The sequence below is a fragment of the Burkholderia sp. Bp9142 genome, from assembly GCF_003853415.1.
In the GTDB taxonomy this organism is placed as follows: domain Bacteria; phylum Pseudomonadota; class Gammaproteobacteria; order Burkholderiales; family Burkholderiaceae; genus Burkholderia.
On sequence record NZ_QTPP01000026.1, the window covers coordinates 56,008 to 112,353 of the forward strand.

The window sequence follows — 56,346 nt, forward strand, 5'->3', positions numbered from 1 at the left end:
CGCCTTTGCGACGGGCGCGAACGCCGCCAGTTCGCGCTCGATCACGGCGATCACGTCGAACTCGATCGACTCGACCGACATCGCGCCGGCCTCGATCTTCGAGAAATCGAGGATGTCGCTGACGATCGCGAGCAGGCCCTCGGCCGATGCGCGCAGCGTCTGCACGCGACTCTGCTGTGACGCATCGAGCGCCGTGCGCCCGAGCAGTTCGAGGTTGCCGAGGATCACGTTGAGCGGCGTACGAATCTCGTGGCTCGTCGCGGCGAGAAACGACGACTTGGCCGCATTCGCCGAATCGGCCGCGCGCACGGCTTCCTCGAGCTGATGCACGAGCCGGCGCTGCGCGGTCGTGTCGGCGAAAGCCGCGATCAGCACGTCCTCGCCCTGGTAACGCGCGCTGTGCGCGATGATCTCAAGATGCAACGGCGCGGCGCCGTCCGCATCGAGCACGAGCTCGGTCATCATCGTCCGCCCCGCCCCGCCGTTCGCGATGAACGCGTCGTATTGCTCCAGCACCTGCGCGGTCAGCGCATGGTGATCGCCGCCGTGCGGCACGAGCATCTGCGCCAGCACGTCGCTCGCGAGCATCACGCGGCGGTCGGACAGCGACACGAGGCCGATCCCGACCGGTGCCATCGCGATCACGCTGCGGCACAGCGCCTCACTCTCGAATACACGTGCCGAACGCGCATAGACCGGCACGAGCACGCGCCGGTGGAACCGCACGAGCAGCAGCCACATCACGGCGATCGCGACGAGCGTCGCCGCCGCGAGCGCGCCGGCCTGCACGCCGATGGCGGCCGCCACATCGGCCCACGACAGCGCGTACGCGATCGTCCAGCCCGTAGAGGCAAGCCGGCTGCGGAACACGATCACGCCGTCGCGAAAGAGCGGCTCGCCGGACGGCCGAGCGCCGTGCGCGACGTCGAGCCCCAGCAAGCGCTCGGTCAGCGCGTTGGTCCGCTCGACGTCGGGGTCGATCGCAATGAGCCGGTTGTCCGCCGACACGACGAAGAAGGTGCCGGCCAAACCGCGTCCGGGCAGCCACGACAGCAGGTATTCCGGCGCGTATTCGGTGACGAGCACCGCGAACGGCTGACCGCCGGCGCGCGCCTCGGCGGCGATCCGGATGCGCACCTGCCCCGTCACCGGGTTGACGTAGGGCGGCAGCCAGCGCACGTTCGGCCGGCCGTCGGCCGGGGCGCGCGCGGCGCCGTCGAAATCGACGTGCAGCGCGGCGAGCACGTCGGCACGCGCGCGCGCCGACGCAAGCGCGGGATTGTCGCGCGACAGATGCGGCACGAAGCCGAACAGGCCGGTACGCGTACTGTAGTGATAGCCCTCCAGCGTACGCCCGCGATTGATCGAACTCGCCGCGCAGATGCGCGACAGCAGGAACGACAGCGCGAGGTAGCGCGCGACTTCGTCGCGCTGCGCGGTTTGTCCCGGCACGCCGACCACGAGCGATGGATACGGCGTGATCGCCAACTGCTGACCGTTGGCGAAGAAAGCGTTCACGACATCGGCGGGCGCGGCGCCCGTTTCGCGCCAGATCAGCTGCGTGTTCGCGACGCCGTTGCGGAATGACGTCTCGGCCACCTGCATCTCGTCGACGGCTTCCTCGACGCCGTTCAGGAAATTGCGCCGCTCGGCGTCCAGATAGCCGTAAACGATCGACGTGATCCCGAGCCCGCAGGCGATCAGGATCAGGATCGTGACGACGATGCCGCCCCCGAACATCGAAATGCTCTGGTAGCGGCGAATGGACTGAAGCGTGCTGTATGACATGACTCGGCGTGACGGCGCCCGGGATGCGGAACATGCGGCAAATTCCCTGCCGGGCGGGGCGTCACGATGGATACATTGGGGATAGCGATATCCCGATCATGCCAAACGACACTGCGGAAATCAGTCGTGCATTATCCTTTTAGTACACGTCTGATTTGTTTTTATTCTTGTTTTGAACTCGAACGAATCTTCGCGACGGAATCGCACGCGACGCCCTGTCCGGTCGGACAAGTCACGAGACCGCTGACGGTCCGCGCGCGCAAATGCAATACCGTCGGCAGGCCGGCGGCAAGAGATGCATCCACGGACGATGCGGCGCACCCGAGGTACGCGGTTCGACCCGCGCGGAACGCCCGGCAAGGGCCGGCCCGCGCGATGCGCGCCGGGTCGGCAGCGTCCGCTCAGTTCTGCGTGAGCGGATTCAGCGTCGTGCACAGGAAACTCGTGCGGTTTCCGGCCTCCCGCCGCGATCGACAGCCACGTGTCCGCTTCGCGCGGATCGGAGCCCATCTCCTCGAGGCCGAACAGGTAGAAACTGCCGAGCGCCTTCTGCGCGTTCAGGTCGCCGCGCTCGGCGTCGTCGCGCATCCACTTGAGTGCCTGATAGCTGTCCTGGCGCACGCCGTCGCCGCGGAAATAACGCGGCCCGAGGTCGTAGGCGGCCTTCGGCTGGCGCTTCGCGGCCTGCTTCAGCGACACGATGCGCGGATCCTCGCGGTCTTCCGAATCGCCCCTTTTTTGATAGGACACCTGATCTTTAGGGTGATCGGAACAACCCGTGTCACCGCAGATCACCCGTTTTGCTGGTAATGGACGGATCCTGCGCACACGCGGCCAGCAACAGCAGCCCCGGCGCCAGTCAACGGCGAACCATTTGTGCTTCCACACTTCTATTTGCGCCGCACTGCTCCGCGCTATCCCGCCCCGCGAGCGCGTACCCGGTTTGCGTGCGGCGAGGCGAATACAATTCACCCACGCCGACACGCAGTCCAAGGCTCTCTCAGGCTCTCTCTTCGACTCTCTCTTCGAATCGTTCAGTCACTTCGTCGGCGTCGTTTCGCGCCGGGTCGACTGCCGCCAACCGCGCCCTCCAAACATGACGCAAAAAACAATAGTGACGTGGTGAGCAATAATAATGGAGAAATATGGCATGTCAAGGTGATTCGTGATTTCAAAGTTTGCGTATCGCGTCACTTTTGAATATGCTCTTCGTCGCGAAAACCCAGGAGACCCCATCGAGATGTCCAATAGCGAGCAGGCCAACGTCGATCTCATCACCGCCACCAAGGTGCGCGATCTGCTGACGCGCAACGGTATTCCGCCGCGCAGTCACAACACGACGATCGCGAACGTGCTGGGTCTCAGTTTCTCGGTCGTCACGCGCAAGATGAAAGGCCTGATCCCGTGGAACCTGTCGCAGTTGCAGGACATCGCGACGCACTTCGGCGTGCCGCCCGCGATCCTGCTCGACGACAAGGGCACGCAGCCGGCCGCCGCCGAAATGATCGACGCGACGCTCGTGATCGAGTCGCGCCGCTTTCGCTGCCGTGCGGCGATCTCGGCGAAGGCCAGCAGCCAGATCGAAACGGATTTCGTCGCGCTGCAGTGGCAGGGCGAATGGATCGTCACCGAACGCCAGCACGCGCGCGAAGGCCGCACCTATCCGGTCGACGTCATCGAGCTGCGCTCGAGCCAGCCGACCGTCTATGCAGCGCGGATCGCCGTGGTCGACGATTCGCGGGACGTCGCCGAAACCGTGTGCGAATACTTCATCGAAAAAGGTGTGAACGCGGTCCCCTACTATGACGGCGCATCGTTCCGCAAGGCGCTGGAAGTCGAGGACTTCGACGGCTACATCCTCGACTGGATGCTCGGCGACCAGACGGCCGCCGAGCTCGTGCGCGGCATCCGGTCGAGCGAAAACGGCGGCGCGCCGATCTTCCTGCTGACCGGCAAGATCTCCACCGGCGAAGCGAGCGAGGACGAGATCGCGCATATCGTGTCGCACTACAACGCGCGCTGCGAGGAAAAGCCGGTGCGCCTGCCGATCCTGTTCGCCGAAGTCGCGCGCGAACTGAAGATCGCGCTGCCGGCCGTCCCGGCCGCCGCCGCCGCGAGCTGAGACCACCACGAAGTCCGACCATCACACGAACACGACCAAGGGGAAACACATGCGAATCTCGACGATCTGGATCAAGAGCCTGGTCACGGCCGGCCTGCTCGGCATGGCTGCCGCGTGCTGGGCCGCGTCGTTTACGTTCACCGTCGACGGCAAGATCGGCCGCAGCAACCAGCCCGGCAAGACGACGTTCGTCTTTTCCGAGCAGGCGCTGATGGCGCTGCCGCAATACACGATCGTCACGTCGACGAGCTGGACGCCGAAGGCGACCTTCACCGGCCCGCGCCTGTCCGACGTGCTGAAGACCGTCGACGCGCACGGCACGCAGATCGAGTTCCGCTGCATCGACGAATACACGTTCACGATCCCCGTGTCGGATGCCGACAAGTACGGCGTGATCCTTGCGCGCACGATGAACGGCAAGGTGCTCGGCAACGACAACTACGGGCCGCTGTGGATCATGTATCCGCGCGACCAGTATCCCGACGAGCTGAAGACGCCGCTCGGCGAAGCCAAGTTCGCGTGGCAGATCATCGGCCTGACCGTGAAGTAAGCGCACGACATGAAGCGCGGGCGGTGGAAGAACAGAAAGATCATCCTGGTCCTGGGATCGCTGTGGATCCTGGGATTCGCCGCGTGGGCATTCCTGCTGTGGGACCTGCTCGCGACGTCGGTCAACGAGGGCGTGCTCGAAGGGCCGCGTGAAGGCGTGTTCTGGACCGCCGCGCAATACCGCAACGTCTACACGCGCTTCGATCGCCAGCTGATCCTGTACGCGACGCACGTCGACGACGACTTCGATCACGTGCAGATGCAGCTCGACAGCCTGTCGGTGTCGTTCGGGTTCCTGCAGCGGCCGTCCGAGGTGTCCGAATACTGGCTGCGCATCCCGCGCGCGCGGGCCGAGATCGCGCTGCTCGCCGAATTCATGGCGCGCCTGAAGCAGGAAGTGTCGTTGCTGCGCACCGCGCCGAACGGCGCGCAGCGCGTGATCGACCAGGTCAACGCGTACTGGCCGAAGGTCAACGGCCTCGCGAACTCCTTCCGCGCGATCGAGATGGCGCAGCGCGACTTCACGTTCCATCAGCTGAGGGAAAAGCAGCGGGCGATCCTGGCGCTCGGGATCATCCTCGGCGTGATCCTGTGCGCGCTGTTCCTGCTGCTGTTCTATACGATGCGCACGCGCGACGACCTGCTCGAGCGGCAGGATGCAGCGCTCGATGCGGAGCGCAAGGCGTCCGATCGCGCATTCGAGATGATCGAGGCGAAGAATGCGTTCCTCGGGATGGTCAGCCACGAACTGCGCACGCCGCTGCAGGCGATCTGCGGATCGATCGAGATCCTGCTCGCGCGGCCGCAGTCCGACGCGAACCTGAAGACGATCCGGCGGCTGCAGAATTCCGCGTCGTCGCTCGAAGCGCTGGTCAAGGACCTGACCGATTACATCAAGCTGCGCTCGACCAAGCGTCTCGCCGAAACCGAGACCGTCGGCATGGCCTCGCTGCTCGCCGAAGTGCTCGACCCGCTGCGCGAGAAGATCGCGGCCAAGCGGATCGTGGTCGCGCAGCAGGTCGAGCCGCCGGACCTCGCGATCCGCTCGGATCGCAAGCTGTTGCGGCAGGTGCTGTCGAACCTGATCGAGAATTCGGTGAAATACACCGTCGACGGATCGATCGACGTATCCATCATGCTCGTCGACACGCCGGCCGGCCGGCAGCTGAGACTCGCCGTGCGGGACACGGGCGCCGGTATCGCGAAGCAGCATCTGTCGAAGATCTTCGAGCCGTTCTACCGCGCGAACGACGCGGTCGGCCTGCATGTGGACGGGATCGGGATGGGGCTCGCCGTCGTGCGCGAGATCGTGACGACACTGCGCGGCCATGTGGACGTGCGCAGCGCCGTCGGCGAGGGCAGCGAGTTCGTCGTGACCCTGCCGGCCGAAGCGCCGGATGCCGGCGAAACCGTCGGCGACGCGCCCGCATGGCCGGCTGCAGCCGCGCATCGCAACCGCCGCGCGCTCGTGGTCGACGACAACGACAACGCGCGCGAAACGCTCGGCGCGATGCTGTCGGCGCTCGGCCTCGACGCCGATCTGTGCGGCACCGGGCAAGAAGGCATCGCCCGTTTCGGCGACGCGCATTACGACCTCGTCGTGCTCGATCTCGAACTGCCGGACCTGAGCGGCTTCGAAGTCGCGCACCGCATCCGGATGGTCGCGCAACCGGACGACCACGGAAGGTTTCCTTCGATTCTCGGCGTCAGCGCGTACGAATCGGCCGCGCTGCGCGAGAACCAGCGGGTGTTCGACGAATTCCTGCCCAAGCCCGTTCATCTGCGCGAACTCGGCGCGCTCGTCGAGAAGCTGCTCGGCTGAACCTGAACGCGGCGGCGTGCGTCACGGGCCGGCCTGCCCGCCCGTTTCCCGCGTTTACTCGCCGATCAGATGCAGCACGATGTCGCGCCGATGCGCCGCGCGACGATGCTCGAACAGGTAGATGCTCTGCCAGGTGCCGAGCACCATGCGTCCGTGCTCGACCGGGATCGACAGTTGCACCTGCGTGAGCGCCGTGCGCAGATGCGCGGGCATGTCGTCGGGCCCTTCGGTGTCGTGCTCGTAGCGCGTGTCGTCCTCGGGTGCGAGCGTCGCGAAGTAGCGTTCGAGATCGCGCTGCACCGACGGATCCGCGTTCTCCTGGATCAGCAGCGACGCGGACGTATGGCGGCAGAACACGGTCAGCAGCCCGGTGTGGATCGCCTGCTGGTCGACGAATGCGCGCACCTGCGGCGTGAACTCGACGAGGCCGCTCCCGCGCGCCTCGACGCCGATGTGCGTGATGGCCTGTTGCATGATGACGTCCTCAGGCGAGCGCGGCGAAGCCGTCGGCTTCGATCTGCTGCGCGTCGGCGGGACGCACGACGCGCGCGACTTCGACCCCGTCGCGCAGGAATACGAGCGTCGGCCACAGCTTCACGCCGAACGACCGGCCGAGCGGCCGGCCCGGGCCATCCTCGATCTTCAGGTGCCGCACGGCCGGATGCGCGGAGACCGACGCGACGATCGCAGGCTGCGCGCCCGCGCAGATCCCGCACCAGTTCGCGCCGAATTCGATGACGGTGGCACCGGCCAGTGCGTCGACTTCCGCGCGCGTCGGCGCATTGGCGGTGTAGCGTTGCTCAGTGTCCATCGGGGCCCTCGTGTGCAATGGCGGAACGTGGCCGCCACGTGCCGGCGTGGGCGGCAGATGCGGCCGGTGATTTCCTACTGTAGCGGAAAAGTGCCTGCGATGCCGACGGCCCGGATGACGCGATCGGCTAAGATACGGGCCGATTGGCCCATGACCGAACCGACGGAGTGTTTCAGTGATTCAACCGACCCAAGTATTCAAGGACAACCTCGCGCAACTGCCGGCCATCGACGGCATCGCGCGCATCGATCTCGTCGGCGCGAACGGCGATGTGGTCGCCAGCATCGAGAACCAGCCGGGCAAGCAGGGCTCGCTCGCGGTGTACAACTACCTGAAGCAGGCGTTCGGCACGCTTGATGCGAAGGCCGCCGAACACGGTCTCGCGGTATTCGCGGAGCATACCGCCGATGCACGCAACCGCCCGGGCGCACACCCGAACGTCGATCGTCTGCTGGCGATCGTCGACGGTGGCGACGCACTGCGGATCGACGTGATCGCGAAGGACTGAGTCCGCGTGCGTCGCATCGCCGCCGCCCAGGCGTTTGCCCGCCGCGTCGCCTCGCTCGCGGCACTCGCGTGCGTCATGCTCGGCGGCGCAGCCTCGGCCGAGACGCTGCGCACGGCTTCCGATATCGCCGGCGCGTCGCTGGTTCCGCTCGGCGCGCTGCCTCGCTCGCCGGAAAGCGGCGCGCTCGATACGTTTTGCGCGCGATATCGCGCGAAGACCGCAACCGCGGCCGGCCGCGACGTCGCGAAGCTCGGCTGGATCGTGACGTCCGAAGCACCGCTCGGCCGCTACACGGTCGTCACGTTCGCGAGCGGATTCAAGCCGGGGACTAGCGCGATCTGTTTTGCGCGCAACGCGAACGTCGGCGTCTTCGACGGCACGACACTCGTCGCGCTCGGCTATACGGCACGCGCGGCCGGCTGGCAGCTCGGCTCGGTCGAGCCGCTGGAAAGCGGCGCGCTGCTGGTCTGGGGTGGCGATGGTCCGTCGGCGCCCGTCGGCGAGTTGCGCGAAGCGCATGGCGGCGTGCGGCTGACCGCGGTTGCCGCGGAACGCACGTACTGTCACGGCCGTGCGATCGTGCCCAACGTATACGGCAAGCCGCTCGACGCGGCGCGCAAGATCCTGATCTCGCATGGCTGGCAGCCGCTGCGTCCGCACGAGAAGCCGGACGCGATGGACGGCGCGGCGACGCTCGCGAAGCACGGGATCATCGAAGCCGAAGCGTGCTCGGGCACCGGCATGGGGTACTGCGCGCTGCGGTATCGGAGCGCGGCCGGCGTGCTCGGCGTGACGACGGTCGGCGGCGAGCCGGACACGCCGTCGGCGAATACCGTGATCGATTATCAGGTGGCTTGCAGGAAGCAGTAACCGGTGCGGCAGCGCCGCGTGCGCGTGGTTGGCGCGTGGCGGCCTGCCATGAGTTCGCCGGCGTGCCGAAAACGACGCGCATCCGCTGGCGATCGCCTGCGCCGGTGCATCGAATCTTCGGCCATTCGGTCGATTGCCCCGCACGGAACGCACGCCTAGACTGATCTGCCTTTCACGCCTCTCCGGCACAAAGGGCGTTCCATGATCGACTTCTCCACGCTCGCGCCGTTCCGGCAGTGTGTGCGCCCCGAGCACGGCTCGATCGCCGTGCAGATCCTCGTGTTCGCGACTGTGCTCAATCTGATCGGGCTCGTCGTCAACGACACGGTGATTCTGTCAGCGAGCCGGTTGAACCAGCGGACCGGCGCGCGCTGCCGGCCGTCGAGGCTGCCGCGGTATCTGCTCGGTACGGTATTCGTGGCGTTGGCAGCATGGCTCCGGCTCGCGGTCGCGGAGCGGAATTGATCCTGCCGGCGCGGCCAACCTTCATCATCCGCGCCGACACCGAATCGCACACGTCGCCCGATTCAGGTAGCCCGAGCCCTGTCGAGCACCTTCTTCCTGATCGACCTCCCCGACAGACGTAACCACGCTTCGAACGTCCGCCCGGCGACCCGCATCCGCAGTCGCGTCCGGGCATCGCACTTGCGTCTCAATAACATATTTGTTACTATGCTGGCCAACTCGTACGAAATTCAGTTCTTCAATGCGCGCGTAGAGAGGGGGGTCGTCAACTTGCCGACGACGCTGCTTGCCCGTTTTTTTGCGCTCGCCGATCGCATGGCGCAGTACGGCCCGAATCTTGGCGAACCGCACACCCAGTCGATGGGAAACGGGCTGTACGAAATGCGGCTGAAGGGCGCTGAAGGTATCGCCAGAGTGTTCTACTGCGCGATTGCCGACCGGCGTATCGTCATGCTTCATTGTTTCGTGAAGAAGGCGCAAAAGACACCCCCGAAAGAACTGGAAATCGCACGCCGTCGACTCAAGGAGGTTCAAGATGGCAACGTATAAGGAACTGCGCGAGCGTGCATTGTCCGACCCTGAGGTGCACGCCGAATACGAACGATTGAACCGCGAAGAACTCGCACTGCTCGACGTGATGCTGGCTGCCCGGCGAGACGCCGGCCTGTCGCAAGCCGATGTGGCCGAGCGCATGGGCACGAAAGCACCAGCGGTGACGCGACTCGAGCGCGCGCTCGCAACGGGCCAGCATTCACCGTCCATCGATACGCTGCGCAAGTACGCGGCGGCTTGCGGCAAGAAACTCGTGATCTCGTTCGCCTGATTCGTCCTACCCGGCCGCCCGTCGTTCGAGCAGCCGGCGCGTCGCCACGGTGGTTCAAAACCCGGACGATGCGCGTCAGCGATAATCGGCGCCGCCGGTTTCCGCATCTTCCGGGCCACGCGGCTCCCGCGCCCCGGTATCACGTCCACGCGTATCCGCCATCACACGCAATCGGCACGCAGCGCGCGTGGGCAAATGTCAGCGATTCGCACCCAGCGCGACGCGCAGCCGCTCCATCAGCCGCGTGTAGTGCCGCACCACGTCGGCCTTGTCCGTCACGTTCGCGGTCGAGAACCGTTCGGACCACGCCGCCTTCCATTCGTACGTGCCGTGCACGCTCCGGTCGCCGTCCGGCCCCTGGATCAGCGATCGGATCCGCGCATCGCGACCCGGCCCCGTATGCATCTCGAACAACGCGTGGATGAACGTGTGATACGCGTCGTACACGTCGTCGTCGAACAGGTAGCGGTAGATGTGAAACGTGCGGTCCAGATCGCGCTTCGCGCGGATCACGTCCTCCGGCGAGATGTCCTTCCAGTAGCCGATCCACGTGTAGAAGCACAGCAGCGCATTGAGCTGCGGCGCGACCGTGTCGTACAGCGTGAGCCGCTTCTCGATCAGCCGCTGGTTGGTCCACTGCACGAGCTCGAGCCGCTTCAGCCGGCGCGCGACGAGCCAGCCGAGACACGCGACGGACAACGGCGTCAGCACGCCGAGCACGAGCTTGATGATCTCCAGCGAATTCCACGGATTGTTGAGTGGCTGCATGAATGGCTCGACATAGGAACGCACCGCCCGGCGGATCGCATCGCGCGCAGCGCGCGGGACCGATCGCTTCGCGGTTGACCGTTAGTTGCTTGCACATCGAAATCGCACCGTGATGCAGCCGGTGCGCGGCGAAGCAGCATGTCCCGCCAGTGTATCGGCCGATTGTCACCGGCTGGTGACGATTCGCCGAATCGTCAGCGCGCCCGCGCCGCGTTACGTCGTTACGTCGGCAGCGCCGACGTGAGCTTGACCTTCTGCATCGGGATGTCGGTCTTCACGCTCAGCACGCCTGGAATGCGCGTCAGGTATTCCATCTGGAAGCGCCGATAGTCGTCGATGTCGGCGGCCACCACGCGCAGCAGGAAATCGCAGTCGCCGGCCATCAGGTGACACTCGACCACTTCCGGCATCTGCTGGACAGCCTCGGCGAAACGGTTCACGGATTCCGCGTCCTGCCCCTTCAGCCACACGCGCGTGAAGATCGTCAGCCCCTTGCCGACCTTCGCCGGGTTCAGCACGGCCACGTATTTCTCGATCACGCCCGCTTCCTCGAGCAGCCGCACGCGCCGCAGGCACGGCGACGGCGACAGCCCGACCTCGTGCGCGAGCTCCACGTTCTGCATGCGGCCATCGCGCTGCAGCGCGCTCAGGATCCGCCTGTCGATAGCATCAAGTTTCATTGGCATCAAATTCCAAAAAAATATAAAAACACTCATTCGATGCCAAATTCTCAGGAATATCTGGCCACAACGCAACCCGATTCGAGTCAAAAAAGCAGACAATCCTACTCCCCCGAAGGAGGAGTAATGAGCAGTAGCGTTTCAACGTCGTCCGGGCTTCGCGACAAGCCCGCCCATGTCGCCGAGATGGGTCGCGGATTGCGCGCGGCGCTGCCCGTCATGCTGGGATTCGTGCCGTTCGCGCTGGTGCTCGGCGCGCAGGCCGCGCAAAAAGGGCTGAGCCTGTTCGAGGTCCCGATGATGACGGGCCTGAACTTCGGCGGCGGCTCCGAGTTCGCGGCGATCCAGCTGTGGACGTCCCCGCCGCACATCGCACTGATCGTCGCGATGTCGTTCCTCGTGAATTCGCGCCATATCCTGATGGGCGCGGCGTTCGAGCCGACCATCCGTCACCTGCCGCGCCGCCGCGCGTTCGCGGCGCTGTTCTTCATGTGCGACGAAAGCTGGGCGATGTCGCTCGCCGATGCGCGCTCGCGCTCGGCCACGCACATCAGCGTCCCCTATTACGCAGGCGTGTGTGCCGGGCTCTACCTGACGTGGATCTCGATGACGACACTCGGCGCGGCGGTCGGCCCGACGATCGGCGACGTCGAGCAGTACGGCTTCGACATGGCGTTCACGGCCGTGTTTCTGGTGCTGCTGCGCGGGATGTGGAAGGGCATGCGCGCGAGCCGTCCGTGGTTCGTGAGCCTCGTCGTCGCGGCCGCCACGCACCTGGCCGTGCCCGGCGCGTGGTACGTCGCGGCTGGCGCGTGCGCGGGGCTGATCGCCGCGCTGCTGTGGGAGCCGCGCGATGCTGCATGATTTCGCGACGGTGGCGACCATCGTGCTGATGGCGTCGACGACCTACCTGTCGCGCGTGCTCGGCTATGTGCTGCTGCGCAACCGCACGCTGAGCCCGCGGATGGCATCGGTGATGGAGAACGTGCCCGGTTGCGTACTGATCTCGGTGATCGCGCCGGCCTTCGTGTCGACGCGCCCGGCCGACCTGCTCGCGCTCGCCGTCACGCTGGTCGCGGCGACGCGCCTGTCGATCCTGCCGACCGTGATCGTCGGCGTCGCGTCGGCCGGCGTGCTGCGGCATCTGCTCGGGTAACGCAATTCCGACCGCCACGCGGGCGGCACATCGAATCCGGGAACGGGCGCGCCATGCGCCCGTTTTCGCATCCGCGTCGACCACACGGCACAGCACGACACGACACGCGTCACGACGCAATGCTAGCCTTGCGGATGTACGCGCGATGCCTTTCCCCTCTCATTGCCTACCCGCGAGGATCGTCCCGATGCAAGAAACCCGCCCGCTGTTCGACCGCGTCCTGCTCACCAACGACGACGGATTCGACGCCCCCGGCCTTGAAGTGCTCGAACAGGTCGCCACGCAACTGGCGCGCGAAGTCTGGATCGTCGCGCCGGCGGAAGACCAGAGCGGCACGTCGCATTCGCTGAGCCTGCACGAACCGCTGCGCGTGCATCGCAAGGGCGAGCGCCGCTTCGCCGTGCGCGGCACGCCGGGCGATTGCGTCGCGATCGCGGTCAGCCACCTGATGAAGGACGCGCGGCCCGACGTCGTGCTGTCCGGCGTGAATCGCGGCGCGAACCTCGGCACCGAAACGGTGTTCTCCGGCACCGTCGGCGCCGCGATGACGAGCATGCTGGTCGGCGTGCCCGCGATTGCGTTGAGCCAGGCGTTCAGCGACCGCCATGCGGTGCCGTGGAACACGGCGCTCACGCACGCGCCGGACGTGATTCGCCGGCTCGTCGCGGCCGGCTGGGACCGCGACGCATGCCTCAACGTGAATTTCCCGCCGCGGCCGGCCGACGACGTGCGCGGCTTGAAGGCGACGAACCAGGGCGCCGGCACGCTGCAGGGCGTGGAAATCGTGTCGGGGCGCGATCCGCGCGACATCGAATACCACTGGCTGAAGCTGGCCCGCGCACCGCGCGACGACGATGCGGATTCGGAGACGGTCGCGCTCGGCGAAGGCTATATCGCGGTCACGCCGCTGAAATTCGAACGCACGCACGACCAGGCGCTCGCGCGGCTGCGGTCTGACCTCGGCTGAGCTCACGACCGGCGACCGGCGACCGGCGACCGGCGACCGGTGATCCGTGGAACCGGCAGGCGGCTTTGCCTGCCGGTCGCCTGACCTCGGCACAAGGGCCGCCCGCCGCGCGGCCTCGCCGCACCGATCGCATCAACCGCGTCCCGTCACGTCAGGTTCAATCCCCCGTCGAGCATCACGATCTCGCCCGTCACGTAATCGGATGCGACGAGCATCGCGACCGTCTGCGCGACGTCGTCCGGCGTCGCCGCGCGTCGCATCGGCGCGCGCTCGCGCCAGAGCTGCTGCGCTTCGGTCCAGTCGGCGGTCAGCGGCGTATCGACGAGCCCCGGCGCCACCGCGTTGACGCGGATCGCCGGCGCGAGCGTGCGCGCCAGCAGGCGCGTGGTGTGATTGAGCGCGGCCTTCGCCGCCGCGTACGGAATCGACGCGCCCTTCGGCCGAACGCCCGCATGCGAGCTGACGTTCACGACGCAGCCGGCCCGCCCGCTCGACGCCGCCTCGAGCAGCGCGGGCTGCGCTTCGGCAACGAGCCGGAACGGCGCGATCACGTTGATCTCGTGCATCTCGCGCCACACGTCGGGTGTCGCGGCGGCAAGATCGTCATGCGGAATCACTCGGCTGACGCCCGCATTGTTGACCAGCACGTCGAGCCGCCCGTGCACGGCGAGCGCATCGCGGATCAGCCGCACGCGCTCCGCGTCGTCGGCGAGATCGGCCTGCACATAGGCCGCGCCGAGTTCGCGCGCCATCGCGCGACCGGTCGCGGCGGAACGGCGCGAATGCAGGATCACCGCATAACCATCCGCCGACAGGCGTCGCGCGATGGCCGCGCCGATTCCCGACGTCGATCCGGTGACGAGCGCGACAGGCCGATGCACGCGCGACGCGCGCGGCTCGGCGACGGTTTCGGTTTCAGGTTCCGTTTCGGCAATCGGGGCATTCATCGGCGGATGCGGCGCGTCCATGGCGTGGAATCCTGTCGGTGGCGTTCCCGCATCATAAGCATGATGAAGGCCGATGCAGATGCGTGCCGTCTACGGCCGTTTCGGCAACTCGACGAAATCCTCGAGCTCGCCGGCGACGTAAAGCCGCTTGCCGATTCTCGGGTATTCGCAGACGTCGTGTTCGAGGCGCTGGCCGAGGATGAACAGTTCCAGCGGCACGTCGCCGGTGTTCTGCAACGTGTGCGCCTCGCCGCCGCGCGGAAAGCCGAGAAAATCGCCCGGCCCGATTTCGCACGTGCGTTCACCGATCGTGACCGCGCCGGTGCCGGACAGCACATACACGCATTCTTCCTCGTACAGGTGGCGGTGATACTCGGCCGATTCGTGACCGGGCATCAGCGTGAGCAGGTGCGCGCCGATCTGCGTGAGGCCGGTCAGGTCGCTGAGCTGTCGTTTGAGGCGAACGGCGTTGGGATTGAGCGAATGCACCGCGCGCGTCGGTTCCATCTTCGCGATGTCAGCGGCTTTCAGCAGTTCCCGGGGAGGTGTCGTGGACATGGGGATCTCGTCAGCATGAATGCTTCAGTAGAACGGGCCGCCCGGGCCGGCGCGGCGTGCATGCCGAGCTATTGTCCGACATTTTCACGCAGACGAGAACGGCGTACGCGCACGCCGGCACGCCTGACTACCGCGCGCAATCGGCCAGCAGGTTCGCCAGTACCGACGCGCCTTGCGCGAGGTGCACCGGATCGGCATCCTCGGCCTCGTTGTGGCTCAGCCCGGCCTTGCACGGAACGAACACCATCGCGCTCGGCGCGACGTACGACAGGTTCACCGCGTCATGCCCCGCGCCGCTGCACATTTCCAGATACGGATAGCCGGCGGCGGCCGTCGCCTGCCGCACGCGCGCGACGCATTCGGCATCGAACACCACCGGCTCGTATTCGGCAATGCTCTGTACCTGAACCTGCGTGCCGCGCAGCGGGATGCGCTGCACGCAGATCGCTTCGATATCGGCGACGAGCCGCTGCAGCGCCGGCCGCGACGGATGACGCACGTCGACGCTGAAACGCACCAGGCCGGGTATCGTGCTCGGCGAGTTCGGCTGGCACGCGACATGGCCGACAGTCACGCGCGCATCGGCATCGAACGCATGTCCATGGTCGACGATCGCGGCGATCATGGCGGCCGCCACGCCCATCGCGTCCTTGCGCACGCTCATCGGCGTCGTGCCCGCATGCGACTCGAAGCCCGTCACCGTGACGTCGAGTTCGTAGATGCCCTGCACGCCGGTCACCACGCCGATCGGCAGACCGGCGTGCTCCAGCACCGGGCCCTGTTCGATATGCGCTTCGAAATAGGCTTTCGGCATCTGCCGCTCGCGCTCGCGGCCGGCGAAGCCGGTGCGCTCGAGTTCGTCGCCGAGCCGCACGCCCGTCTGCATGCACGGCCGGGCCAGCGCGTAGTCGAGATCCAGCGTGCCCACATAGACGGCTGAGCCCATCATGCCTGGCGTGAAGCGCGATCCCTCTTCGTTGGTCCATGCGACGACGTCGATCGGATGGCGCGTGACGATGCCGTGCTCGTTCAGCGCACGAATCGCCTCGAGGCCGGCGAGCACGCCATAGACGCCGTCGAAACGGCCGCCGAGCGGCTGCGTGTCGAGATGGCTGCCGCACATCACGGCCGGCGCGTCGGGCCGGGTGCCGGCCCGGCGTGCGAACACGTTGCCGATCGGATCGATGCGTACGTCGCAACCAGCTTCCTCGCACCAGCGGATGAAACGTTGCCGACCGAGCACCTCGTCGGCGCTCAGCGCGAGCCGGCAGCTGCCGCCACGCGCGGTCGCGCCGATCGTCGCCATCTCCATCAGCGAATCCCACAGCCGTTGCTGGTTAACGAGAATCATCTTGGCCGCTCCTCAAAAGCTCCGAGCATATACACTCGATTCGACAAGAAAAAACCAGGATGTCGTTGCGTGCGATAACTTCTCCGGCGAGCGTGCCGGGGAAGGACGACGACGAATGATCGACATCAGCGGCGCGCGCAAGACGCACGCGCCGCGGCCGCTCAGCCCACGTGCACGCCGCGCAGCTTCGTCAGCAACGCGACGAGGCGGTCGATGTGCTCGTCCTCGGTACGCCATGACGACACGCTGATCCGGAACGCCGGCCGCCCCTGCCACACGGTCTGCCCGAACCATGTTTCGCCCGAATCCTGCGCGGCCTGAAGGATCGCGATCGTCTCGTCGTCGGTGCCGGCACGCACGAGCACCTGGTTCAGCACGACACGGTTCAGCACGTCGTAGCCGGCCGCGCGCAGGCCGGCCGCGACGCGCTGTGCCTGCGCGCAATGCCGCTCGACCATCGTCGCCACGCCGGCGCGGCCGAGCGCGCGCAGCGCGGCCCACACCGGTATGCCGCGCGCACGCCGCGAGAATTCGAGGTTCAGGTTCTTCTGCGCATCCTGCGCGCCGCTCAGGTAGACGGCATCGCTGTTCATCGCGGTCGCGAGCGCGGCCGCGTCGCGGCAGATCACCATCGCGCCGTCGTACGGCGTGTTGAGCCACTTGTGGCCGTCGGTCGTCCAGCTGTCCGCGCCGTCGATGCCGTCGGTCAGCGCGCGCTTCGACGACGCGCGCGCCCACAGCCCGAACGCGCCGTCCACGTGCACCCACGCGCCGGCGGCCTTCGCCGGCGGAATCAGCGCCGCGAACGGATCGAATTCGCCGGTGTTCACTTCGCCGGCCTGCACGCAGAGGATCGTCAGGTCGTCGAGCGGCGGCACTTGCGCGGGGTCGATGCGGCCGTGCGTGTCGACCGGCGCGACGATGACGCGCTTCATCCCGAAGCCGAGCACGCGCAGCGCCTTCTTCACCGTCACGTGCACGCGCTCGGAGACCACGACCTTGACCTCGGGCGCGCCGATCAGGCCGTCCTCGTCGACGTCCCAGCCCTTGCGCGCGAGCAGCGCACGCCGCGCGGCAACCAGCGCGACCAGCGTGCAGGCCGTCGCGCTCGTGCCGAAGCCGACCGCGCTGTCCTCGGGCAGCCCGAGCACGTCGACGACCCAGCGCGCGGCCTGCCGCTCGATCGTCGCGGCCACCGGCGAATTCACGAACGACGACGCGCACTGGTCCCATGCAAGCATCAGCCGCTCGGCCGCCGCGGCGGCCGGCAGCGTCGCGCCGATCACGAAGCCGAAGTAGTTCGGGCCGTTCGATGCGACGGTCGCGGGCGTGCCGCGCTCGTCGAGCAGGCGCAGCACGTCGTCGGCCGGGCGGCCCGTATCGGGCAGCGGCTCGTCGAAGGCCGCGAGGCCGGCGAGCGCGGCCGCGTCGGGATACGCGCGCCGTGCGGTCGTCGCCGCGAGATACGCGTGCGCGCGCCGGTCGGCGTCGGCCAGCAGGGCGAGTTCATCCATGTCGATTGCCTCGGTGAAGGTCAAAGTTGCAGGAGATCGCGGCCCAACTGATGCAGCGCATCGTCGATCCGCTTGTAGTACGTGAACTTGCCGACGCGCGTCGCCTGCACGAGCCCGGCATCCGCGAGGATGCGCATGTGGCGCGTGGTCGTCGCCGGCGCGATGCCGAGCTTCTCGGTGATGTAGGTGCAGCACACGCCGAGTTCGTCGAAGTCGCCGTGCGGCTGCGGCGGGAAGTGCTTGCGCGGCTGCTTGAGCCAGCGCATCACGGCCAGGCGGCTTTCATTGGCCAGTGCGCTGATGCGGATGACGTCGTTCATGGGTTGCGGTTTCGCTTGACGTTTCGAATATTAGCTAAATGACGAAATGTGTACAACCGCTCCGGCGGGCGCTGTGTGCGTTCGCTGTCGTGCGGGAAGTTGCGCCATCCGTCACTGCGCCGCATTCGACGTTGTGACGTCGACAGGGGCATGGCTGCGCGTCAGCCGCGGCGCAAACACCTCGGCATCACCCCGCCGCCAACGCCTGCGCCAGCCGCTCGATCAGCGCCCGCACGCGCCGCGGCTGTACGGCGCCGCCCGGATAGACGATCTGCAGGTCGACTTCTCCCGGCGAAAACGCGCGAAGAATCTCGACGAGCGCGCCGGACGCCAGATCCTGCTCGACGTCGAGCAGCGACTTCAGCGCAATCCCGTGCCCCGCGATGCACCACGCGCGCACGAGCGCGCCATCGTTGGCCACGCGCCGGCCGCGCACCATCACGCGCTTCGGTTCGTCGTCGACGCGGAACGGCCATTCGGCATACAGCTCCTGCCCGAAACGCATCACGACGCAGTCGTGCGCGGCGAGTTCGTCCGGATGCCGCGGCGTGCCGTGCGCGGCGAGATACGCGGGCGCGGCGCACACCACGCGGCGCGAACGGCCGAGCGAGCGGCTGCGCAGCGCGCTATCCGCGAGCATGCCGCGCCGGATCGCGAAATCGAGTCCCTGCCCGACGAGATCGACGTAGCCGTCGCCGAGATGCAGATCGACCGTGACGCCCGGATGCTCGGCCAGGAACGCATCGACGACCGGCACGACGCGCGCCCGCCCGAGATCGGCCGGCGCGCTCAGCCGCACGGGCCCCGACAGCGTCTGCGCGCCGAGCCGCACGCGGCTTTCGAGCTCGTCGGCCTCGGCGAGCAGGCGCCGCGCGCCCGCGACCAGCGTGCGGCCCTCGTCGGTCAGGCTGATCGCGCGGGTCGTGCGCGTGAGCAGTGCCGCGCCGTAGTAGCGCTCGAGCGCCGTCAGCCGCTCGGAGACCGTGGCCGGCGACAGGCCGACCTCGCGGCCGGCCGCGGCCAGCCCGCCCTTTTCCACGATGCGCAGGAACAGCGCGAGATTATCGAGCAGCATTCTTCGCTTCCTCCGAAGGATATTTTCGAAGTCTGCCCAATTATCCGGATGAACCGCAAGCGCTAGAGTGAGCACTGACCTTGCCGGCGCCCGCACGCACCGGCCTCGACGACGAGAGGAAACACGACATGGAATACCGCACGCTCGGCCGCTCCGGCCTCAAGGTTCCCGCGCTGAGCTTCGGCGCAGGCACGTTCGGCGGCACCGGCCCGTTGTTCGGCGCATGGGGCAACACGGGCGTCGACGAAGCGCGCCGCCTGGTCGACATCTGCGTCGAAGCCGGCGTGAACCTGTTCGACACGGCCGACGTATATTCGGACGGCGCATCCGAGCGGGTGCTGGGCGCCGCGATCCGCGGACGGCGCGACCAGGTGCTGATCTCGACCAAGACGGGCCTGCCGACCGGCGACGGCCCGAACGACGCCGGCACGTCGCGCGCGCGGCTGATCCGCGCGGTCGACGACGCGTTGCGCCGCCTCGATACCGACTACATCGACCTGCTGCAGCTTCACGCGTTCGACGCGGCCACGCCGGTCGAGGAAGTGATGTCGACGCTGGACGACCTGGTACGCGCAGGCAAGCTGCGCTACATCGGCGTATCGAATTTCGCCGGCTGGCAAATCATGAAATCGCTCGCAGCGGCCGACCGGCACGGCTGGTCGCGCTACGTCGCGAACCAGGTCTACTATTCGCTCGTCGGCCGCGACTACGAGTGGGACCTGATGCCGCTCGGCGCGGACCAGGGCCTCGGCGCACTGGTGTGGAGCCCGCTCGGCTGGGGCCGGCTCACCGGCAAGATCCGCCGCGACGCACCGCTGCCCGAGCGCAGCCGCCTGCACGACACGGCCGGCTTCGGGCCGCCGGTCGACGACGAACGGCTGTATGACGTGGTCGATGCACTCGACGCGATCGCCGAGGAGACCGGCAAGAGCGTGCCGCAGATCGCACTGAACTGGCTGCTGCAGCGCCCGACCGTGTCGTCGGTGATCATCGGCGCGCGCAACGAGGAACAGTTGCGCCAGAACCTCGGCGCGGTCGGCTGGTCGCTGACCGGCGCGCAGGTCGCGAAGCTCGACGCGGCGAGTGCGGTCGAAGCGCCGTATCCGTACTTCCCGTATCGCCGCCAGGACGCGTTCGCGCGGCTCAATCCGCCGATGCGCGGGTAAGCGGAGCAGCGGGCAGGCGCGCCGCCCGTCACCGCGCGGCCAGCACGCGGTCGATCATCTCGCCGATCCTGCGCGCGAGCGCGTCCATCCGCTCGGCCGGCACGCCGCCGTAGCCGAGCACGAGCCCGTTGTAGCCGTGCGCGGTGCCCGGCACGCAGAACGACGACAGCGGCCGCAGGATCAGCCCGTGCGCCTGTGCGACGCGGCTCAACGCCGTGTCGGCCACCGGCACGTCGAGCCGCGCGGACAGATGCATGCCGCCCGCGCCGCCCGACACCGTCAGCCGCGTGCCCAGTCGCCGCGTCAGCGCATCGTGCAACGCGTCGCGCCGCTCGGCATACACACGGCGCATGCGTCGCAGATGCCGCGTGAAATGCCCGGCGCCGATGAAATCCGCGAGCGCGCGCTGCTCGACCGCGCGGCCCTGCAGCATCAACGCGCCCGCCGCGTCGCGCAGCGGTTGCGCCAGCGCGGGCGGCACGACCATGAAGCCGAGCCGCAACGCGGGAAACATCACCTTGCTGAAGGTGCCGAGATAGATCACGGGCACGTCGTCGGCAAGCCCCTGCACGGCCGCATGCGGCGTACCGTGGTGGCGGAACTCGCTGTCGTAGTCGTCCTCGACGATCCAGGCGCCGGCCGCACGCGCATGCGCGACGAGCGCAAGCCGCCGTTCGAGGCTCATCACCGCGCCGAGCGGATACTGGTGCGACGGCGTGATGTAGACGAGCTTCGGCGGACGATCGCGCCAGTCGTCCGGATGCGGCGCGAGCCCCTGCGCATCGACGCCGATCGGCTCGACGCGCAGGTCGGCCGCGAGAAACGCATTGCGCGCGCCGTGGTAGCCGGGGTTCTCGATCCACGCGACATCGCCCGCGTCGGCCAACGCACGGGCGCACAGGTCCAGCGCACCTTGCGTGCCGTCGGTGACGATCACCTGCGCGGCGTCACAGCGCACGCCGCGCGACGCGCGCAGATAGCCGGCGATCGCGTCGCGCAGCACCGCATCGCCCTCCGCCGACTGGTAGCCGAGCTGCGCCGGCCCGGCCGTGCGCCATGCACGTTCGATGCAGCGCCGCCACTGCGCGAGCGGGAATTCGTCGACGGCCGGCACGCCCGGCATGAACGGCAGCGATTCGTCGACACCGCTCGTCGCGCGCTCGGCCCGCGCAACGCGCCGCGACAGCACCGTCGTATCGCCGGCGGGCGCCGCAGCGGCGACCTGCGCGCCGCGCAAGCCCATCCGCGCAACCACCGTACCCTGCCGCGTGCCGGTCACGAACCCTTCCGACGCCAGTCGCTCGTATGCGTACAGCACCGAGTTGCGTGCGATGCCGAGTTCGCCGGCAAGCGTGCGCGATGCAGCGAGCCGCGCGCCTTCGGCGATCCGGCCGCTCAGGATTGCGTCGCGCAGGCATGCGTACAGCCGCTGCTGCTGCGACATCCGCGCGGCCGCCCGCGGCCCCGCTTCGCGCTCGAAGGTCGACAACAGGACGGCGTAATCCATCGTGGCTCCAGAAAGTGCGGACGTCATGGGTCTACACATGGTGCCACGAACTTTCTATCGTAAACGTCTGCTCCCGTTGCCGGCCGCGCCGGCAGCGCTTCATTCCATCACCATCGATGAGGTGCGCGACCATGAACACTACCGACGCCGGCCTGACCGTACGCTCCGTGCGGGAAGACGATTTCGACGCCTGGCTGCCGCTGTGGGACGGCTACAACCGCTTCTACGGCCGCTTCGGCGATACCGCGCTGCCGCGCGAGATCACCGAGCTCACGTGGTCGCGCTTCTTCGACGGCTACGAACCCGTGCATGCGCGTGTCGCGGAACGCGACGGCCGGCTCGTCGGGCTCGTGCATTTCCTGTATAACCGCAGCACGACGCTGATCGGGCCGACCTGCTATCTGCAGGATCTCTTCACGCTCGACACCGAACGCGGCAAGGGCGTGGGCCGCGCCTTGATCGAAGCCGTGTACGACGCCGCGCGGCAACAGCGCGCCGAACGCGTGTACTGGCAGACGCACGAAACGAATCACACGGCGATGCGGCTCTACGACACGGTCGCGGAGAAGACCGGATTCGCGATCTACCGAAAGGTCTTGCCGCACTGATCGTGCCGCACGCCGCGCGGCCGCGACGGCTTCGATCCAGCTGCCGTGCCTTGATCCCCTGGAACAGCGGCACGCGCGACCGCTGCTTCGGACGGCAGCGAGGCGGCGTCGGCAAGCGCGTGGCGGTGCGCGGAATCCGCGCACCGCGCGGCGTCGAGCATCGCGGGCGCATGGTAAGCAGAAGCGGCGGAGCGCGTTGTGCGTTGTGCGTTGTGCGTTGCGCGACCTGGGGCGGCTGCGCCGGTTTCCGTTTCCGGCCACGACGTTCTACAGTTACGGAGAGCAACCTGCGCCGCCTGTCGTGCGCGTTCGGTTCGCGTTTGCCGATACGCACCCGATTCCGAGGAAAGTCCATGCCGAGTATCGTCGCCGGTCCCGCCCATCTGCCGCCGAGCCCCGTCGCCGCCGAAACGCGCATGGTGCACGACGTGGCCACGCTGCAGCCGTCCGACTATCGTTCGGCCGACGGTGCATCGTGGGTCATCGCCACCCTCACGCCGGCTCCGGACAGCGGCGCGAACGTGACCGGCACCACCTACTTCGATACCGCGAAACAGCAGACCGTCGCGGTGCCCGATGCTCGCCGGCGCTATGCGAACCGCGGCACCTGGCAGGTCGTCGCGGGTTCCAGCCCGTCGGTGCCCGCCACCGGCCGCTACGACTGGCTGACGCTCGCGTGGCTGCCGATCGACCGGCGGCCGCTGCCGCAAACGCCCGAGCACCTGTATTCGCCGTTCATTCACGGCGGCACGATCGTCTACCGGTGGAATCCGGCCGCGCAAGGCGGCGAGCAGTTCGGCAACGTGCGGATGATCTTTCCGGAATGGACGCAGCAGGTGGCGGACGTGCTCAGCACCGCGCCCGGCGACGACGCGCAAGCGGCGGCCGCTGCGTCCGCGTCCGCGCTCGATCGCGTGAAGCAGGACCGCAATCCGATGGCCGCCGTGCTCGACTTCGGCGCTGCGCTGCACGAAGAACCGGCCGACAGGATCGCCGCGCGCCTGCCGGCATTGCTGCGCGCGAACGACCTGCACGAGGTGTCGGCGATCGTGTTCCAGTGCATCGCCGCATCGCGTGAAGAGGACAGGCCTCGCTTCGTCGAAGCGATCAACGGCTCGATCGTCTCGATCGACGACAGCGCGCGCCTGCTCGCGATCGCCTACGGCGCGTTCGCGGCCGGCAGGGCGAAGCCGCGTCCATTCAGCGATGCCGCGCAGACCGCGCGCATCAACGGCGTGTTCACGGTATTGAAGCAGCGGACGTCGGCGCTCGGGATACCCGTGGCGCAAGGTTCGCCGTGGTACGAGTTCTTTACCGCGTATCGGCTCGGCGGCTAGCAATCCGGCCAATGCCGGCGACAGCGCCGCGCGCCGGCCGTCGACGCCGCGCACGGCACCGGGCGGGACCGATCGTCATGCGATGCGCGAGTGAATGCCCTGTGCTCGCATCTGGCAGCGTTCCTGTTCCGGAACCAACCGATCCGAATCGGCTCGCGGCCGCGCCCACCGACCGCCACAAGACATTCACACCCGCACGCCCGACGATAAAAAATCGGCCGCCCGGGGGCGAGCGGCCGTCAAGGAGAGATCCCTGTCCGGGATGCCGGCGGACACCACTCCAACCCGGCCGGCCCATTGTTGACGAACGGCCGTTCGCTGACCATCAGCCCGGTCTGATTCGCGCCGCGGGTGCATGAAAATGACGTGCTCCTGACGATGCGCACGCGGCGGCGACCGGAACGGCCGGATGTGGCACACCCGGTCGGGACCGCGAAGGGAACCCGCATGCACGACCCCGTGTCGAAACGCCGCCTGCCCGCTGATGGCTTCACCGTCTCCGGCCGGCAATCGTCCTGCCCGCCCCGGCCACGTCACTCTCTTTCCTTCCTATGTTGAGCATCGGTCCCTTCTCGATCCGCGTCATCGCGGTAGCCGCCGCCGCGCTGCTGGCGTGGCTCGTCGCGCGTTTCATGCAGCGCCGCCCGCCGGACGGCCAGCACAAGACCGCGTCGAGCCTGATCCTCGACACGCTGCTGCTTGGCCTGATCGCCGCGCGCGCCGGCTATGTCGCTCGATGGTGGTCCGAGTATTCAGCCGCACCGCGCTCGATCGTCGCGCTCGGCGACGGCGGCTTCGACTGGCGCATCGGCCTCGCCGCGGCGCTCGTGTTCGCCGGCTGGCGGCTGCGCCGCCTGCCCGCGCTGCGTCGCCCGGTGATGGCCGGCATGCTGGCGGGGCTCGCTGCATGGGGCATCGCACAGGGCACGCTCGTGTCGTTGCAGCGCGGCGCGCCGCCGCTTGCCGCGATGCAGCTCGAAGCGCTCGACGCAACGCCGGTCGCGCCGCAGCGCTTCGCCGGCAAACCGGTCGTCGTCAATCTGTGGGCCACCTGGTGCGCGCCGTGCCAACGCGAAATGCCGATCCTCGCGCAGGCGCAGCAGGATCATCCGGACATCACGGTGCTGATGGTCAACCAGGGCGAAGACGCGCAGACGGTGCGCGCGTTCCTCGAACGGAAGGCGCTGCGGTTCGACCACGTGCTGCTCGATCGCACGCTGCACACGATGAAGGCCTACGGTTCGCGCGGGCTGCCGACGACGCTCTTCTTCGACGCGCAAGGCAATCTCGTCGAATCGCACATGGGCGAGATCACCGCCGCGCGGCTGAAGGACATCGTGAACGCACGCTTCGGCCCCTGACTGCCGCGCCTTACGCGCGAGTTCGAACGCTACCGGCACGACGCACATGACATCCTCGTGCGACGTGCGTCTGGCGAGCCGAAGCATTCGACCGACACGATTTCTGACACATCTGCAATGAAGTGACGGTTCGGCGAACCAGCGCGTCTGGCCTGGGGTCATTGGACTTCAGGCATGCAAGACATCGGCTGATGACCCGTGTCGATGAAAACGCACCTAACCAGCACCTGATAGCGACCAACCTCGGCTAGAGTGGTTTCACGTTTTCGCTTCGAAGATCCATTCATTTCGTCATGCCAAGCATGTGAATGACTGAAGGTCGAAATGCGCTGCGTAAACGAGCGCGGCCCGCCGATGCCACAACACCGGCGAGCCGCTGACCACAACCAACTCTCAGCAGGAGTTAGCCATGGCTGACGCGAATCATATCGCACCGGTTCGTTTTCAAGACTTTTTTGTCGACACTCGGACGTCTTGTCAAACTCGTCGCATCGTCCCGCACCTCAGGCTCACCGACATGGCGCCGCCCGTCCTCCATCTGTGGATGAAGCTGTCCGGTCGATGGATCGAGGCAGCGGGGTTCGAGCCCGATCAACGTTTGCGGATCGAGGTGACGCACAAGCGGCTGGTGATCACGCCGATCGACGACGAGGACAGCGCGCATTTCGGGAACGATGGATCACCCGATGTCGATTCGGCAACGGGACCGCAGCGGCGGCGGTTTTCGGTGATCGCGGGGGACGCGCAATGAATTACAGCAACTCACGCCAATACCCTGACAACGTGCCGGCCGATCTCGACTTCGACGATGCGGACGCACTGTCGGCCAAGTCCGCGCTCGTGCTCAAGATCAACGCGCTGATCGTGTCGCGCGGCCTGAGTGAGACCGAGGCCGCGGCACTGGCCGAGATGGCGCGGCCGATAGTCACCCCGGAGCAGCGCGACAGGATCCGGAACGTTTCGCTGGATCTGCTGTTTCAGACGCTGGTGTCGTTTGGCCAGCACGTGGAGATCGTGGTACGGCCTGCCGGGCAGTCGCGTTCGGCGGGTATCACCGTGTCGATCTGACACGCTCCGCGTCCGCGAGAAGCAGTGTGTGGTACCGGAATATCCTCGGCGCTCGCATGAGGCAGCGTTAGGAGTAGCGCTATCGACGAATAGCATGACTGCGACCGGGCCCAACGGCCGCCGCCGAAGCCCCTCCGGCACCACACCTCTTCAATTTAACGTGAACGATCGTGACAACCAATCGGACGAGGCTGATTCTGTGGCTCGTCATTGCGCGTCGGAAATCGCGCGGTGAACAGTGCCGATTCGCCCTCTTTCGGCGCATCCCCAAGTCTGCCAAACGAGAGAGTCTTGACTCTCATCCGAACAGATCTAAATCCAGACATTGCTCGCGAGTCTCGGTCTCCCAAGTTCGACTAAATCGGTGCATGAGGGTATATCGGCTCGCCAAGGAACGGCGCGGCTATTACCGTGCCGACGATCTGAGCGGGAATGGCGCGGCGCTGGCAGGCGGGCGCTGGAACCCGCGTGGCATGCGCGTCGTGTACACGTGCGCGCACGCATCGACCGCGCGGCTGGAAGCGTTGGTCCATATGGCTGGCTTGATGCCGGCCGGCGGATATTGCCTGGTAACGTTAGAAGTACCGGACGCCGCATATGACGGCGCGTTCACCCCTGCACTACCGGACGGCTGGGCAAACCTGACATGCGACCCCGAACCGACGATCGAGCTGGGCCGGCAATGGCTTGCAGCGGGCGAACAACTGGTGATGCGCGTGCCGTCAGTCGTGTGCCCGACCGACACCAACCTGCTGCTGAAACCGACGCATTCCGGCATGAGCGCCGTCCAGGTCATCCGCACCGAACCGTTTACACTGGACCCGCGCTTGTTCGGCCGCGCGGTGAAGTAACTTCGACGCGAACGAAAGGCGGGCGACCCGACTGTCTACCGACAACGCGTCAGACACACCAGGCAGCCCTTCGCCCACCCCCTGCTTACTGCCGGATCGTCGCCTGCGCGGCAAGCTTCTCGACCAGCGCGGCCATCGCCCGCTGGTCCGCCTGCGCTTCGAGCTGCTGGCGCAGCACGTTCTTCGCCGCGTCGAACGTCGGCACGACGGTCTTCCGCTTCTGATCCAGCTTCACGAACGCGACAGCATTGCCGATCCGGATCGGGTCCGAAACGGCACCCGGCTGCAGCGACGTGATCGCCTGCGCAAGCGCCACCGGCACACCGTCCGTGTTTCCTTCCGCCACCGGCGTATGCAGATCGACCCATTCGGCGATACCGCCGTTCGGCGCCGTGTTGTACTTTTTCCCGAGCGCGTCGAACCCGATGCCCTTCTTCAGTTCCGCGGCCACTTCGTTCGCTTCTGCCGGGGTGCCGACAGCAATCACTTCCGCGCGGTACTGGAACGGTGCGGCGCTCGCGACGATCTGGTCGTAGCGCGCCTTGACCTGCGCGTCGGTCACCGGCTGCGGGCGGGCCATTTCACGCAGGTAGAGATCCGTCGCCGCCACCGTGCGAGCCTGCATCACGGCCTTGTTCACTTCGGGGCGGGCGCCGTAATCCGCCTTGTCGGCGGCCTGCTCGAACAGTTGCCGGATGATCAGGTTCTGCTTCACCTGTGCGCGCAGCGCGGGCGTGTCGGGCTGACCGGATGCCTTGACCGCGCCGTCGACGTCGCTACGCGGAATCGGCACGTCGTTCACGACAGCCTCGACGCCCGGCGGCAGCGCCGAGTCGGGTTGCGGGCCGGCGGCGTGCGCGGCAGTCATGCCGCTGGCACACGCGAGTGCGATCACGGTGGAGACGATGGAAATGCGATGCTTCTTCATGAGGACGTCCTTCATCAGGGAGTGGAGACCCCGCACGCGATGGCGGCGAGGGGGAAAGCGGCTTCGCCGCAGTGGGCAGCCGAGCGGATCGGCACCGGGATGGCCACGCATGCGCGTACGAAAGCGCACGGCGCGCCAGGGATCAGAGCCGGACGTACCGGGCCCGTGCCGGTGACAGGACTCCACCGGCACGGGCCGCTTGCATGCGACCGGCGCGGGCACCCGCCCGCGGACAGGCGTGAATGCCCTGCGCTCGCATGAGGCATGCGTTCTACCAACCTGCGACCTGAAGGGTCGAAAGCGGCCGAGCCCACCGGCCACCGCAAGGCATTCACGTGTGTCGGCCCGGCGTGCATCGCGCGATCCGTTCGAGCACTCATCCGGAAAAAGGACGCTGCCCGAAACCGGGCAGCGTGACGAACGAAGACATGCTTCGGATACGAGGTATCGGGCGCACACCATGCGGTTTCCCCGAGCAGTGCATTATCGAAGGGCGAAGGGCTGCTGCACAATCAGACGAGTCCGATTCCGGATGACTTCAGTCCTCCACCGCGCCACGGGCGTGCTCGTGCTCACGCGCCGGCTCCGTCTCGCGGTCGTGCCTGACGCCGCATCTACCTCACGGCAATCCGCGTCGCTCATTGTCAGGACTCCATGCCGGATGAAACGCTCGTCTTGGAGGCGTAGACGACACCGATCTCCATCTGACAGGTCTGACATCGATCACGCAGCGCGCATGAATCAGACCGGGCTTATTTCCCGCTGAAACGTCGTTCGGGACAATGGCGCTGCGGGGTGACCGGCTCTGCTGCTCCGGTCTTTCGACGTGAACGTTGTATCTCCGTCTTGACGCCGCCTCTCGCAGGCGGCGTCGTTCTTAACGCAGCCACCCGCGCCACCCGCACGTTCTTCCGACCGCCCCCTCGTTTAACCATCCTTGACCTCGTCGCTCCGGAGTCCGAATCCGCCTCGGACAGGTCCGAGCCTCTTTCTCGCACCGTTCGCCTGTTGGCCGATGGCCGCGCGCCGCCGTCGTTCATAGACTCGCCGTACTGCCCGAATGCAGCGGACAAGGTGCCGCGATGTCGGCGGCCGATTGAACGAAGCCGCCCGCACCACGCGTTTCAGAAATGCACCCAACGGCAACGACGAGTGAAAAGCATGAAGAACGAACCCGGACCGCGCCACGAAATCGTCGTCTGCACGATCGACGCGGCCATGAGCGTCGCGGCAATCCTGCGCCGGAACGTGCTCGCGCCGCTTGCACGGATCGCGTCGATCACGCCCGTCCCACCGCCCTCGCGTCGACGTTTCGTTGCTTCACCGTCTCGGCAACTGCACCGAAATAGTACTTGTCCGATCCCTTTTCTTCGCAGGATGACGCGTTGTCAGATGGTTCCCGGATCGCCCCCTCCATAAACTCGTCTTCCTTGCCAACCGTCACCTTTAAATATCGATGTCGGATCCGGTTCGCCCCGATACGCATGCAGTCAGTCCATGCCGCAACACCGGAATGACCGTGCACCAAGCAGAATGAGCATAGGTATGAAACGCCAGCGGGAAAAAGGTAGCGCACGTGCCATATGCGCCGTCGATATCCTCCTTATCGTCGTCATCGCGGGAATCACGCATCGAGGTTCAATGTGGAGTCTCGCTGCATTCCGAATCGAATGGGTCCTGATCGGCGTCAGCACGCTGCTCGCGGCGTTCATGCTGCGGCTCGCCGGCATCGGCCTCGACGGCCGCACGCGGCCGGCCATTCGCTACGCACTGCGCACGCTCGCCCTTTGGTTTGTCGTTCAGTGTTTCGTTTTACTGAAGATGATCGCGCTGGCGCCCGTCACGACGACGTTGCTGACGTGGTTCTTCGGCTGGACGATCGGTGTCGGGATCGCGCTCGTCGTGTTCCGGGTCGGGCTGAGCGTCGCGCGCCACCGCAGCCTGCATGTGCCGGGCACGCCGTCCCGCGTCGCGATCGTCGGCGGCGACGAATGGCTCGAACGCCTCGCCGAATCGATCGACACGGCCGGCGCGTCGCGCTACCGGTTCGTCGGCGCCTATCGCACGACCGGGCGCGCGTTCACGTTCGGCAAAGGCACTTTCGTCGCCGCCGACCTTGCATCGTTCGCCGCGCTTGCCCGCACCGAAGGCGCGGACGAGATCTGGATCGCGCTGCCGCTTGACGACGACGCCACGATCACGCGCGTGATCGACGAATTCCGCAACGATTTCGTCGAACTGCGCCTGATGCCGGACGTCAGCAAGCATGCGCTGTTCGGCAGCCACGTCGAGGACATTCTCGGTGAACCGGCGATCTCGCTGGCCGCTCCGCCGCTGTCGCGCGGCGCGCGCGTCACGAAGGCGATCTTCGACCGTGTGTTCGCGGCCGTCGTGCTGGTCGGGCTGATGCCGCTGCTGCTCGTCGTCGCCGCGGCGATCAAGGTGACGTCGCCCGGCCCCGTGCTGTTCACGCAGAAGCGGCGCGGCGCGGATGGCCAGACGTTCGACATCTACAAGTTCCGCACGATGCGCGTGCACGTCGAACAACCCGGCACGGTTGCGCAGGCCACGCGCAACGACCCGCGCGTGACGAAGGTCGGCGCATTCCTGCGGCGCACGAGCCTCGACGAGCTGCCGCAGTTCGTCAACGTGCTGTTCGGCGACATGTCGGTGGTCGGCCCGCGACCGCATGCGGTGGAGCACGACGCGCAGTACCGCACGCTCGTCGACGGCTACATCCACCGGTACCGGATCAAGCCCGGCATCACCGGCTGGGCGCAGGTCAACGGGCTGCGCGGCGCGACCGAACAACTCGAAAGCATGCAGTCCCGCGTCGAGTACGACCTGTACTACCTGCGCAACTGGTCGTTCGCGCTGGACCTACGAATCATCGGTGCGACGGTGTTGCGCGGATTCGGTCATCAGAACGCGTACTGAGCACCGCATGCACATCGTCCAGCCGCCCCACACGCCCGAATAGGCCATACCTTGAAGTTATCTCTCTTCCGATCCTTCGGCGGTCGCCGCCATCGCACGTCCGCGATCGCTCCATCGCCTGCGCGTGGCACCTTGCGCGCTTGCGTCGGTGCGCTTTGCTGCGCGGTGTTGTCGGGCTGTGCGTTCGCGCCGGGGATGAAGATGCCCGCCACGACCAGCCTGCCGGGTTCGAACGGCAACGCGCATGAACCCGCCGCGACGCTGCCGGTGCCGATCGCCGAGATCGATGCGACGCTGATCCGCCATTTGAAGGCCGACGCGCGTGCGGCCGACGCGAACCAGGCCGACGCGCTGCTCGGCCGCCCCGCCGCCTATACGCTCGGCGCCGGCGACGTGCTGCAGGTCACCGTCTGGGACCACCCGGAGCTGGCCGTCGCGCAAGGGCCGTCGCAGCAGACCAATGCACGGCCGGCCGATCCGCCGCAAGGGTTCGTGATCGACGACGCGGGCAACGTGCAGGTGCCCTATGCAGGCAACGTGCCGGTCGCCGGCCTCACCGTCGACGGCGCACGCCGGGCGATCTCGGCCGCGCTCGCGCGCTATTTCGTCGCGCCGAAGGTCACGGTGCGCGTCGCGTCGTTCCGCGCGAAGCAGATTCATGTCGACGGCGAGGTGCGCACGCCCGGCACCGTACCGCTCAACGACGTACCGATGACGCTGTACGAAGCGGTCGGCCGCGCGGGCGGCTTCATGCCGGCGGCCGATCAGAGCCGCCTCGTGCTGGTACGCGGCGGCGTGTCGTATCCGCTCGACCTGCCCGGCATGCTGGCGCGCGGCACGAATCCCGCCGGCCTGCTGCTGCGCGACGGCGATCTGTTGCGCGTGGTGCCGCGCGAGGAGAACGGCGCTTACGTGATGGGCGAGGTGACCCGGCCGATGACGGCGCTGCCGCTGCGCACGGGCCGGCTGACGCTGAGCGACGCGCTATCGCAGGCCGGCAGCTTCAATAGCGCGAGCGCCGATGCCGCGCAACTCTATGTGATCCGCGGTGCGTCGGGCGATGCGCCGCGCGTGTTCCACCTCGACGCCCGCTCGCCCGTCGCGATGGTGCTCGCCAATCAGTTCGACCTTCAGCCGAAGGATGTCGTCTACGTCGACAGCAACAGCCTCGTCCGGTTCAGCCGCGTGCTGAATCTGTTGTTGCCGGCGATCAATGCCGGTTTGACGGGCGCGATCGTCACGAAATGACCGAAAGCCGTCGATACGAATATCCCAAGAGAGAAGCCGGAGGAAAGATGATTCGCACCATTCTCGTGGTCTGCACCGGAAACATCTGCCGCAGCCCGATCGGCGAGGGGCTGCTGCGGTCGCGACTGCCAAGTATCGAGGTGATCTCGGCCGGCACGTCGGCACTCGTCGGGGCACCGGCGCATGCGCTCGCGTCGTCCGTCTCGGCCGAAGCCGGAATCGACATTTCCGCGCATCGCGCGCAGCAGCTCACCACAGCACTGGTTCGTCGCGCAGACATCGTCCTGACGATGGAAGCCAGCCAGCAGCGCGAGATCGTCACGCGCTATCCATTTTCGCTGGGGCGCGTGTTCCGCCTCGACGAACGGAACGGCATGGATGTGCCGGATCCGTACCTGAAGCCGATCGATGCGTTCAGGCATGCCTATTCCCTGATCGACCGGGGCGTGAACGCGTGGGTGCCGAAGATCCAGGCACTGAGATGAGCGTTGAATGATGAACAGGATTTCCATGAACAAGGCATCCAACCCGTCACCCGAATCAGGCCTGGGCGACGAGCCGGAACTCGTGCGGTATGTCGATCTGCTGCTGACGAATCGTTGGCTGGTGGTCGGCATCGCGGCGGTCGTGTTTGCACTCGGCACCGCCTATGCATGGCTGGCGCGCCCGATCTACGAGTCGAATCTGCTGATTCAGGTCGAAGACGGCACGGGGGCGGCCGACTCCCTGCTCGGTAGCGTGTCGTCGCTCTTCGACGCGAAGATCCAGGCGGCGGCCGAGATCGAGATCCTCCAGTCGAGGATGGTCGTCGGTCATGCCGTCAAGAACCTGCGCCTGTATATCGACGCAACGCCGAAGCGCTTCCCGTTGATCGGCAAGGCGATCGCCGCGCGCGCACACGGCCTGTCCCGTCCCGGTCTGTTCGGGTTCGGCGGATACGGCTGGGGTACCGAGTCGATCGATATCGGCACGTTCGACGTTCCGAGAGCCTTCGAGGGCGACGTATTCGAACTGACGGCACTGCCCGGTGGCCGCTTCCGGCTGGAAAACGGCGATCTCGACCAGCCGATCGAAGGCGCACTCGGGCATCTCGTCGAATCGACGCAGGCCGGCGGCACGTTCCGGATCCGTGTCGATGCACTCCACGCGCGGCCGGGCGTGGTGTTCCGGGTGGAACGCCATTCCGAACTGAAGACGCTGCAGCAACTGCAGAAACACCTGAACGTGTCGGAGATTCGCAAGCAGAGCAACGTCATCAACGTGTCGCTGAAGGGTGAAGATCCCGATACGGTGGCGAACATCCTCAATACGATCGGCACCGCGTATGTCGCCCAGAACGTCAAGCGGAAATCGGCCGAGGCGGAGAAGTCCCTCGCGTTCCTCGAGAACGTCGCGCCGCAACTGAAGCAGAACCTGGAACAGGCCGAAGCGAAATTCAACGCGATGCGGCGCAAGCGCGGCACGTTCAATCTCGGCATCGAGGCGCAGGCCTACCTGCAGGACAGCATCGCCACCCAGGCGACGCTGCTGGCGTTGCAGCAGAAGCGCGCGGAGGCGTCGACCCGGTTCACGGCCGGCCATCCCGAGATGCAGGCGCTCGATCGCCAGATCGAGGCCGCGAAGCAGAAGATCGATGGACTGTCGGCGCGCCTGCACGCGTTTCCCGATGTCGAACAGGACGAACTCCGGCTTCGACGCGACGTCGAGGTCGGCAACGAAATGTATGTCGGCGTGCTGAACAACATCCAGCAGCTGAAGCTGGTGTCGGCCGGGAAGGTCGGCAACGTTCGCGAAGTGGACAACGCCCCCGTCCCGGAAGAACCGGTCGAACCGCGCAAGGCGTTGATTCTCGCGCTGTCCGCCATTCTCGGCGTGATGCTGGGCGTCACGGCGGCGGTCGCGCGCGAAGCGCTGTTCGGCGGTGTCACGGACGCGGACGACATCGAGCGCCGCACCGGATTGAACGTCTACGGCACGATCCCCGATTCGGCGGCGCAGCGGGCTGCCGCGGCTTCGGCCGCCCGACGCGGGAGCGTCCCGTCGCTGCTCGCCGACGAGAACCCGTACGACCCCTCCATCGAGAGCCTGAAAAGCCTGCGCACGGCCCTCGGCCTGGCCCTGCTCGACGCGGACAACAACCGTGTGCTGCTGACCGGGCCGAGCCCCGGTGTCGGCAAGTCGTTCGTGTCTTCCAACCTGGCGGCCGTGATGGCCGCCGCCGGTCAGCGCGTGCTGCTGGTCGATGCGGACATGCGGCGCGGTCACCTGAACAAATCGTTCGACGTGCCGAGCGCGCCGGGGCTGTCGGACCTGCTGACGGGACGCGTCTCGCTGCATGGCGCCACGCTGCGCGGCGTATCGAAGGGGCTGGACTTCATCCCGACGGGCGCCACTTCGCAGCACGCATCGGAGTTGCTGTTGGGCGAACCGACGATCCGGCTGCTCGACGAGATGAGCGCCGCCTACGACGTCGTGATCATCGACACGCCGCCGGTACTCGCGGTGTCGGACGCCAGCATTCTGGCGCCGCACTGCGCAACGACCCTCCTCGTGACGCGCGCCAGACAAACGACGATCGGCGAGATCGCCGAATCGTCGAAACAGCTGAACAGGATTTCGTCGGGCTTGCTCGGCGTCCTCTTCAACGGCGTCGATACGCGAGCATTCGGCTATCGCTCCCGATACGGGGCTTATCGATATGCGCCGTATGGCTCGACCGACGCGAACGGCGACACGCCCGTCACGCGCGAGCGGGAGACGTCATGAAGATCGTGCACGTCGTGGAAACCTGGGTGGGCGGCATTGCCACCTATGTCGGCGCGCTGGCTCGCGAGCAGATCGCGATGGGTAATGAAGTCCTGCTGATCTGCGATCCCGACAAGATGACCGGCACGGCCGGCGTCGAAGGACTGACGCTGATCGGATACCGGTCGAGCCGGCATCCGGCGCGCATCGCCGGGGTCGCGCGCGAGATCCGGGCGTTGCTGAAGGCCATCGGCCCGGATGTGATCCATTGCCACAGCACGTTCCCCGGCGTGTACGTGCGGCTGCTCCGGCATCGCCACGCGAAGGTCCTGTACACGCCCCACGCCTGGGCGTTCCTGAAGAAGGACGTCGGCACCGTGACGCGGCTGGGCTATGCGCTGACGGAGCGCCTGCTGGCGACCCGATGCGACCGGATCGTCTGCATGTCGCTGGATGAATTGCGAGCGGCACGCAAGTACCGGCTGCCGATGTCGAAGGTCGACCTCGTCTATACGGGTATAGCCGGCGACGAGTCCGGGACCGCCCTCGATCGTCCGTCCGGCACATCGACGATACGCGTCGGCTATTTCGGCCGCCTCGACTATCAGAAAGGTTTCGACGTCGTACTCGACGCCATGCCGGCGCTGCAGCCGGACATCGAGATCAACGTGTACGGCGTGGCGGTGCGCGGCGGCGTCGCGGCGGAGCGGGCCGGCGACGACCGGATCGTCTACCACGGCTGGGTCGATGCAGCCGCGACGAAGGCCGCCATGCAGGCGATGGACGTCGTGATCGTGCCATCCCGCTGGGAAGGGCTTGCACTCGTTCCGATCGAGGCGATGCGCGCCGGCAAGGTGCTCGTCGTCTCCGGCGAAAGCTCGCTGCCCGAGCAGGTGATCCATGGCTACAACGGGATCATCCTCACCGAGCTCACCGGGCAATGCCTCGCCGACAACCTGAACCGCCTGACGGTCGACAAATGCCGGCGCATGGGTGAGAACGCCCGGCACGTATTCGACCAGACCTTCAGGCAGGAACATTTCCTGAAATCGCTGATGCGGATCTATGAACAAGCCTGACGTTTATCTGCTGCACGCATACAGCTCGCGAAACAGCGGCGACGGCCTGCTGGTCAAGTTGAGCCTGAAGGCGATCCGCGCCGCCGGCATCGATGGCGTCGTCACGATCGTCTGCCTCGATCCGGCTTCGTTCCACGGCTATCTCGACGACGCGAACGTCCGCCTCTGGTCGCTGGCCCGTTTCTGCGTCGAATCGGTGCGCGGCTTCGGCCGCGCCAGGCCGGCGCTGTTCTTCGGCGTGGGCGGCGGCTACCTGCGCGCGTCCAGTGGCATGGAAGGCTGGAAATCGCTCGTCGCGCACGGCAGCCAGCTGGCCTGCACGGCGTTGCGGCGCTCGAAGCGATCGATCTATCTGCCGCAGAGCATCGGTCCGCTGCGGTCGCTGCCGGGCACCTTGCTGGCGGCGCTGGTGCGGCGTTGCGTCGACGTCGTGTTCCTGCGCGACGGCCAGAGCGTCGACGAGCTTGCGCATCCGCACGGCATTCGCACGGGCGATCTCGTCGTGCTCGAGATCGGCCGGACGCCACGCAGCGAGCCGGATGCGGAGCGCCCAGCCGAACACGCCCGCCCGATCCGGTTCGTGTTCCGCGACCTGAAGGGCAAACCGTATCGCGATGACTATGTCGCCCGTCTGCGTTGCGTCGCGAAGCGGCTGCCGGACGCGGGATTCGCGCTGCAAAGCAGCGGCCGCGGAAACGGCGACGACACGTTCTATCGCGACACGTTCGGCATCGGGCAGGTCGACGACCTGGCGACGCTCGTCGCGCGGGAGCGTCCGGTGGTGGTCTCCGTCCGGCTGCACGGTAGCCTCGAAAGCGTGCTGGCCGGCGTGCCGAGCATTCATATCGCGTACGAACGAAAAGGCCGGGCCGCGTATGACGACCTCGGCCTGTCGCGCTACGTGGTGCACGCCAGCGACTTCGACGCGGACCGCGTCGCCGCACTGGCACGCGAGCTTGCGCGCGACGACAGCACGTACTGGCAGGCGCTGCGCACGGCAGGCGCGACTCGCTACAACGAGATGGTGGAAAGGATCCGTCATGAAATCGAGCAGTTCAATCACCTTTGTGATGGACGGTAATTTTTCGCGCGTCGGCGACGAAATCTACAGTCCGCATATGGGCCACGAGAAGTTCGCCGGCCGGTTCGCGCCGCATTTCGACGCGGTGCGGATCGTCGCCCGCGCGTTTCCGAAAGCCCGGCCGATCGGCTCCGTCGTAACCGGGCCGCGCACGTCGTTCGTCGACCTCGGCGCAGTTCGCGGCGGCCGCCGCTGGCTCGCCGGCTTGCCGCGCACGGCGGCACGCCTGTGCCGCGTCATCCGGAGCGCGCAAACACTGATGATCCGCTTTCCGGGCAATGTGGCGACACTTGCACTCCTGCTGTGCTGGATCACGAGAAAGCCGTTCTCGGCCGAAATCGTTGCCGATCCGGAGGACTACTTCAGGAAGGGTGCGTCGAACCATCCGTTGCGCAGCGTCGCGAAATGGATCCATTGCAGCTCGACCGCGCTTGCCGCACGGCGCGCGCAGAGCGTGCGATACGTGACGGAAGCCTATTTGCAGGCGAAGTATCCGGCGCGCTCGCGTGCCGATTCGTTCGGCTTCAGCGACGCCTTCCTGCCGAACGCGCTCTTCGCGGCACGCGATCCCGACGCGCTCGCGCGGCCCGGGTCATTGAGGCTGATCAACGTCTCGATGATGCATGACCGGAGCAAGGGACACGTGGCGCTGCTCGAAGCCGTGTCGCGCCTGAAGCGCAAGAACGTGGCCGTCGTCTTGACGCTCGTCGGCGACGGTGCATTGCGCGGGGAGCTGGAGGCGCTGGCACACGCGCTGGGCATCGCGAACGTCGTGAACTTCCGCGGACAGGTATCGTCGGAGACGGCCTGCGCGACGGTCGCCGAGCACGATCTGTTCGTGCTGCCGTCGCTTCAGGAAGGAATGCCGCGCGCGATGCTGGAAGCGATGGCCGTCGGCACGCCGGTGCTCGGAACCGGCGTGGGCGGAATACCGGAAGTCCTGCCTGCGAGCGACGTGATCCGGGCCGGCTCGGTCGACGCGATCGTGGCCGCGGTCGAGGCAGTCGCGCTCGACCGCGCCCAGCTCGTCGACATGAGCATCAGGCAGCAGGCGAAAGCCGCCGAATTTTCCCATTCGGCGCTGCAGGAAAAATACGACGCGTACTGCCGTTACCTGGTCGAGCGATGCGCCGCCTGAACGTCGACCTGATCCATGTCGCCGCCAGCGCCGGATTGCCGGCACTGGTGAATTTCGTCGTGGCGGCACTGGCGCTGCATCTCCTCGACCCCATGCTCGTCGGGCGCTCGTATGCGTTGCTGGCCCTGTTCTACGTCGCCATCGACGCCTTCAACTTCGGTTCCGCGCGCATCTATACGATCGATCGCATCCGGGCGCGGTTTCCGAACCTGCTTCGGCTCGACTGCCTCAGCGCATTCGGCTCGACCGTGCTGTTCTGTCTGGCTTGCGCGCTGCTGGGCCGGACCGGCTCGATCGCGCTGCCGAACTGGACCGCCGTGCTCGTGCTCGCGCCCGTGTGTTACGGGCTGTCGCACTTTGCGCTCGGTTTCTTCAGGGTGACCAGGCGCAATGGCGTCGTGCTGGTCATCTCGACGATCTCGGCGCTTTCGCGCCTGGCTGTCATCGCCGTGCTCGCCGAATACCACGGCTTGCGCGGCCATTTTCCCGATCTGCTGCTGCTGGTCGAGGCCGCGTATGGCGCGCTGCTGCTGGGTGCCTACCTGTGGGTGACGCGTCGCGGCACGACCGGTCTCGAGCCAGGCCGATATCCGGCAACCGGGGCGAGCGGGCTGCGCTGGTATCGCGACTTTATCGTGCAGGCGCGCGGCGACATGCTGAGCAGCTGGTATGCGAACGCGGTGCTGTCCGGTGCCAAGCACCTCGACGTCCTGATCGTTTCCGCCGTCGCGGGGCCAGCCGGTGCCGCGCTGTATCGCGTCGCCAAAGGCTTCAACAATCTCGCCTTCAATTTCGGACAGTCGTTTTCGCTGGCGATCGGCGGAAACGGCGAGCGTGTGTTGCGGCTGATCGGCGGTATCCGGCTCGGGCGCAAGCTCGTGGCGAGCGTGCTGGCATGCTGGGGCGTGCTGGCCGCCGCAGCGTACGCGCTGCTGGAGATCCGTCTGTTTCCGGTTCATTCGCTCGGGGGCCGGGCCAGTCAGTTTGCATTCGTGTTCGCCGTGCTGCTGGGCGCGTGCCTGGTGTTTCTCTGCAGGATTCTGTCACTGTGGCTGTATGCGCGAAGCCGGCAAGCCTTCGTGAAGATGGCGTCGTTCGAGGCCGTCCTCACGCTTGCGCTGGTCGCGGCACTCGGCTGGAAGTTCGGCGCCTATGGCGCGATTTGCGGCGTCGGCACGGCGGCGTTCATCATCCTGGCGTCGTCATGTGTCCTGCTGACGGGTCATGCCCTGCCAGCCGCGCCGCTTCCGGCGGGCGCCGAGCGGGAGCAGCCATGAAACGGCGATCCTTCATCACGACGACGGTCGCGGCCGCGCTGACCCCTGGCGGGCTGCTTCGCGCACGTACCGGCGAGACGAGCGCCGCGCCGGGCACGCGGCGGGTTTTCGCACACTACATGGTGGCCTGGCCGAGAGGCGGAAAGGCGGCCGGCCCCGAACAGTATGCACAGGAAATGCGTGATGCGATGGCGGCCGGCATCGACGGCTTCGCACTGAATTGCGGCGGGTGGGACGCTTCCGAGCCGTACTACAAGCGGCGGGTCGAGACGATCTACAACACCGCCGACCGGTTCGACGGGGCGTTCAGGTTGTTCGTGTCCGCCGACGGCAATGCACAGGACGAACTCGAGGACATCGTCCGGACCGTTCGCGGACGCCTTGCGCAGTTGACGGTGGACGGACGGCCCGTGCTGTCCGCGTACGCGCTGGGCGGGCGGCACGGCACCCGTGCACGATCGCTGATCGAGACCGCCAGACGCCTCGGTGCGTATTTTGTCCCGCATCTGTCTCCGCGCACCGGCGAACGGGAAATCGACGCGAACGTGGCGGCCGAGATCGTCCGGCAAATCCGCTCCGCGGACGGCTATTTCTATTTCGGTGCGGCGGGCGCACCGTCATTGCTGGCCCGCTCCACGCGCGCACTGGCCCCGGCCCTGCACAGCGCCGGCAAGGTCTTCATGGCCCCGGTGACGCCGTACTACCGGGGTTTGCCGCAAGGCACGAACTACCGCGCGTTCGAGACGCTCGGGTTTGCCGGCATGGCGGAGGAATGGCGCGCGGCGATCGAGTCCCGCGCGACCTGGGTGCAGATCGTGACCTGGAACGACTGGGCTGAATCGACGTATGTCGCGCCGACCGGGGCAGCCCGGCAGGCCTGCGTGTATGACGCGCGCTTCGGCCCGATCCTGAGCCACGAAGGCTATCTGCGCGCGTCGCGTCATTACATCCGCTGGTTCAAGACGGGCATCGAACCGCCGATCGTGCGCGACGAGCTGTTCTTTTTCTATCGTCCGCGTCCGGCCGGGCAAGGCGACGCTGCCGCCCATGGTCCGTCGGCGTCGACATACGGGTCGCCGCGCACGCCGCAAGGGCCGCTCGTCGATCGCATATTCGTGTGTGTATTCCTGACCGGCCCCGCTGTGCTGACAATCGGCCAGAACGCGCGCGCGGACCGCCGGCCGCTACCGGCCGGAATTTCGTTTGTCGATGTCCCGAGCACGCCCGGGCGGCCGACGTTCTCGATCGTTCGCAACGAGCAGGTCGTGCTCGAGTATGCGGGCGAGCTGGTGGTGGCAGAGCCCGGCGGCGGCAGCCAGTACGGCTACTACAGCGGTTGGGCGCCCCAGGGACAGTCCCGATGAATCCCTTGCGTTCGAACATCGAGATGCGCCCCAAAGGCCATCACCGGCACATGATGCGGACGACGTTCGCCGTCGGCGCGCTTGCCGCGATCGTCGTGGCCCTGCTGTTGACCGGGCGCATGCATGGCGTGCTGCTGCTACTGAACGGCACGCTGTTGCTGGCGATCGCCGGCATTCGGCCGAGAACCCCGACCGTACGCTGGTTCCGGATCTTTCTGTTCTTCATTCTCGGCGTATTCCCGCTGTGGCAACTGCTGGCGGGAGACGAGATCTATCTGCGACTGTTGCCGCAAGACGATCCGGCCGTCGCGCTCTGGTATTTCCTGAGCCTCGCCGGCGTGCTGGTCGTCAAGCTGACGCTCGACGTCAACGCGCGCCGCCTCGGCAACCCCGTATTTCGGTTCGAACCGGGCGTGCGGGTCAGCGGCCTCGCCAGTCTGTTCGCGTGTCTGTCCCTCGGTGCGCTCGCTTTCATCTACGTCAAGCTGGGCGGTTACGCACGAATCGCCGAGCTGTATGACATGCGGGTCGAGCAAACGGGCACCGACAACGATCCGTTTCGCGGCTTGGGGGTCATTCAGGCGCTGGCCAACACCTCGCCGCTGTGGATATTCGTTTGCCTCACGATGCGACGCCGCCGCAGCGTCGTGCTGACCGTGGTGGCCTTCGTTCAGCTCGGCGTGCTGGGCTGGCTCTCTTCCGGCATCGCCGGGAGTCGTCAGGGTGTCGTCTTCGTGCTGGTGTTCGCACTGTTCATTTATCACGGCTTCGTCGCTCGAATCGGTCCGCGTACGATCAAGATCGCCGGTACCGGCGTGGCGCTGACCGGCCTGCTGCTGATGCCGTTGAAATTCGGCCTCGGCTACAACGACATTGCGAATCTGTCGCAGCGGTTTGCCGAGCAGCGCGATCTCGAGTTGAGCATGGGACCGGTCAGCGTGTTCCTGTTTCGTGACCTGTCGCGCTTCGACGTGCAGGCACTGGCGATCGATACGGTCGCGCAACCGGCCTATGCCTACCCGATGGGGCGAAGCTTCGCCGGTGCGCTCGCGTCGATCGTCCCAAGTGCGCTGTGGAGCAACCGGCCCGACACGTTCGCGCTGGAAAAATCCCGGATCGTTCGCGATCTCGAACGCACCGCGCTCGACAAGACGACCCTGTTGTTCGGCATGCCCGGGGAGTTCCTGGTGAACTTCGGTATCGCGGGATTCGTCTTGTCGTTTGCGATTCCCGCCATTCTGCTTGTCGTGCAGAACAACACCGGAATCCGCGCTCGCAGATGGCTGCCCCTGCGGGCCGTGATGTGGCCGCTGCCGTTCCTGTTCTTTCTGTTCGATTCGAACGTGATCGTGTACTACACGGTGCGATGGGTCCTGCTGTTCGGCCTGCCGATGGCGTTCGTGCTCCGGCAACCGCGACGATCGCGCGGCGACGCGAATGATTCATGCACGCATGGCGTGCGGGTTCGCGGTTAGTCTCCCCCGAACCGGCGTCCGGCCTCGCTGAACCGCCCACTCCGCCGGGTATTGCCGGCGGCACCGACGGCGTCGGACATCCGGGAGAACGGCCGGCGATGAAGCCATAGCACTTACATAGCGCTTATCGACTCGCTCGCGCCGCCGATCCGAGGACGATCCTGCGTCGCGGCACGTCTCCCGACCTCAAGGCCGCGAAAACACCATCACCCGCCCCGACACCCGCTGCAGCTTCAGCCACCCGGTATCGGCCGTAAACCGAAGCTGCTGCAACGGAAAATCGAATCCCGCCTTCTGCGCGGCGCTGACCACCGCGTCGGCGATCCAGCGGATCAGTTCCTTGCCCTCGTCGGTGGTCTGGTGACCGTTCTGGACGCCATAGAAATAGCGGTTGCCGGCGTTGACCTCGTTCTGCAGCTGCATCCAGTGTCCCGGCAGGCCCGGCAGCGTTCTGAACAGATCGGCCACGCGCTGCGTCGTCAGGCCGCGCGCCCACAGTGCGCCGTTCACCGCGGGCCGCGCCAGATTGTGGCGATCTGCATCCTGCGCCTGTCCCTTGATATCACCTTTCAGAATATCGGGTTTCGTCATCGCACTGTCCTCGGGAGAGCCCGGCATGGGGCCGGTTGAATGAAAAAAGCCGCCGAACGTCGGGCAGCGCGCGCTGCTTGCACGATACTGAAAATCTCGAAATTGAGCGCCTGTCAGGTATATCAGGCCGCGCCCGGCAACATCGCACGCAAGAATCAGCCTCGTCCGATAGGCGCCGCGCCAACCGGTCGATATGCTTCCCGGGTGCGGTGCCGGTGAAGTGCCCTGTTCAAGTTCGGAGTGAGCCGGTCATCATGCTTCGCCGGCGCCGCACCCCTCCCTTGCGATCCGGCTTCGGCGTGGGCGTTCGGTGGTGGCCGGTGGGCGCGGCCACGACAGAGAAAGACGATGTTGAAACAGCACGCTGCCATATGCGAACGCCGAGCGCCTGCTCCGAAGCTGGATCCTCCCCGCCATTCCCGCCTGCGTGACCACCCATTATTCAAGAAATCGCGACGCGCCTCGATATAATTTCTCGAATATATCGATTAACAGGCACTCGAATTATCGCCATTAAATCGGACTGTTTCAGTTTTCGATTTTCTGAACAATTCCCATTCCAGGCCGAATATTTTTTCATTTATTTTTCGCCATGCTGGCCGAGCCGTGTTTAAAACAGCAAACGTTTGCGCGACACGGTGAAGCGCCCTATCCATCGATCTCCAGGAGGAAAGCATGGCCGACTCTCAAACGTCCTCGAATCGCGCCGGCGAGTTTTCGATCCCGCCGAACACCGACTTCCGCGCGATTTTCTTCGCGAATGCCGCCGAGCAGCAGCATATCAAGCTGTTTATCGGCGACAGCAAGGAACCCGCCGCTTATCACAAGCTGACCACGCGCGACGGCCCGCGCGAAGCGACGCTGAATTCGGGTAACGGCAAGCTCCGCTTCGAAGTGACGGTGAACGGCAAGACGTCGGCCACCGACGCGCGCCTCGCGCCGGTCAACGGCAAGAAATCGGACGGCTCGCCGTTCACGGTCAACTTCGGGATCGTCGTGTCGGAAGACGGTCACGACAGCGACTTCAACGACGGCATCGTCGTGCTGCAGTGGCCGATCGGCTGACCTGACGCACGATCGACGACCGGCCGACGCCGGCCGGCCCAAAGGCGGCAGGCCGGCCGGCGGTTCGCTCCCGTCGAGTGGTACCTCACGCACCATCGCATTCTAAAACCGCGTTACCACCGGAGACTTCCATGCCCCTCCTTTCGGCCTCGATCAACAGCGCGCCCGTTGTCACGTCCGAGACGTACGTCGACATCCCGGGCCTGCATATCGACATAGCCAAGGCAGAGATTCGCGACGGAAAACTGCAGGTCATCCTCAACGTGCCGACGCCGTACGCGACCGGCAACAACTTCCCCGGCATCTATTTCGCGATCGCGACCGACAAGGGCGTCGTCGCGGACGGCTGCTTCACCTATTCGTCGAAGGTGCCCGAAGCCACCGGCCGCATGCCGTTCACGCTCGTCGCGACGATCGACGTCGGCAGCGGCGTCACGTTCGTGAAAGGCCAGTGGAAAAGCGTGCGCGGCAGCGCGATGCATATCGACTCGTACGCAAGCATTTCCGCGATCGGTGAAACGGCCGCGCAATCGTCGTCGCAAGGCGGCGGAACCGGCGAAACCGGTGCGGGCGGCAACACCGGCAGCGGCAACGTCGGCGGCGCCGGCGAACGCGACGGCACGTTCAACCTGCCGCCGAACATCAAGTTCGGCGTCACCGCGCTCACCAACGCGGCGAACGACCAGACGATCGACATCTACATCGACGACAGCCCGAAACCGGCCGCGACGTTCAAGGGCGCCGGCGTGCAGGACCAGAACCTCGGCACGAAGGTGCTCGACTCCGGCAAGGGGCGCGTGCGCGTGATCGTGACGGCGAACGGCAAACCATCGCGGCTCGGCTCGCGGCAGGTCGATCTCTACAAGAAGTCGTACTTCGGGATCGTCGGCTCGGAAGACGGCACCGACGACGACTACAACGACGGCGTCGTGTTCCTGAACTGGCCGCTGGGCTGAACCCGGCGATGCGCGGCGCGGCCTGGCGTGCGCGCCGCTGTCGAACCCGCAATGGCGACGGGGCCAACCACGCATTGCGAATCGATTCATCCGAGCAGTCATTTGCAGTCCCACGCTGTGCTCCGCGCGCGACAACGGCGAGATCCACTCACCGGTCGCGCGACGCGAGACCTTTCATCGAGACGAGGACGACATGTCACAACCGTTTACCCATGACGATCTGTACGCACTGCTGCAACTCGCCGGCAACGATGCAACCGCCGTACAGGCGAACGGCGACCAGGCGGTGCTCGACCGGATGCGCCAGTTCATGACCGCGCAGCTCGTGGAAAAGCTGCCGCAGTACGATGTGTTCGTCGACATCGCGACCATCCCGTACAGCTTCGACGTCGGCAGCTGGCAGAACAAGGTGAAGGCCGATGCGGCGGGGCAGGTGGTCGCCTGCACGGTGACGTGGGCCGGCGCGCCCGGCGTGCTGCCCGGGGCCGCGGCGAAGTTCGGCGTCGGTGCGGTGGTCAACTACTTCTCGAAAGCGACGCCGCAACCGCAGCCCGCGCAGCCGGATACCACGACGACCGGCGGCGAACGCGACGGCATCTTCAACCTGCCGCCGAACATCGCATTCGGCGTGACGGCGCTGGTCAATTCGTCCGCGCAGCAGACGATCGAAGTCTACGTCGACGACAACGCGAAGCCGGCCGCGACGTTCCAGGGCGCCGGTACGCAGGACGCGAACCTGAACACGCAGATCGTGAACTCGGGCAAAGGGAAGGTGCGCGTGGTCGTGACGGCGAACGGCAAGCCGTCGAAGATCGGTTCGCGTCAGGTCGACATTTTCAAGAAGACCTATTTCGGGCTCGTCGGGTCGGAGGACGGAACGGATGACGATTACAACGACGGCATCGCGATCCTGAACTGGCCGCTGGGCTGATTGCGTCACGCAGCCTGACACGGTTACGCCGAATCGCCGCACCTGTCGATGTCGCGATTCGGCGTCGGGCCAGCTTTCCCGCATGCGGCCGCATGCGAGGCAATCCCTTCTCGCTGACGCAAATTCAGCCGGGGCCGATATGCGCGAGCCGCGACTACGATCGTCGTGCGAGGTGCCGGTCGTGGTTGACAGGAAGCCAAAGGTTCGTTTCGGACATCGAGTGCCGTGCACCATCGCGTCGCCGGTTCAGGCGTGATCGTTCGACGGTGGTCGGTGGGTGCCGCCACCTTTCCTGCATCCACGAGGGCTCCGCACGAGCTCCGCGTGCATCGCGTGCCGATGTCGTCAAACGCTGCCTTATGCGAACATCGAGCGTCCACACCTGAGCCGTCGCCGCCGTCGACACCTGCCGTCCGCATTCTTCGCCGATCTGCGTGGCATGATCGCCCTGAGCGGTCTGCACCGATCGGTCGAGGCGGCTGACGTCCGCTTGATGATCAGCCGTCGTGCGGTGCGCCGGACTGCGACATCGCGAGAGATCGCGTCCCCGTGGCCGCGGCCAACTGCGCGCGCGCGGCATGGGCCACGCGGTTGAACGCCACACGCTGCTCGCCCGTCAGTTTCGCCGCCTTGGCCGCCTGCACCAGTTCGATCGGATCGACGAGGCGGGCATGGCGCCGCACCTCGAAGTGCAGATGCGGACCGGTCGCGGTCCCGGTGCTGCCGACGGCACCGACACGCTGGCCACGCACGACCCGCGCGCCGGTTCGCAGCGCCGGCTCGAATGCCGACAGGTGTGCGTAATATGACGCATAGCCCCCGTCATGACGGATCACCACGTACTTGCCGTAACCGCCCGGTTCGGTGCCGATGAACGACACGACCCCGCGCTCCGACGCATGAACCGCACGGCCCGTCGGCGCGGCGAGATCCACGCCGGAATGTACATGACGCGCGCCGGTTACCGGATGCACGCGCGCGCCGAATCGCGAGCTGATCCGCGTTGTGTTGACTGGCATCGCGAACCGCGCGCCGGCGAGGGGCACGCCGTCGAGATCGTAGTAGGCGCCCGACGATCCCGCGTCCGCGGCGAACCACACCGCCGCGACGCGCTGGCCGCGAAAGCGGATATCGAGCGCCGTCACGCGCACGCCGCCCGGCAGGGTTGCGCTGTCGTCCGGTTCGAACGCCACGCGGAAAGTGTCGCCGAGCGCGCCATGCTGCGTCACATCGAGCCGCCCGGCCGTCATGCGCGTGACCTGCGCAGCGACGCCGGCCGGCAGATCGGCACGCGCGAGCGACGCGCGCAGGCTGCCGGTGATCGCGCCGACACGCGTGCCGCTCTCCTGCTCCACAAGCACGAACGGCTCGGCAGACGCCAGATCGGCATGACGCGGCTCGAATGCAGGCCGCATGCCGATTGCCGGAAGCGGCGATGCGAAACCGTAGTCGAAGCGGGCCGCGTAATCGCGCTCGATCGCATCGCGTGCCGCGTCGCAGAGGACGACGTACGGCGCACATGCGCCTGCGCGCACGACGAACATGCCGGAATAGGCGTCCGCACGCACACGGGCCGCCGGCGAAGCCGGCGCGATGCCCGGCACCACCGTCGATGCCAGCAGGCCGCCCCAGATGGTCCGGGCGGAACTGAAGAAGGGCACGTCGACAAGGTCGGCTGCTTGCGCCGTCACGGGCGCGAACGGCGTGGCATCGGAAGACGCCCACGCCACCGCACCCTGCATGCCGGCAAGCCACGCCGCAACAACGACACCGCGCACCAGCGCGCGGCGAAGCGGAAAGCGGATGGCGCCGCATTGCGCGGATCGACCTTGTTCGCGTGCGAGACGTAAACACAGGTCGAACCGCATCGCGTCGTCACTCGCTATCAATGAAAAACGGGAAAAGAACCGGTTGCCGCGGACGAACGATCATCGCGATCCGGTAGCCTGGAAGCGAGTGTATCGGCATGGCAAACATGGCTGAATAGGACCAGTCCTATTTGTTCTTAGACACTCTTAGTACATGAACTAAAGCGCGATTTCATGGCGAAGATGCGTGAGATCCGACCCCGTGCATGCGCGCGAACCGCCGAACGCCGTGTACAGTCGAGGGCTGCCGGCGCGCATGCGCAAGCCTGCCCGACAACGGCGGACGATGCCGCCTGTCGCGCCTTCTGTCTTCAAACCGGAATCCCGTCATGTTTCTCGATCATCTTCATCCGGAACGCTGGACGTTCCTGTGGAACGCGTTGTCCACGCTTTCACTCAGGCTCTGCGCCGGCCTCGCCCTGCTCGTCGCCGGCTGGTGGCTGTCCAAACGCATCGGCAGCTGGCTGAGCCGCCTGCTCGCGAACAAGGAGCGCGTCGACGACACGCTGCGGCCGATCCTCTGCGACGTCGCCGTATGGGGCATCCGCATCGTCGCGATCGTCGGCGCGCTGTCGCAGCTCGGCATCGAAACCGCGAGCATCGTCGCGGTGCTCGGCGCGGCCGGCCTCGCGATCGGGCTCGCGCTGCAGGGCACGATGCAGAACATCGCGGCCGGCATCATGCTGTTGCTGCTGCGGCCGTTCAAGGTGGGCGACTATATCGACGGCGGCACGGGCGTCGCGGGGACGGTGGACGAGGTCGGGCTCTTCATGACGCGGCTGACGAAGCCGGACGGCATCTGCGAATACGTGCCGAATAGCGCGCTGTGGGGCAGCTCGATCCGCAACTACACGCGCAATCCGACGCGCCGCCTCGATCTCGAAGTGGAAGTGTCCGTGCACGACGACATCGATCGCGCGCTCGACGCGCTGCGCGCGCTGGCCGAAGCCGACCCCGACGTGCTGAAGGATCCCGCGCCGGACGTGATGGTGATGCGCTTCGACGACAGCACGGCGATCGCGAACATGCGCGTGTGGACGCACACCGACACGTTCTGGGCGATGCGCTGGCGCCTCGCGCGCCAGGTGCGCAAGACGCTCGACGACGCGGACTGCGCGCTGCCGATCCGCACGCGCGAGCTGCACATCGTGCACGATGCCGGACAGCCGCGACAGGCCGAACCTCGTCGCGTACAGGCGTCGTAAACCTTCGGGGCGCACAACCACGCATGCCGCGCGGCACGGCGCGCCCCGCCTGCGTCACATCCTGACGATGTCGAGCAGCGCCTTCTTGCCGCTCTTGTACGTGAACACCGAGATCGCACCGTGCTTCAGGTCGCCCTGCGGCGTGAAGCTCGTTTCGCCGATCACGCCGCGATAGTCGGTGGCCGGCATCGCGGCGAGCACCTTCGCCGGGTCCGTCGAATTCGCGCGCTTCATCGCGTCGACGATGATGTACACCGCGTCGTACGAGAACGGCGCATACACCTGCATCGGCTGGTGGTAGCGCGCCTCGTAGCGCTTCACGAACGCCGCGCCGCCCGGCATCTTCTCGAGCGCGATGCCGGCTTCCGAGCACACGACGTTGTCCGACGCCGGGCCCGCGAGCTTCGGCAGGTCGGTCGAGCACACGCCGTCACCGGCGAGGATCTTCGCGCGCATGCCGAGCTGGCGAGCCTGCTTCGCGAGCGGGCCGCCGGTGGCGTCCATTCCGCCGTACATGATCGCGTCGGGGTTCTCGCCCTTGATCTTCGTGAGGATCGCGCGGAAGTCGATCGCCTTGTCGTTGGTCGCGTCGCGCGAGATCACCTTCATCCCGGCCGATTTCGCGGCCTTCTCGAACTCGGTCGCGAGGCCCTGCCCGTACGCGGTCGAATCGTCGACCACGGCGACCGTCTTGATCCCCATGTGCTTCGCCGCGTACATCGCGAGCGCCGGCCCTTGCTGCGCATCGGTCGCAACGACGCGATAGGTGGTCTTGAAGCCCTGCTGCGTGTACGTCGGGTTGGTCGCGGCCTGCGAGATCTGCACGACGCCGCCGTCGCGATAGACACGCGATGCGGGAATCGACGTGCCCGAGTTGTGATGGCCAACGACGCCGACCACCTTGTCGTCGACGAGCCGCTGCGCGACCTGCGTCGCGGTGCGCGGGTCGCCCGCGTCGTCCTGCGCGTCGAGCTGCAGCGTGATCTTCTTGCCGCCGATCACGAGCCCCTTCGCGTTGATCTCCTCGACCGCGAGCCGCGCGCCGTTCTCGCTGTCCTTGCCGAGATGCGCGATCGCGCCGGTCAGCGGCGCGACGTGCCCGATGCGCACGACCTCGTCAGCGTACGCGGACAGCGCGGACAATGCGCACGCCAGCGCGGCCGCGGTCGCGCATGCCGTCTTGTTCCGATGTCGATTCATGTTCGTCTCCTTCCTTGTCGCTCTTGGTTCGTGATCAGGACCGTCGTTGATTGCAGGCAAAGCGATGCGCTCACGCGCGCCCTTCGAAGCCGAGCAGCACGTTCACCGCGTTGATACCGATTTCCTCGACCATGTAGCCGCCCTCCATCACGAACAGCGTCGGCAGGTCCAGGCGCGCGAGCGCTTCGCCGATCCGCAGGTAGTCGGGCGAGCGCAGCTTGAAATGGCTGATCGGGTCGTGCTCGAACGTGTCGACGCCGAGCGACACGACGAGCAGGTCGGGCGCGTGCTTCGCGATCGCTGCGGTGGCCTGGCCGAGTGCCGCCGAGTAGGTGTCCCACTGCGTGCCCTTCGGCAGCGGCAGGTTCAGGTTGAAGCCCTCGCCCGCGCCGGTGCCGCGCTCGTCGGCATGGCCCGAGAAGTACGGATACGACACCGCCGGCTCGCCGTGCAGCGACGCGAACAGCACGTCCGGACGGTCGTAGAAGATGTCCTGCGTGCCGTTGCCGTGGTGGAAGTCGACGTCGAGCACCGCGACGCGCGCGGCACCGCTCGCGATGCCGTGCTGCGCGGCGATCGCCGCGTTGTTCAGGTAGCAGTAGCCGCCCATGTACTCGCGGCCCGCATGGTGGCCAGGCGGCCGACACAGCGCGAACGCCGCGCGCGCGCCGCCGTTCGACAGCAGGTCAGCGCCGGTGAGCGCCGAGTTCGCGCTCGCGCTCACCGCGCCCCACGTGCCCGCGTTGATCGGCGCGCCGGCATCCATCGAGAAGAAGCCGAGCTTGCCGTCGATGAAGTCGGGCAGCGTGGCGGCCGACGGCATCGCGCGCACCGGCCACACGAGCGGCAGCGCCTGGCAGGTGCGGCCGGTCGCGGTCCATTCGTCCCATGCGCCGGCGAGGAAGTCGACGTAGCGCGCGCTGTGCGCGCCGGCATAGCACGCGCGATCGAACGCACGCGGCGCGATCACGTCGCCGAGGCCGGCCGCGCGGACTTGCGCAAGCACCGTTTCGGCACGAAGGGGATTCTCGAACGAATCGGTGATCGCGCCGTCCTTCAGTTCGACGCCGCGATGCAGATGATGATCGCTGCTGTAGACCGTGAGCATGGTTGACCGTTGCAGTGAAAGCTGTGAGGGGTGGCAACAGTCTATTGACGCCGGCCGGCAATAGCTTTGCTTTTCACCTCTTCGTTTCGTACAATTTTGAGAAAACCGTCTACGGAGACCCGGGAATGAGCAAAAATCGCGCTTCGGTGGAACTGGACGGCGTCGACCGCGCGATGCTCCGCCTGCTGCAGGAAGACGGCGCGCTGTCCAACGCGACGCTCGGCGAACGGCTGTCGCTGAGCGTCACGCCGTGCTGGCGGCGGCGCAAGCGGCTCGAGGACGAAGGCGTGATCACCGGCTACCAGGCGAACCTGGACCGCCGCGCGCTCGGGATGAACGTGTTCGCGTTCGTGCAGGTCACGTTCAACATGCATTCGGACCAGGATTCGGATCACTTCGAGGACGTGATGCGGCGTCACGACGAAGTGACGTCGTGTCACAAGATCACCGGCGCGGCCGACTACATCCTGCAGGTCGTCGCGACCGATCTCGACGCGTACGCGGAATTCGTCGAACGCGTGTTGCGCAAGCAGGCCGGCGTGTCGTCGATCCAGTCGAGCCTCGCGCTACGCGAGGTCAAGTTCTCGTCACGCGTGCCGGTGCCGGATGCGTGATCGTTCATGCGCCCGCGCACGGGCATCCGCTGTCGACCTTCATCCCATGGAGCGCTACCGTATGAAACATCTCATTTCTTCCGCGTCGCTTGCCGCCACGATCGCTCTCGCGTTTGCATTGGGCGCGTGCGCGACGCAGCCGCCCACCCCTCTCCCGCCCGATGTCGCCGGGCAGGACACGCAGGGTGCACAGACCGCCCAGGCCGCGCCGCCGATGGTCGGCGGCGATCGCGACGCGCACGGCTGCATCGGCTCGGCGGGCTACTCATGGTGCGAGCAGACGCAGCAATGCGAGCGGCCGTGGGAACTCGCGAAGGCGCGCGGCTTCGCGAATTCGGCGCAGGGGTACGAGCAGTTCTGCCGGAACGGCGGAGCAAAGTGAAGTGATGTGACCGGGTCGCGGTGCAACGCCGCGACTCGATGAAGTGCATGCGCGACGCGCGACATGCGCGTCGCGCGCGTTTCGCCCCGCTGATCCCGACCGTTTTTCCCGTTCCGCGCACCGTCATTCCGGAAACCCGGACACGCAAAAAACCCCACGAAAACAAGGATATTCCGCGCCTGCGACACGGCAATCGAGTTCGGTTATATTACGCGCCCCTTGCCATCCCGCCCCCGCGGAACGCATTGCGCGCGGCCGCTTTCGACACGGTCCGAGGCGCCGTCCGGCGAGGCCTGCGGCAAGGGCCTGCGCGCCCGTCGCACGACCGTGAAGCCTGTGATTGCATGAGCGCATGAAGCCGATCCGAAGGTGTCCTTCGCAACGGCTTCGCGTGCGCAAATGCAACGTCGAACGCGGTCGGTCCGGAATTCCGGATTCGCGATCCGGATCTCCGGATGCGCGAGCCGGTTGCGATTCCGCATCGGCCGGGCGGCATGGCAAACCGATGCATCCAAGTTGAAAAAGGGATCTGCTGTGATCAAAACGTTACGGGTAATACTGTCGGCGCTCGCGCTGTGCGTCGCCGCGTCGTCCGCGCACGCCGCCGATACGAAGAAGGTCGACGTCCTGCTGGTAGGCGGCGGCATCATGAGCTCGACGCTCGGCGTGTGGCTGCACGAGCTTCAGCCCGACTGGTCGATGACGATGGTCGAGCGCCTCGACGGCGTCGCGCTGGAAAGCTCGAACGGCTGGAACAACGCGGGCACCGGCCACTCGGCGCTCGCCGAACTGAACTACACGCCGGAGAAGGCGGACGGCAAGATCGACATCTCGAAGGCGATCGAGATCAACGAGTCGTTCCAGATCTCGCGCCAGTTCTGGGCGTGGCAGGTCAAGCAGGGCGTGCTGAAGAACCCGCATTCGTTCATCAACTCGACGCCGCACATGAGCTTCGTGTGGGGCGACGACAACGTCCGCTTCCTGAAGAAGCGCTACGACGCGCTGCAGGCGAGCCCGCTGTTCCGCGGGATGCAGTATTCGGAAGACTACGACCGGATCAGGCAGTGGGTGCCGCTGATGATGGAAGGCCGCGACCGTAACCAGAAGGTTGCGGCGACGTGGACGCCGATCGGCACCGACGTGAACTTCGGCGAGATCACGCGCCAGTTCGTCGGCTACCTGAAGACGCAGCCGAACTTCACGCTGTCGCTGTCGAGCGAAGTGCGCGAGATCACGCGCAACGCGGACGGCACGTGGCACGTGTCGTGGGTGAAGCTGCATTCGGATGAACCGCCGCAGGCCGTCGACGCGAAGTTCGTGTTCATCGGCGCGGGCGGCGGTGCGCTGCACCTGCTGCAGGCGTCGGGCATCCCCGAGGCGAAGGATTACGGCGCGTTCCCGGTCGGCGGCTCGTTCCTCGTGACCGACAACCCCGAGGTCGTGAAGCGTCACCTCGCGAAGGCGTACGGCAAGGCGTCGGTCGGCTCGCCGCCGATGTCGGTGCCGCACCTCGACACGCGGATCATCGACGGCAAGAAGATCATCCTGTTCGGGCCGTTCGCGACGTTCTCGACCAAGTTCCTGAAGAACGGTTCGTACTTCGACCTCGCGAAGAGCACCAACCTGCACAACGTCGCGCCGATGATGCGCGTGGGCGTCGACGAATTCCCGCTGGTCCAGTACCTCGCCGGCCAGCTGATGCTGTCCGACGACGACCGCTTCAACGCGCTGAAGGAATATTTCCCGGACGCGAAGAAGGAAGACTGGCGCCTGTGGCAGGCCGGCCAGCGCGTGCAGATCATCAAGCGCGACCCGAAGAAGGGCGGCGTGCTGAAGCTCGGCACCGAGATCGTCAGCGCGCAGGACGGCAGCATCGCGGGCCTGCTCGGCGCGTCGCCGGGCGCGTCGACGGCCGCGCCGATCATGCTGAACCTGATGCAGAAGGTGTTCAAGGACAAGGTCGCGACGCCCGAATGGCAGCAGAAGATCCGCCAGATCGTGCCGAGCTACGGCACGAAGCTGAACGACAGCCCGGCGAAGGTCGTCGAGGAATGGACCTATACGAGCGACGTGCTGCAACTCTCGCCGCCGCCGAAGATCGACCTGACGGCGCCGTCGCAAGCGACGGGCTCCGCCCCGGCGAGCCCCGCGAAGGCAGCGGCCGACATGGCGCTGTAACGCGTCCGGCCCCGTTTTTCCGCGCGAACGCACGGCCGCCCTCCGGGGCGGCCGTTTTTCATGGCGGACGGGGCAGCACCGCGCGCATCGACCGGCGGCGCGCTCGCCGGTGGTCCTCGCCGGTGGTCCTCGCCGGTGGTCCTCGCCGGTGGTCCTCGCCGGTGGTCCTCGCCGGTCGTCCTCGCCGGTCGTCCTCGCCGGTCGTCCACTGCCGGGCTACCCACTGCCGATATCCCACCGCCGATAGCCCGCTACCGATAGCCCGCTACCGATCGTCCGCTGCCGGCCACCCGCATCCGCTAGAATTGCGGGCACGCGCGACGCTGTCGCCCCCGATCCACCATCCGCATCGACGCGGTCCACGCGACCGCCGGTGCGGCCCGCGCCCGAGCCGCGCGAGCGCCGCACACCGTTGCCGCGCCCGCCGGGCGCGCCACCAACCGAATTCAGCTGGAGAAAAACCGTGTTTACCTGCCGAAACCAGAGCTGCGGCACGCAGTGGGAGCAGTCCGACGTCGTCATCAAGGACGAGGGCCAGGGGCTGCTGTTCCGCTGCCCGCTGTGCGGCGCGCGCAACTATCTCGAACGCTTCGAGGCCGAAGACGGCACGATCGTCTACGAGCAGATGGCAGGCCGTCCTTACCTCGGAGACCTGGAATGACCCAGCCGACCGCCACGCCCTTCAGCGCGCTATCGCTGACGCCCGCCGTGCTTGCGAACCTCGCGCAGCTCGGCTACGTCGACATGACGCCGATCCAGGCCGCGAGCCTGCCGATCGCACTGGCCGGCCACGACCTGATCGCGCAGGCGAAGACGGGCAGCGGCAAGACCGCCGCGTTCTCGCTCGCGCTGCTGGCGCGCCTCGATACCCGCAGCTTCGACGTGCAGGCGATGATCCTGTGCCCGACGCGCGAACTCGCCGACCAGGTCGCTCAGGAAGTGCGCCGCCTCGCGCGCGCCGAGGAAAACGTGAAGGTGCTGACGCTGTGCGGCGGCACGCCGATGCGCCCGCAGGCGCAGAGCCTCGAGCACGGCGCGCATATCGTCGTCGGCACGCCGGGCCGCATCATGGATCACCTCGACCGCGGCAACCTGAAGCTCGACGCGCTGAACACGCTCGTGCTCGACGAAGCCGACCGGATGCTCGACATGGGCTTCTTCGACGACATCGCGAAAGTCGCGCGGATGTGCCCGACGACGCGCCAGACGCTGCTGTTCTCCGCGACCTATCCGGACGGCATCGCGAAGCTGAGCCAGCAGTTCCTGCGCAACCCGAAGGAAGTAAAGCTCGAGGAGCGCCACGACAACAGCAAGATCCGCCAGCGCTTCTACGAAGTGACGGAAACCGAGAGGCTGCACGCGGTCGGCCAGTTGCTGAACCACTACCGGCCGGTGAGCACGATCGCGTTCTGCAACACCAAGCAGCAATGCCGCGACCTGCTCGACGTGCTGCACGCGCAGGGCTTCCACGCGCTCGCGCTGCACGGCGAACTCGAACAGCGCGAGCGCGACCAGGTGCTGATCCAGTTCGCGAACCGCAGCTGCTCGGTGCTGGTCGCGACCGACGTCGCCGCGCGCGGGCTCGACATCGCGCAGCTCGAGGCGGTGATCAACGTCGACGTGACGCCCGACCCCGAAGTGCACGTGCACCGCATCGGCCGCACCGGCCGCGCGGACCAGGAAGGCTGGGCGCTGAGCCTCGCCAGCATGGACGAGATGGGTCGCGTCGGCGCGATCGAGCAGGCGCAAAAGCGCGACGTCGAATGGCATCCGCTCGCGGAACTGAAGCCGGCCGGCAACGACACGCTGCTGCCGCCGATGGAAACGCTGCAGATCCTCGGCGGGCGCAAGGACAAGATCCGCCCGGGCGACGTGCTCGGCGCGCTGACCGGCGATGCCGGATTCGACGGCAAGCAGGTCGGCAAGATCAACGTGACCGAGTTCTCGACCTATGTCGCGATCGAGCGCGGCGTCGCACGCGACG

The 56,346-nt window shown here is 66.7% G+C and carries 54 protein-coding genes and 3 pseudogenes (2 of these 57 cut by a window edge); 37 read left to right on the forward strand and 20 right to left on the reverse strand.

Going from position 1 to position 56,346, the window contains the following annotated elements:
* Together DIE22_RS25355 and DIE22_RS25360 are read right to left on the reverse strand one after the other, a co-directional pair.
* Positions 1-1,788 carry the 5' portion of an ATP-binding protein gene (locus tag DIE22_RS25355; RefSeq protein ID WP_124606351.1) on the reverse strand. The gene continues 1,293 nt to the left of window position 1, outside the view, so the window shows 1,788 of its 3,081 coding nt (coding positions 1-1,788); its start codon is at positions 1,786-1,788; its stop codon lies beyond the left edge, outside the window.
* A 459-nt stretch (positions 1,789-2,247) separates the two neighbouring features.
* A pseudogene (locus tag DIE22_RS25360) lies at positions 2,248-2,647 on the reverse strand (tetratricopeptide repeat protein); the annotation flags it as partial.
* A 381-nt stretch (positions 2,648-3,028) separates the two neighbouring features.
* On the opposite strand from DIE22_RS25360, the gene DIE22_RS25365 reads away from it, so the two are divergent.
* The 3 genes from DIE22_RS25365 to atsR are packed head-to-tail and all read left to right on the forward strand — an operon-like array spanning position 3,029 to position 6,281.
* The gene (locus tag DIE22_RS25365; RefSeq protein ID WP_124499973.1) at positions 3,029-3,910 is read left to right on the forward strand and encodes a helix-turn-helix domain-containing protein; all 882 of its coding nucleotides are present in this window, start codon (positions 3,029-3,031) and stop codon (positions 3,908-3,910) included.
* Between the two features lie 49 nt (positions 3,911-3,959).
* The gene (locus DIE22_RS25370) at positions 3,960-4,460 is read left to right on the forward strand and encodes a molybdopterin-dependent oxidoreductase (RefSeq protein WP_124499974.1); all 501 of its coding nucleotides are present in this window, start codon (positions 3,960-3,962) and stop codon (positions 4,458-4,460) included.
* Positions 4,461-4,469: 9 nt separating this feature from the next.
* Entirely contained in the window at positions 4,470-6,281 is a 1,812-nt protein-coding gene (gene atsR, locus DIE22_RS25375) for a hybrid sensor histidine kinase/response regulator AtsR (RefSeq protein WP_124606352.1), read from the forward strand.
* 54 nt (positions 6,282-6,335) lie between these two features.
* Here atsR and DIE22_RS25380 read toward each other — a convergent pair whose 3' ends face one another.
* Both DIE22_RS25380 and DIE22_RS25385 read right to left on the reverse strand, forming a co-directional pair.
* Entirely contained in the window at positions 6,336-6,755 is a 420-nt protein-coding gene (locus DIE22_RS25380; RefSeq protein WP_124606353.1) for a secondary thiamine-phosphate synthase enzyme YjbQ, read from the reverse strand.
* Positions 6,756-6,765: 10 nt separating this feature from the next.
* On the reverse strand, positions 6,766-7,092 hold the full coding sequence (locus DIE22_RS25385) for a thioredoxin family protein (protein ID WP_124499977.1): 327 nt from the start codon (positions 7,090-7,092) through the stop codon (positions 6,766-6,768).
* A gap of 175 nt (positions 7,093-7,267) precedes the next feature.
* Here DIE22_RS25385 and DIE22_RS25390 point away from each other — a divergent pair, with 175 nt between their 5' ends.
* The 5 genes and pseudogenes from DIE22_RS25390 (at position 7,268) to DIE22_RS25410 (ending at position 9,758) form a co-directional block, all read left to right on the forward strand.
* A complete protein-coding gene (locus DIE22_RS25390; RefSeq protein WP_124606354.1) occupies positions 7,268-7,600 on the forward strand; it encodes a DUF2322 family protein in 333 nt (110 codons plus the stop codon).
* Between the two features lie 75 nt (positions 7,601-7,675).
* Positions 7,676-8,470, forward strand: a complete 795-nt coding sequence (locus DIE22_RS25395; RefSeq protein ID WP_260426765.1) for a hypothetical protein — start codon at positions 7,676-7,678, stop codon at positions 8,468-8,470.
* Between the two features lie 219 nt (positions 8,471-8,689).
* Positions 8,690-8,935 (forward strand): annotated as a pseudogene (locus DIE22_RS25400) (LysE family translocator); the annotation flags it as partial.
* A gap of 207 nt (positions 8,936-9,142) precedes the next feature.
* Positions 9,143-9,484, forward strand: coding sequence for a type II toxin-antitoxin system RelE/ParE family toxin (locus DIE22_RS25405; RefSeq protein WP_124499980.1), 342 nt, complete (start codon positions 9,143-9,145; stop codon positions 9,482-9,484).
* Positions 9,471-9,758: a helix-turn-helix transcriptional regulator gene (locus tag DIE22_RS25410; protein WP_124499981.1), complete on the forward strand. Its 288-nt coding sequence runs from the start codon at positions 9,471-9,473 to the stop codon at positions 9,756-9,758. The genes DIE22_RS25405 and DIE22_RS25410 overlap by 14 nt, the downstream gene beginning before the upstream one ends.
* 198 nt (positions 9,759-9,956) lie before the next feature.
* Here the strand turns inward: DIE22_RS25410 and DIE22_RS25415 are convergent, their stop codons facing one another.
* Positions 9,957-10,526, reverse strand: a complete 570-nt coding sequence (locus DIE22_RS25415) for a hypothetical protein (RefSeq protein ID WP_124499982.1) — start codon at positions 10,524-10,526, stop codon at positions 9,957-9,959.
* 221 nt (positions 10,527-10,747) lie between these two features.
* Positions 10,748-11,206, reverse strand: a complete 459-nt coding sequence (locus DIE22_RS25420; protein ID WP_006486309.1) for an Lrp/AsnC family transcriptional regulator — start codon at positions 11,204-11,206, stop codon at positions 10,748-10,750.
* A 126-nt stretch (positions 11,207-11,332) separates the two neighbouring features.
* Here DIE22_RS25420 and DIE22_RS25425 point away from each other — a divergent pair, with 126 nt between their 5' ends.
* The 3 genes from DIE22_RS25425 (at position 11,333) to surE (ending at position 13,329) form a co-directional block, all read left to right on the forward strand.
* On the forward strand, positions 11,333-12,070 hold the full coding sequence (locus DIE22_RS25425) for an AzlC family ABC transporter permease (protein WP_124499983.1): 738 nt from the start codon (positions 11,333-11,335) through the stop codon (positions 12,068-12,070).
* Complete coding sequence (locus DIE22_RS25430) at positions 12,060-12,362, forward strand: AzlD family protein (RefSeq protein ID WP_409364647.1); 303 nt, start codon at positions 12,060-12,062, stop codon at positions 12,360-12,362. The genes DIE22_RS25425 and DIE22_RS25430 overlap by 11 nt, the downstream gene beginning before the upstream one ends.
* Positions 12,363-12,549: 187 nt before the next feature.
* A complete protein-coding gene (surE, locus tag DIE22_RS25435) occupies positions 12,550-13,329 on the forward strand; it encodes a 5'/3'-nucleotidase SurE (protein WP_124499984.1) in 780 nt (259 codons plus the stop codon).
* Positions 13,330-13,475: 146 nt separating this feature from the next.
* Here the strand turns inward: surE and DIE22_RS25440 are convergent, their stop codons facing one another.
* From DIE22_RS25440 to DIE22_RS25465, 6 genes are all read right to left on the reverse strand, one after another.
* Positions 13,476-14,297: an SDR family NAD(P)-dependent oxidoreductase gene (locus DIE22_RS25440; RefSeq protein WP_124499985.1), complete on the reverse strand. Its 822-nt coding sequence runs from the start codon at positions 14,295-14,297 to the stop codon at positions 13,476-13,478.
* A gap of 69 nt (positions 14,298-14,366) precedes the next feature.
* Entirely contained in the window at positions 14,367-14,834 is a 468-nt protein-coding gene (locus DIE22_RS25445) for a cupin domain-containing protein (protein ID WP_124499986.1), read from the reverse strand.
* 127 nt (positions 14,835-14,961) lie between these two features.
* On the reverse strand, positions 14,962-16,185 hold the full coding sequence (locus tag DIE22_RS25450) for a Zn-dependent hydrolase (RefSeq protein WP_124606356.1): 1,224 nt from the start codon (positions 16,183-16,185) through the stop codon (positions 14,962-14,964).
* A gap of 161 nt (positions 16,186-16,346) precedes the next feature.
* The gene (locus DIE22_RS25455; protein WP_124606357.1) at positions 16,347-17,699 is read right to left on the reverse strand and encodes a pyridoxal phosphate-dependent decarboxylase family protein; all 1,353 of its coding nucleotides are present in this window, start codon (positions 17,697-17,699) and stop codon (positions 16,347-16,349) included.
* Between the two features lie 20 nt (positions 17,700-17,719).
* Positions 17,720-18,019, reverse strand: coding sequence for a helix-turn-helix transcriptional regulator (locus tag DIE22_RS25460; RefSeq protein ID WP_124606358.1), 300 nt, complete (start codon positions 18,017-18,019; stop codon positions 17,720-17,722).
* A 187-nt stretch (positions 18,020-18,206) separates the two neighbouring features.
* On the reverse strand, positions 18,207-19,094 hold the full coding sequence (locus tag DIE22_RS25465; protein ID WP_124499990.1) for a LysR family transcriptional regulator: 888 nt from the start codon (positions 19,092-19,094) through the stop codon (positions 18,207-18,209).
* A 128-nt stretch (positions 19,095-19,222) separates the two neighbouring features.
* Between DIE22_RS25465 and DIE22_RS25470 the strand changes: the two genes are divergently transcribed.
* Positions 19,223-20,260: an aldo/keto reductase gene (locus DIE22_RS25470; protein ID WP_124499991.1), complete on the forward strand. Its 1,038-nt coding sequence runs from the start codon at positions 19,223-19,225 to the stop codon at positions 20,258-20,260.
* 28 nt (positions 20,261-20,288) lie between these two features.
* Here the strand turns inward: DIE22_RS25470 and DIE22_RS25475 are convergent, their stop codons facing one another.
* On the reverse strand, positions 20,289-21,767 hold the full coding sequence (locus DIE22_RS25475) for a PLP-dependent aminotransferase family protein (RefSeq protein ID WP_124499992.1): 1,479 nt from the start codon (positions 21,765-21,767) through the stop codon (positions 20,289-20,291).
* Positions 21,768-21,898: 131 nt separating this feature from the next.
* On the opposite strand from DIE22_RS25475, the gene DIE22_RS25480 reads away from it, so the two are divergent.
* Entirely contained in the window at positions 21,899-22,375 is a 477-nt protein-coding gene (locus DIE22_RS25480; RefSeq protein WP_124606359.1) for a GNAT family N-acetyltransferase, read from the forward strand.
* An 80-nt stretch (positions 22,376-22,455) separates the two neighbouring features.
* On the opposite strand, the pseudogene DIE22_RS39340 reads toward DIE22_RS25480, so the two are convergent.
* Positions 22,456-22,545 (reverse strand): annotated as a pseudogene (locus DIE22_RS39340) (class I SAM-dependent methyltransferase); the annotation flags it as partial.
* A gap of 183 nt (positions 22,546-22,728) precedes the next feature.
* Here DIE22_RS39340 and DIE22_RS25490 point away from each other — a divergent pair.
* From DIE22_RS25490 to DIE22_RS25510, 5 genes are all read left to right on the forward strand, one after another.
* A complete protein-coding gene (locus tag DIE22_RS25490) occupies positions 22,729-23,712 on the forward strand; it encodes a hypothetical protein (protein ID WP_124499994.1) in 984 nt (327 codons plus the stop codon).
* Between the two features lie 551 nt (positions 23,713-24,263).
* Positions 24,264-25,073 carry a TlpA disulfide reductase family protein gene (locus tag DIE22_RS25495; RefSeq protein ID WP_124499995.1) on the forward strand — a complete coding sequence of 270 codons (810 nt, stop codon included), beginning with the start codon at positions 24,264-24,266 and terminating at the stop codon, positions 25,071-25,073.
* A gap of 409 nt (positions 25,074-25,482) precedes the next feature.
* Entirely contained in the window at positions 25,483-25,824 is a 342-nt protein-coding gene (locus tag DIE22_RS25500) for a SymE family type I addiction module toxin (RefSeq protein WP_124499996.1), read from the forward strand.
* A complete protein-coding gene (locus DIE22_RS25505; protein WP_124499997.1) occupies positions 25,821-26,141 on the forward strand; it encodes a helix-turn-helix domain-containing protein in 321 nt (106 codons plus the stop codon). The genes DIE22_RS25500 and DIE22_RS25505 overlap by 4 nt, the downstream gene beginning before the upstream one ends.
* A gap of 368 nt (positions 26,142-26,509) precedes the next feature.
* Positions 26,510-26,992 carry an RES family NAD+ phosphorylase gene (locus DIE22_RS25510; protein WP_124499998.1) on the forward strand — a complete coding sequence of 161 codons (483 nt, stop codon included), beginning with the start codon at positions 26,510-26,512 and terminating at the stop codon, positions 26,990-26,992.
* A gap of 85 nt (positions 26,993-27,077) precedes the next feature.
* Here the strand turns inward: DIE22_RS25510 and DIE22_RS25515 are convergent, their stop codons facing one another.
* Positions 27,078-27,920 carry a peptidyl-prolyl cis-trans isomerase gene (locus tag DIE22_RS25515; protein ID WP_124499999.1) on the reverse strand — a complete coding sequence of 281 codons (843 nt, stop codon included), beginning with the start codon at positions 27,918-27,920 and terminating at the stop codon, positions 27,078-27,080.
* Between the two features lie 1,124 nt (positions 27,921-29,044).
* On the reverse strand, positions 29,045-29,203 hold the full coding sequence (locus DIE22_RS38310; RefSeq protein ID WP_185640682.1) for a hypothetical protein: 159 nt from the start codon (positions 29,201-29,203) through the stop codon (positions 29,045-29,047).
* Between the two features lie 250 nt (positions 29,204-29,453).
* Here DIE22_RS38310 and DIE22_RS25520 point away from each other — a divergent pair, with 250 nt between their 5' ends.
* The 10 genes from DIE22_RS25520 to DIE22_RS25565 all read left to right on the forward strand — a co-directional run bounded on the left by DIE22_RS25520 (position 29,454) and on the right by DIE22_RS25565 (position 42,264).
* Entirely contained in the window at positions 29,454-30,857 is a 1,404-nt protein-coding gene (locus DIE22_RS25520; protein ID WP_124500000.1) for an undecaprenyl-phosphate glucose phosphotransferase, read from the forward strand.
* Between the two features lie 195 nt (positions 30,858-31,052).
* On the forward strand, positions 31,053-32,105 hold the full coding sequence (locus DIE22_RS25525) for a polysaccharide biosynthesis/export family protein (RefSeq protein WP_124500001.1): 1,053 nt from the start codon (positions 31,053-31,055) through the stop codon (positions 32,103-32,105).
* 47 nt (positions 32,106-32,152) lie between these two features.
* Positions 32,153-32,590, forward strand: coding sequence for a low molecular weight protein-tyrosine-phosphatase (locus DIE22_RS25530; protein ID WP_124606369.1), 438 nt, complete (start codon positions 32,153-32,155; stop codon positions 32,588-32,590).
* Between the two features lie 25 nt (positions 32,591-32,615).
* Complete coding sequence (locus tag DIE22_RS25535) at positions 32,616-34,871, forward strand: polysaccharide biosynthesis tyrosine autokinase (RefSeq protein ID WP_260426763.1); 2,256 nt, start codon at positions 32,616-32,618, stop codon at positions 34,869-34,871.
* Positions 34,868-35,929 carry a glycosyltransferase family 4 protein gene (locus DIE22_RS25540; protein WP_124500003.1) on the forward strand — a complete coding sequence of 354 codons (1,062 nt, stop codon included), beginning with the start codon at positions 34,868-34,870 and terminating at the stop codon, positions 35,927-35,929. Before DIE22_RS25535 ends, DIE22_RS25540 begins: the two co-directional genes overlap by 4 nt.
* The gene (locus tag DIE22_RS25545) at positions 35,916-37,010 is read left to right on the forward strand and encodes a polysaccharide pyruvyl transferase family protein (RefSeq protein WP_124500004.1); all 1,095 of its coding nucleotides are present in this window, start codon (positions 35,916-35,918) and stop codon (positions 37,008-37,010) included. The genes DIE22_RS25540 and DIE22_RS25545 overlap by 14 nt, the downstream gene beginning before the upstream one ends.
* Positions 36,970-38,148 (forward strand): glycosyltransferase, encoded by a 1,179-nt coding sequence (locus DIE22_RS25550; protein WP_260426764.1) that lies wholly within the window; start codon positions 36,970-36,972, stop codon positions 38,146-38,148. The genes DIE22_RS25545 and DIE22_RS25550 overlap by 41 nt, the downstream gene beginning before the upstream one ends.
* Complete coding sequence (locus DIE22_RS25555) at positions 38,136-39,425, forward strand: hypothetical protein (RefSeq protein WP_124500005.1); 1,290 nt, start codon at positions 38,136-38,138, stop codon at positions 39,423-39,425. The genes DIE22_RS25550 and DIE22_RS25555 overlap by 13 nt, the downstream gene beginning before the upstream one ends.
* On the forward strand, positions 39,422-40,789 hold the full coding sequence (locus DIE22_RS25560; protein ID WP_124500026.1) for a glycoside hydrolase family 71 protein: 1,368 nt from the start codon (positions 39,422-39,424) through the stop codon (positions 40,787-40,789). The genes DIE22_RS25555 and DIE22_RS25560 overlap by 4 nt, the downstream gene beginning before the upstream one ends.
* A complete protein-coding gene (locus DIE22_RS25565; RefSeq protein ID WP_124606371.1) occupies positions 40,786-42,264 on the forward strand; it encodes a hypothetical protein in 1,479 nt (492 codons plus the stop codon). The genes DIE22_RS25560 and DIE22_RS25565 overlap by 4 nt, the downstream gene beginning before the upstream one ends.
* A gap of 186 nt (positions 42,265-42,450) precedes the next feature.
* Here the strand turns inward: DIE22_RS25565 and DIE22_RS25570 are convergent, their stop codons facing one another.
* The gene (locus DIE22_RS25570) at positions 42,451-42,855 is read right to left on the reverse strand and encodes a peptide ABC transporter ATPase (RefSeq protein ID WP_124500006.1); all 405 of its coding nucleotides are present in this window, start codon (positions 42,853-42,855) and stop codon (positions 42,451-42,453) included.
* Positions 42,856-43,530: 675 nt separating this feature from the next.
* Between DIE22_RS25570 and DIE22_RS25575 the strand changes: the two genes are divergently transcribed.
* The 3 genes from DIE22_RS25575 to DIE22_RS25585 all read left to right on the forward strand — a co-directional run bounded on the left by DIE22_RS25575 (position 43,531) and on the right by DIE22_RS25585 (position 45,807).
* Complete coding sequence (locus DIE22_RS25575; RefSeq protein ID WP_124606360.1) at positions 43,531-43,920, forward strand: fucose-binding lectin II; 390 nt, start codon at positions 43,531-43,533, stop codon at positions 43,918-43,920.
* 131 nt (positions 43,921-44,051) lie between these two features.
* Positions 44,052-44,876 (forward strand): fucose-binding lectin II, encoded by an 825-nt coding sequence (locus tag DIE22_RS25580; protein ID WP_124606361.1) that lies wholly within the window; start codon positions 44,052-44,054, stop codon positions 44,874-44,876.
* 193 nt (positions 44,877-45,069) lie between these two features.
* On the forward strand, positions 45,070-45,807 hold the full coding sequence (locus DIE22_RS25585) for a fucose-binding lectin II (protein ID WP_124606362.1): 738 nt from the start codon (positions 45,070-45,072) through the stop codon (positions 45,805-45,807).
* 497 nt (positions 45,808-46,304) lie between these two features.
* On the opposite strand, the gene DIE22_RS25590 is transcribed toward DIE22_RS25585, so the two are convergent.
* Positions 46,305-47,675, reverse strand: coding sequence for a M23 family metallopeptidase (locus tag DIE22_RS25590; protein ID WP_124500010.1), 1,371 nt, complete (start codon positions 47,673-47,675; stop codon positions 46,305-46,307).
* Between the two features lie 329 nt (positions 47,676-48,004).
* Between DIE22_RS25590 and DIE22_RS25595 the strand changes: the two genes are divergently transcribed.
* Positions 48,005-48,880, forward strand: coding sequence for a mechanosensitive ion channel family protein (locus DIE22_RS25595; protein ID WP_124500011.1), 876 nt, complete (start codon positions 48,005-48,007; stop codon positions 48,878-48,880).
* Positions 48,881-48,934: 54 nt separating this feature from the next.
* Here the strand turns inward: DIE22_RS25595 and DIE22_RS25600 are convergent, their stop codons facing one another.
* Together DIE22_RS25600 and DIE22_RS25605 are read right to left on the reverse strand one after the other, a co-directional pair.
* Positions 48,935-50,080, reverse strand: coding sequence for a branched-chain amino acid ABC transporter substrate-binding protein (locus DIE22_RS25600; RefSeq protein WP_124606363.1), 1,146 nt, complete (start codon positions 50,078-50,080; stop codon positions 48,935-48,937).
* A 70-nt stretch (positions 50,081-50,150) separates the two neighbouring features.
* Positions 50,151-51,188: a histone deacetylase family protein gene (locus DIE22_RS25605; RefSeq protein ID WP_124606364.1), complete on the reverse strand. Its 1,038-nt coding sequence runs from the start codon at positions 51,186-51,188 to the stop codon at positions 50,151-50,153.
* 125 nt (positions 51,189-51,313) lie between these two features.
* On the opposite strand from DIE22_RS25605, the gene DIE22_RS25610 reads away from it, so the two are divergent.
* The 5 genes from DIE22_RS25610 to dbpA all read left to right on the forward strand — a co-directional run.
* Entirely contained in the window at positions 51,314-51,802 is a 489-nt protein-coding gene (locus DIE22_RS25610; RefSeq protein WP_057926304.1) for an Lrp/AsnC family transcriptional regulator, read from the forward strand.
* Positions 51,803-51,863: 61 nt separating this feature from the next.
* Positions 51,864-52,184 carry a hypothetical protein gene (locus DIE22_RS25615; RefSeq protein WP_124606365.1) on the forward strand — a complete coding sequence of 107 codons (321 nt, stop codon included), beginning with the start codon at positions 51,864-51,866 and terminating at the stop codon, positions 52,182-52,184.
* 516 nt (positions 52,185-52,700) lie between these two features.
* Entirely contained in the window at positions 52,701-54,362 is a 1,662-nt protein-coding gene (gene mqo, locus DIE22_RS25620; RefSeq protein WP_185640683.1) for a malate dehydrogenase (quinone), read from the forward strand.
* A 463-nt stretch (positions 54,363-54,825) separates the two neighbouring features.
* Complete coding sequence (locus DIE22_RS25625) at positions 54,826-55,023, forward strand: hypothetical protein (protein ID WP_124500016.1); 198 nt, start codon at positions 54,826-54,828, stop codon at positions 55,021-55,023.
* Positions 55,020-56,346, forward strand: the 5' portion of a protein-coding gene (dbpA, locus tag DIE22_RS25630; RefSeq protein WP_124500017.1) for an ATP-dependent RNA helicase DbpA. The gene runs 71 nt beyond the window's last position; only the first 1,327 of its 1,398 coding nucleotides appear in the window; it begins with the start codon at positions 55,020-55,022; the stop codon falls past the right edge of the window. Before DIE22_RS25625 ends, dbpA begins: the two co-directional genes overlap by 4 nt.

Coding starts and splice junctions, on each gene's coding strand:
- DIE22_RS25385 (WP_124499977.1), bottom strand. CDS start 7,092: ATGGACACTGAGCAACGCTACACCGCCAATGCGCCGACGCGCGCGGAA.
- DIE22_RS25520 (WP_124500000.1), top strand. CDS start 29,454: ATGAGCATAGGTATGAAACGCCAGCGGGAAAAAGGTAGCGCACGTGCC.
- DIE22_RS25395 (WP_260426765.1), top strand. CDS start 7,676: ATGCTCGGCGGCGCAGCCTCGGCCGAGACGCTGCGCACGGCTTCCGAT.
- DIE22_RS25465 (WP_124499990.1), bottom strand. CDS start 19,094: ATGCTGCTCGATAATCTCGCGCTGTTCCTGCGCATCGTGGAAAAGGGC.
- DIE22_RS25480 (WP_124606359.1), top strand. CDS start 21,899: ATGAACACTACCGACGCCGGCCTGACCGTACGCTCCGTGCGGGAAGAC.
- DIE22_RS25545 (WP_124500004.1), top strand. CDS start 35,916: ATGAACAAGCCTGACGTTTATCTGCTGCACGCATACAGCTCGCGAAAC.
- DIE22_RS25455 (WP_124606357.1), bottom strand. CDS start 17,699: ATGGATGAACTCGCCCTGCTGGCCGACGCCGACCGGCGCGCGCACGCG.
- DIE22_RS25525 (WP_124500001.1), top strand. CDS start 31,053: ATGAAGATGCCCGCCACGACCAGCCTGCCGGGTTCGAACGGCAACGCG.
- DIE22_RS25490 (WP_124499994.1), top strand. CDS start 22,729: ATGCCGAGTATCGTCGCCGGTCCCGCCCATCTGCCGCCGAGCCCCGTC.
- DIE22_RS25575 (WP_124606360.1), top strand. CDS start 43,531: ATGGCCGACTCTCAAACGTCCTCGAATCGCGCCGGCGAGTTTTCGATC.
- DIE22_RS25380 (WP_124606353.1), bottom strand. CDS start 6,755: ATGCAACAGGCCATCACGCACATCGGCGTCGAGGCGCGCGGGAGCGGC.
- DIE22_RS25425 (WP_124499983.1), top strand. CDS start 11,333: ATGAGCAGTAGCGTTTCAACGTCGTCCGGGCTTCGCGACAAGCCCGCC.
- atsR (WP_124606352.1), top strand. CDS start 4,470: ATGAAGCGCGGGCGGTGGAAGAACAGAAAGATCATCCTGGTCCTGGGA.
- DIE22_RS25530 (WP_124606369.1), top strand. CDS start 32,153: ATGATTCGCACCATTCTCGTGGTCTGCACCGGAAACATCTGCCGCAGC.
- DIE22_RS25460 (WP_124606358.1), bottom strand. CDS start 18,019: ATGAACGACGTCATCCGCATCAGCGCACTGGCCAATGAAAGCCGCCTG.
- DIE22_RS25615 (WP_124606365.1), top strand. CDS start 51,864: ATGAAACATCTCATTTCTTCCGCGTCGCTTGCCGCCACGATCGCTCTC.
- surE (WP_124499984.1), top strand. CDS start 12,550: ATGCAAGAAACCCGCCCGCTGTTCGACCGCGTCCTGCTCACCAACGAC.
- DIE22_RS25445 (WP_124499986.1), bottom strand. CDS start 14,834: ATGTCCACGACACCTCCCCGGGAACTGCTGAAAGCCGCTGACATCGCG.
- DIE22_RS25585 (WP_124606362.1), top strand. CDS start 45,070: ATGTCACAACCGTTTACCCATGACGATCTGTACGCACTGCTGCAACTC.
- DIE22_RS25565 (WP_124606371.1), top strand. CDS start 40,786: ATGAATCCCTTGCGTTCGAACATCGAGATGCGCCCCAAAGGCCATCAC.
- DIE22_RS25610 (WP_057926304.1), top strand. CDS start 51,314: ATGAGCAAAAATCGCGCTTCGGTGGAACTGGACGGCGTCGACCGCGCG.
- DIE22_RS25500 (WP_124499996.1), top strand. CDS start 25,483: ATGGCTGACGCGAATCATATCGCACCGGTTCGTTTTCAAGACTTTTTT.
- DIE22_RS25595 (WP_124500011.1), top strand. CDS start 48,005: ATGTTTCTCGATCATCTTCATCCGGAACGCTGGACGTTCCTGTGGAAC.
- DIE22_RS25410 (WP_124499981.1), top strand. CDS start 9,471: ATGGCAACGTATAAGGAACTGCGCGAGCGTGCATTGTCCGACCCTGAG.
- DIE22_RS25580 (WP_124606361.1), top strand. CDS start 44,052: ATGCCCCTCCTTTCGGCCTCGATCAACAGCGCGCCCGTTGTCACGTCC.
- DIE22_RS25405 (WP_124499980.1), top strand. CDS start 9,143: ATGCTGGCCAACTCGTACGAAATTCAGTTCTTCAATGCGCGCGTAGAG.
- DIE22_RS25430 (WP_409364647.1), top strand. CDS start 12,060: ATGCTGCATGATTTCGCGACGGTGGCGACCATCGTGCTGATGGCGTCG.
- DIE22_RS25570 (WP_124500006.1), bottom strand. CDS start 42,855: ATGACGAAACCCGATATTCTGAAAGGTGATATCAAGGGACAGGCGCAG.
- DIE22_RS25590 (WP_124500010.1), bottom strand. CDS start 47,675: ATGCGGTTCGACCTGTGTTTACGTCTCGCACGCGAACAAGGTCGATCC.
- DIE22_RS25495 (WP_124499995.1), top strand. CDS start 24,264: ATGTTGAGCATCGGTCCCTTCTCGATCCGCGTCATCGCGGTAGCCGCC.
- DIE22_RS25550 (WP_260426764.1), top strand. CDS start 36,970: ATGAAATCGAGCAGTTCAATCACCTTTGTGATGGACGGTAATTTTTCG.
- DIE22_RS25510 (WP_124499998.1), top strand. CDS start 26,510: ATGAGGGTATATCGGCTCGCCAAGGAACGGCGCGGCTATTACCGTGCC.
- DIE22_RS25475 (WP_124499992.1), bottom strand. CDS start 21,767: ATGGATTACGCCGTCCTGTTGTCGACCTTCGAGCGCGAAGCGGGGCCG.
- DIE22_RS25440 (WP_124499985.1), bottom strand. CDS start 14,297: ATGGACGCGCCGCATCCGCCGATGAATGCCCCGATTGCCGAAACGGAA.
- DIE22_RS25540 (WP_124500003.1), top strand. CDS start 34,868: ATGAAGATCGTGCACGTCGTGGAAACCTGGGTGGGCGGCATTGCCACC.
- DIE22_RS25505 (WP_124499997.1), top strand. CDS start 25,821: ATGAATTACAGCAACTCACGCCAATACCCTGACAACGTGCCGGCCGAT.
- DIE22_RS25515 (WP_124499999.1), bottom strand. CDS start 27,920: ATGAAGAAGCATCGCATTTCCATCGTCTCCACCGTGATCGCACTCGCG.
- DIE22_RS25450 (WP_124606356.1), bottom strand. CDS start 16,185: ATGATTCTCGTTAACCAGCAACGGCTGTGGGATTCGCTGATGGAGATG.
- DIE22_RS25555 (WP_124500005.1), top strand. CDS start 38,136: ATGCGCCGCCTGAACGTCGACCTGATCCATGTCGCCGCCAGCGCCGGA.
- DIE22_RS25365 (WP_124499973.1), top strand. CDS start 3,029: ATGTCCAATAGCGAGCAGGCCAACGTCGATCTCATCACCGCCACCAAG.
- DIE22_RS25535 (WP_260426763.1), top strand. CDS start 32,616: ATGAACAAGGCATCCAACCCGTCACCCGAATCAGGCCTGGGCGACGAG.
- DIE22_RS25605 (WP_124606364.1), bottom strand. CDS start 51,188: ATGCTCACGGTCTACAGCAGCGATCATCATCTGCATCGCGGCGTCGAA.
- DIE22_RS25370 (WP_124499974.1), top strand. CDS start 3,960: ATGCGAATCTCGACGATCTGGATCAAGAGCCTGGTCACGGCCGGCCTG.
- DIE22_RS25420 (WP_006486309.1), bottom strand. CDS start 11,206: ATGAAACTTGATGCTATCGACAGGCGGATCCTGAGCGCGCTGCAGCGC.
- DIE22_RS25560 (WP_124500026.1), top strand. CDS start 39,422: ATGAAACGGCGATCCTTCATCACGACGACGGTCGCGGCCGCGCTGACC.
- DIE22_RS25470 (WP_124499991.1), top strand. CDS start 19,223: ATGGAATACCGCACGCTCGGCCGCTCCGGCCTCAAGGTTCCCGCGCTG.
- DIE22_RS25415 (WP_124499982.1), bottom strand. CDS start 10,526: ATGCAGCCACTCAACAATCCGTGGAATTCGCTGGAGATCATCAAGCTC.
- DIE22_RS25600 (WP_124606363.1), bottom strand. CDS start 50,080: ATGAATCGACATCGGAACAAGACGGCATGCGCGACCGCGGCCGCGCTG.